The 56387-nt window shown below is 64.6% G+C and carries 54 protein-coding genes and 1 tRNA gene (1 of these 55 running past the window's edge); 17 read left to right on the top strand and 38 right to left on the bottom strand.

Annotated elements, in window-relative coordinates:
* Window positions 1-492: 492 nt before the first annotated feature.
* The 10 genes from O3932_RS06755 to O3932_RS06800 all read right to left on the bottom strand — a co-directional run bounded on the left by O3932_RS06755 (window position 493) and on the right by O3932_RS06800 (window position 11152).
* Window positions 493-1521 carry a hypothetical protein gene (locus O3932_RS06755; RefSeq protein ID WP_371537187.1) on the bottom strand — a complete coding sequence of 343 codons (1029 nt, stop codon included), beginning with the start codon at window positions 1519-1521 and terminating at the stop codon, window positions 493-495.
* Between the two features lie 39 nt (window positions 1522-1560).
* On the bottom strand, window positions 1561-2652 hold the full coding sequence (locus tag O3932_RS06760; protein ID WP_371537189.1) for an ankyrin repeat domain-containing protein: 1092 nt from the start codon (window positions 2650-2652) through the stop codon (window positions 1561-1563).
* A gap of 48 nt (window positions 2653-2700) precedes the next feature.
* Entirely contained in the window at window positions 2701-3690 is a 990-nt protein-coding gene (locus tag O3932_RS06765) for a helix-turn-helix domain-containing protein (protein WP_371537192.1), read from the bottom strand.
* Between the two features lie 86 nt (window positions 3691-3776).
* The gene (locus tag O3932_RS06770; RefSeq protein WP_009647256.1) at window positions 3777-4589 is read right to left on the bottom strand and encodes a hypothetical protein; all 813 of its coding nucleotides are present in this window, start codon (window positions 4587-4589) and stop codon (window positions 3777-3779) included.
* The gene (locus tag O3932_RS06775) at window positions 4589-5317 is read right to left on the bottom strand and encodes an ABC transporter ATP-binding protein (RefSeq protein WP_009647266.1); all 729 of its coding nucleotides are present in this window, start codon (window positions 5315-5317) and stop codon (window positions 4589-4591) included. Before O3932_RS06775 ends, O3932_RS06770 begins: the two co-directional genes overlap by 1 nt.
* Before the next feature lie 18 nt (window positions 5318-5335).
* Window positions 5336-5698 carry a GntR family transcriptional regulator gene (locus O3932_RS06780; RefSeq protein WP_009647265.1) on the bottom strand — a complete coding sequence of 121 codons (363 nt, stop codon included), beginning with the start codon at window positions 5696-5698 and terminating at the stop codon, window positions 5336-5338.
* 170 nt (window positions 5699-5868) lie between these two features.
* On the bottom strand, window positions 5869-8235 hold the full coding sequence (locus tag O3932_RS06785) for a glycogen/starch/alpha-glucan phosphorylase (protein ID WP_371537195.1): 2367 nt from the start codon (window positions 8233-8235) through the stop codon (window positions 5869-5871).
* 678 nt (window positions 8236-8913) lie between these two features.
* The gene (locus tag O3932_RS06790; RefSeq protein WP_009647273.1) at window positions 8914-9477 is read right to left on the bottom strand and encodes an LPXTG cell wall anchor domain-containing protein; all 564 of its coding nucleotides are present in this window, start codon (window positions 9475-9477) and stop codon (window positions 8914-8916) included.
* 200 nt (window positions 9478-9677) lie between these two features.
* Window positions 9678-10307, bottom strand: a complete 630-nt coding sequence (locus O3932_RS06795) for a MarC family protein (protein ID WP_009647258.1) — start codon at window positions 10305-10307, stop codon at window positions 9678-9680.
* Entirely contained in the window at window positions 10304-11152 is an 849-nt protein-coding gene (locus O3932_RS06800; protein ID WP_009647271.1) for a PHP domain-containing protein, read from the bottom strand. Before O3932_RS06800 ends, O3932_RS06795 begins: the two co-directional genes overlap by 4 nt.
* 239 nt (window positions 11153-11391) lie before the next feature.
* On the opposite strand from O3932_RS06800, the gene O3932_RS06805 reads away from it, so the two are divergent.
* The 3 genes from O3932_RS06805 (at window position 11392) to O3932_RS06815 (ending at window position 15498) form a co-directional block, all read left to right on the top strand.
* The gene (locus tag O3932_RS06805; RefSeq protein ID WP_314568015.1) at window positions 11392-12852 is read left to right on the top strand and encodes an amino acid permease; all 1461 of its coding nucleotides are present in this window, start codon (window positions 11392-11394) and stop codon (window positions 12850-12852) included.
* A 15-nt stretch (window positions 12853-12867) separates the two neighbouring features.
* Window positions 12868-13866, top strand: a complete 999-nt coding sequence (locus O3932_RS06810; RefSeq protein ID WP_371537199.1) for an asparaginase — start codon at window positions 12868-12870, stop codon at window positions 13864-13866.
* 123 nt (window positions 13867-13989) lie between these two features.
* Window positions 13990-15498: an aminopeptidase P family protein gene (locus O3932_RS06815; RefSeq protein ID WP_371537200.1), complete on the top strand. Its 1509-nt coding sequence runs from the start codon at window positions 13990-13992 to the stop codon at window positions 15496-15498.
* Window positions 15499-15537: 39 nt separating this feature from the next.
* Here O3932_RS06815 and O3932_RS06820 read toward each other — a convergent pair whose 3' ends face one another.
* Window positions 15538-16377: a general stress protein gene (locus tag O3932_RS06820; protein ID WP_371537203.1), complete on the bottom strand. Its 840-nt coding sequence runs from the start codon at window positions 16375-16377 to the stop codon at window positions 15538-15540.
* A gap of 104 nt (window positions 16378-16481) precedes the next feature.
* On the opposite strand from O3932_RS06820, the gene O3932_RS06825 reads away from it, so the two are divergent.
* The 4 genes from O3932_RS06825 to O3932_RS06840 all read left to right on the top strand — a co-directional run bounded on the left by O3932_RS06825 (window position 16482) and on the right by O3932_RS06840 (window position 20384).
* Window positions 16482-17786, top strand: a complete 1305-nt coding sequence (locus O3932_RS06825; protein WP_009647264.1) for a magnesium transporter MgtE N-terminal domain-containing protein — start codon at window positions 16482-16484, stop codon at window positions 17784-17786.
* Window positions 17779-18336, top strand: a complete 558-nt coding sequence (locus tag O3932_RS06830) for a DUF1003 domain-containing protein (protein WP_009647261.1) — start codon at window positions 17779-17781, stop codon at window positions 18334-18336. Before O3932_RS06825 ends, O3932_RS06830 begins: the two co-directional genes overlap by 8 nt.
* Before the next feature lie 45 nt (window positions 18337-18381).
* The gene (locus O3932_RS06835; protein ID WP_371537206.1) at window positions 18382-19512 is read left to right on the top strand and encodes an Mrp/NBP35 family ATP-binding protein; all 1131 of its coding nucleotides are present in this window, start codon (window positions 18382-18384) and stop codon (window positions 19510-19512) included.
* Window positions 19513-19754: 242 nt separating this feature from the next.
* Window positions 19755-20384: an O-methyltransferase gene (locus O3932_RS06840; RefSeq protein WP_034504737.1), complete on the top strand. Its 630-nt coding sequence runs from the start codon at window positions 19755-19757 to the stop codon at window positions 20382-20384.
* 270 nt (window positions 20385-20654) lie between these two features.
* On the opposite strand, the gene O3932_RS06845 is transcribed toward O3932_RS06840, so the two are convergent.
* From O3932_RS06845 to dapE, 3 genes are all read right to left on the bottom strand, one after another.
* On the bottom strand, window positions 20655-20819 hold the full coding sequence (locus O3932_RS06845; RefSeq protein WP_009647963.1) for a DUF3117 domain-containing protein: 165 nt from the start codon (window positions 20817-20819) through the stop codon (window positions 20655-20657).
* A gap of 193 nt (window positions 20820-21012) precedes the next feature.
* Window positions 21013-21738, bottom strand: coding sequence for a TIGR00730 family Rossman fold protein (locus tag O3932_RS06850; RefSeq protein ID WP_009647949.1), 726 nt, complete (start codon window positions 21736-21738; stop codon window positions 21013-21015).
* 48 nt (window positions 21739-21786) lie between these two features.
* Window positions 21787-22935, bottom strand: a complete 1149-nt coding sequence (gene dapE / locus O3932_RS06855; RefSeq protein ID WP_371537210.1) for a succinyl-diaminopimelate desuccinylase — start codon at window positions 22933-22935, stop codon at window positions 21787-21789.
* Window positions 22936-23071: 136 nt separating this feature from the next.
* Here dapE and O3932_RS06860 point away from each other — a divergent pair, with 136 nt between their 5' ends.
* From O3932_RS06860 to O3932_RS06870, 3 genes are all read left to right on the top strand, one after another.
* Window positions 23072-23848, top strand: a complete 777-nt coding sequence (locus O3932_RS06860) for a phosphomannomutase (protein WP_371537213.1) — start codon at window positions 23072-23074, stop codon at window positions 23846-23848.
* Window positions 23849-24033: 185 nt separating this feature from the next.
* Window positions 24034-25002: a DNA cytosine methyltransferase gene (locus O3932_RS06865; protein ID WP_299239673.1), complete on the top strand. Its 969-nt coding sequence runs from the start codon at window positions 24034-24036 to the stop codon at window positions 25000-25002.
* Window positions 24999-25859, top strand: a complete 861-nt coding sequence (locus O3932_RS06870) for an NgoMIV family type II restriction endonuclease (protein WP_296503635.1) — start codon at window positions 24999-25001, stop codon at window positions 25857-25859. The genes O3932_RS06865 and O3932_RS06870 overlap by 4 nt, the downstream gene beginning before the upstream one ends.
* A 75-nt stretch (window positions 25860-25934) precedes the next feature.
* On the opposite strand, the gene O3932_RS06875 is transcribed toward O3932_RS06870, so the two are convergent.
* The 6 genes from O3932_RS06875 to O3932_RS06900 all read right to left on the bottom strand — a co-directional run bounded on the left by O3932_RS06875 (window position 25935) and on the right by O3932_RS06900 (window position 31397).
* The gene (locus O3932_RS06875) at window positions 25935-27113 is read right to left on the bottom strand and encodes a BMP family ABC transporter substrate-binding protein (RefSeq protein WP_296503632.1); all 1179 of its coding nucleotides are present in this window, start codon (window positions 27111-27113) and stop codon (window positions 25935-25937) included.
* Window positions 27114-27276: 163 nt separating this feature from the next.
* The gene (locus tag O3932_RS06880; RefSeq protein WP_314735820.1) at window positions 27277-28395 is read right to left on the bottom strand and encodes a mannose-1-phosphate guanylyltransferase; all 1119 of its coding nucleotides are present in this window, start codon (window positions 28393-28395) and stop codon (window positions 27277-27279) included.
* 79 nt (window positions 28396-28474) lie between these two features.
* On the bottom strand, window positions 28475-29071 hold the full coding sequence (locus tag O3932_RS06885) for a 50S ribosomal protein L25/general stress protein Ctc (protein WP_009647951.1): 597 nt from the start codon (window positions 29069-29071) through the stop codon (window positions 28475-28477).
* A gap of 166 nt (window positions 29072-29237) precedes the next feature.
* Window positions 29238-30209, bottom strand: coding sequence for a ribose-phosphate diphosphokinase (locus O3932_RS06890; protein ID WP_371537218.1), 972 nt, complete (start codon window positions 30207-30209; stop codon window positions 29238-29240).
* 24 nt (window positions 30210-30233) lie between these two features.
* On the bottom strand, window positions 30234-31283 hold the full coding sequence (locus tag O3932_RS06895; RefSeq protein ID WP_299239661.1) for a bifunctional N-acetylglucosamine-1-phosphate uridyltransferase/glucosamine-1-phosphate acetyltransferase: 1050 nt from the start codon (window positions 31281-31283) through the stop codon (window positions 30234-30236).
* A 43-nt stretch (window positions 31284-31326) separates the two neighbouring features.
* A tRNA-Gln gene (locus O3932_RS06900) sits at window positions 31327-31397 on the bottom strand.
* 111 nt (window positions 31398-31508) lie between these two features.
* Here O3932_RS06900 and O3932_RS06905 point away from each other — a divergent pair.
* A complete protein-coding gene (locus tag O3932_RS06905; RefSeq protein WP_296503622.1) occupies window positions 31509-32141 on the top strand; it encodes a TetR/AcrR family transcriptional regulator in 633 nt (210 codons plus the stop codon).
* A gap of 74 nt (window positions 32142-32215) precedes the next feature.
* Here the strand turns inward: O3932_RS06905 and O3932_RS06910 are convergent, their stop codons facing one another.
* From O3932_RS06910 to O3932_RS06965, 12 genes are all read right to left on the bottom strand, one after another.
* Window positions 32216-32491 carry a DUF1540 domain-containing protein gene (locus tag O3932_RS06910; protein ID WP_009647950.1) on the bottom strand — a complete coding sequence of 92 codons (276 nt, stop codon included), beginning with the start codon at window positions 32489-32491 and terminating at the stop codon, window positions 32216-32218.
* Window positions 32492-32926: 435 nt separating this feature from the next.
* Window positions 32927-33568: a hypothetical protein gene (locus O3932_RS06915; RefSeq protein WP_371537221.1), complete on the bottom strand. Its 642-nt coding sequence runs from the start codon at window positions 33566-33568 to the stop codon at window positions 32927-32929.
* 5 nt (window positions 33569-33573) lie between these two features.
* A complete protein-coding gene (locus O3932_RS06920; RefSeq protein WP_371537224.1) occupies window positions 33574-34095 on the bottom strand; it encodes a glycosyl hydrolase family 28-related protein in 522 nt (173 codons plus the stop codon).
* Window positions 34096-34186: 91 nt separating this feature from the next.
* Complete coding sequence (locus O3932_RS06925) at window positions 34187-36121, bottom strand: ABC-F family ATP-binding cassette domain-containing protein (RefSeq protein ID WP_371537226.1); 1935 nt, start codon at window positions 36119-36121, stop codon at window positions 34187-34189.
* On the bottom strand, window positions 36121-37098 hold the full coding sequence (locus O3932_RS06930; protein ID WP_371537229.1) for a 4-(cytidine 5'-diphospho)-2-C-methyl-D-erythritol kinase: 978 nt from the start codon (window positions 37096-37098) through the stop codon (window positions 36121-36123). The genes O3932_RS06925 and O3932_RS06930 overlap by 1 nt, the downstream gene beginning before the upstream one ends.
* A 23-nt stretch (window positions 37099-37121) precedes the next feature.
* Window positions 37122-38105 carry a 16S rRNA (adenine(1518)-N(6)/adenine(1519)-N(6))-dimethyltransferase RsmA gene (rsmA, locus tag O3932_RS06935; protein WP_371537231.1) on the bottom strand — a complete coding sequence of 328 codons (984 nt, stop codon included), beginning with the start codon at window positions 38103-38105 and terminating at the stop codon, window positions 37122-37124.
* 64 nt (window positions 38106-38169) lie between these two features.
* A complete protein-coding gene (locus tag O3932_RS06940; RefSeq protein WP_009647964.1) occupies window positions 38170-38823 on the bottom strand; it encodes a DUF4230 domain-containing protein in 654 nt (217 codons plus the stop codon).
* Between the two features lie 378 nt (window positions 38824-39201).
* Window positions 39202-40614 (bottom strand): ubiquitin-like domain-containing protein, encoded by a 1413-nt coding sequence (locus O3932_RS06945; protein WP_315295460.1) that lies wholly within the window; start codon window positions 40612-40614, stop codon window positions 39202-39204.
* Window positions 40615-40711: 97 nt separating this feature from the next.
* The gene (locus O3932_RS06950; protein WP_371537235.1) at window positions 40712-41881 is read right to left on the bottom strand and encodes a transglycosylase family protein; all 1170 of its coding nucleotides are present in this window, start codon (window positions 41879-41881) and stop codon (window positions 40712-40714) included.
* A 235-nt stretch (window positions 41882-42116) separates the two neighbouring features.
* Window positions 42117-43031, bottom strand: a complete 915-nt coding sequence (locus tag O3932_RS06955) for a TatD family hydrolase (protein WP_371537238.1) — start codon at window positions 43029-43031, stop codon at window positions 42117-42119.
* A 39-nt stretch (window positions 43032-43070) separates the two neighbouring features.
* A complete protein-coding gene (locus tag O3932_RS06960) occupies window positions 43071-43655 on the bottom strand; it encodes a DJ-1 family glyoxalase III (RefSeq protein WP_296503601.1) in 585 nt (194 codons plus the stop codon).
* A 112-nt stretch (window positions 43656-43767) separates the two neighbouring features.
* Window positions 43768-47193 (bottom strand): ATP-binding cassette domain-containing protein, encoded by a 3426-nt coding sequence (locus tag O3932_RS06965; protein WP_371537241.1) that lies wholly within the window; start codon window positions 47191-47193, stop codon window positions 43768-43770.
* A 218-nt stretch (window positions 47194-47411) separates the two neighbouring features.
* Here O3932_RS06965 and O3932_RS06970 point away from each other — a divergent pair, with 218 nt between their 5' ends.
* Window positions 47412-47984 carry a GNAT family N-acetyltransferase gene (locus tag O3932_RS06970; RefSeq protein ID WP_009649212.1) on the top strand — a complete coding sequence of 191 codons (573 nt, stop codon included), beginning with the start codon at window positions 47412-47414 and terminating at the stop codon, window positions 47982-47984.
* 78 nt (window positions 47985-48062) lie between these two features.
* Here O3932_RS06970 and O3932_RS06975 read toward each other — a convergent pair whose 3' ends face one another.
* Window positions 48063-50024, bottom strand: a complete 1962-nt coding sequence (locus O3932_RS06975) for a cation:proton antiporter (protein ID WP_371537290.1) — start codon at window positions 50022-50024, stop codon at window positions 48063-48065.
* Window positions 50025-50244: 220 nt separating this feature from the next.
* Between O3932_RS06975 and O3932_RS06980 the strand changes: the two genes are divergently transcribed.
* Window positions 50245-50838 carry a protoglobin domain-containing protein gene (locus tag O3932_RS06980; protein WP_009649207.1) on the top strand — a complete coding sequence of 198 codons (594 nt, stop codon included), beginning with the start codon at window positions 50245-50247 and terminating at the stop codon, window positions 50836-50838.
* Entirely contained in the window at window positions 50807-51406 is a 600-nt protein-coding gene (locus O3932_RS06985) for a methylated-DNA--[protein]-cysteine S-methyltransferase (RefSeq protein ID WP_009649206.1), read from the top strand. The genes O3932_RS06980 and O3932_RS06985 overlap by 32 nt, the downstream gene beginning before the upstream one ends.
* 1 nt (window position 51407) lies before the next feature.
* On the opposite strand, the gene O3932_RS06990 is transcribed toward O3932_RS06985, so the two are convergent.
* Window positions 51408-52730: a hypothetical protein gene (locus O3932_RS06990; protein ID WP_371537244.1), complete on the bottom strand. Its 1323-nt coding sequence runs from the start codon at window positions 52728-52730 to the stop codon at window positions 51408-51410.
* A 209-nt stretch (window positions 52731-52939) separates the two neighbouring features.
* Between O3932_RS06990 and O3932_RS06995 the strand changes: the two genes are divergently transcribed.
* Together O3932_RS06995 and O3932_RS07000 are read left to right on the top strand one after the other, a co-directional pair.
* Window positions 52940-53203: a type II toxin-antitoxin system Phd/YefM family antitoxin gene (locus O3932_RS06995; RefSeq protein ID WP_314567950.1), complete on the top strand. Its 264-nt coding sequence runs from the start codon at window positions 52940-52942 to the stop codon at window positions 53201-53203.
* Window positions 53204-53205: 2 nt separating this feature from the next.
* On the top strand, window positions 53206-53463 hold the full coding sequence (locus O3932_RS07000) for a type II toxin-antitoxin system RelE/ParE family toxin (protein WP_371537248.1): 258 nt from the start codon (window positions 53206-53208) through the stop codon (window positions 53461-53463).
* A gap of 2 nt (window positions 53464-53465) precedes the next feature.
* Here O3932_RS07000 and O3932_RS07005 read toward each other — a convergent pair whose 3' ends face one another.
* The 4 genes from O3932_RS07005 to O3932_RS07020 all read right to left on the bottom strand — a co-directional run bounded on the left by O3932_RS07005 (window position 53466) and on the right by O3932_RS07020 (window position 55937).
* Window positions 53466-54188, bottom strand: a complete 723-nt coding sequence (locus O3932_RS07005) for a nitroreductase (RefSeq protein WP_371537250.1) — start codon at window positions 54186-54188, stop codon at window positions 53466-53468.
* 72 nt (window positions 54189-54260) lie between these two features.
* A complete protein-coding gene (locus O3932_RS07010) occupies window positions 54261-54530 on the bottom strand; it encodes a Txe/YoeB family addiction module toxin (RefSeq protein ID WP_371537253.1) in 270 nt (89 codons plus the stop codon).
* Entirely contained in the window at window positions 54523-54780 is a 258-nt protein-coding gene (locus O3932_RS07015; RefSeq protein WP_314735835.1) for a type II toxin-antitoxin system RelB/DinJ family antitoxin, read from the bottom strand. The genes O3932_RS07010 and O3932_RS07015 overlap by 8 nt, the downstream gene beginning before the upstream one ends.
* A 107-nt stretch (window positions 54781-54887) precedes the next feature.
* Window positions 54888-55937 (bottom strand): beta-eliminating lyase-related protein, encoded by a 1050-nt coding sequence (locus tag O3932_RS07020; protein WP_347715904.1) that lies wholly within the window; start codon window positions 55935-55937, stop codon window positions 54888-54890.
* 139 nt (window positions 55938-56076) lie between these two features.
* Between O3932_RS07020 and O3932_RS07025 the strand changes: the two genes are divergently transcribed.
* Window positions 56077-56387, top strand: partial view of a class I SAM-dependent methyltransferase gene (locus O3932_RS07025; RefSeq protein WP_371537255.1) — the 5' portion only. It continues 523 nt past the right edge of the window; only the first 311 of its 834 coding nucleotides appear in the window; the start codon lies at window positions 56077-56079; its stop codon lies beyond the right edge, outside the window.

The raw sequence follows: 56387 nt of genomic DNA on the forward strand, positions 1-56387 counted from the left end.
CACAACCTCGAAATACCCGCCCGGCTCCGAACAAGAGGCGCTACACCCGATCCGTCGCGCTACACCCGATCAGAAGGGGTGTAATGCCTACAGATCGGGTGCACCGCCTCATCATTAACAAACGTCGTCGCGGAACTAGCCCTACGCAATGACCCAACCGACACACAACGTGCTCAGAACGGGCAGCAATGCACTAGATAGGAGAGCGTTGCACTGCCTGCTATCCAGTGCAACGCTGCGTTAACTAGTGCAATGCCAATGCACAACGAGCACCGTCGCGGAAATAGCTGCCAACGACGTCCCACGTCGGCATCCAACAGGCCCAGGCCGCGCGGCGCTGCACCACTTAGGGAGCATTACACCAGTTAGGGAGCATTACACCACCTCCGAGCTGGTGTAATACCCCGCTAAGTGGTGTAACACCACTTAGAAACAAGCCGCACTGCGGAGACCCACCCCGACTCTCCAGTCGAAAACGCGAGGCAACGCAGTTCAGCGGCGGTTGAAGAGACGATTCACAACCGAGAAACACGCGCCGGCAACGAGGCCACTGGCAGCAGCTCCCATCAGCAGCGTGGGCACAGTAACACCCAAACCACTCGAGCTTACCAGCCTCTCCGTAGCCTGCGCGGGGACAACTGCACCATCAGCAGACTCCTGAGACACACGGGTAGCCACGGACGATGACGCAGGAAGCTCTTCACTTTCCTTGTTCTGCTTGTCAGAAGCGATAGCGGCCCCACTCGCAGGAACGGACACCTCAGCGTTGTGAGAGTCAGCGGGCGAAGTCCCCTTAGACACAGCGCTAACTTCTTCTTCAGATGAGCGAAAGAATTGCACGATCGGCCCCGAGAACAGGCCAACGACGAACATCACAGATAAGCCGACGGCACACGCAATACCCATCTTAAACAGGATGAAGACCTCAAGCTGATCCGATGTACAACTTTCCTTATCACAATGCACACCGAGAATAGACCACGATTTTAGCAATTCTGGCATGATGATGCCCATGATGATGAGGATGCCACCGACAATCTTGTTCATCTCCTCTCGTCGATCCTCAAACTCGATCAGTACACACTGGAACAACGCCCCCACCAAGAAGAGCACGACGATAAAGACCACTTCTTGAAGAGATACAAGCCCCGGCTCGGGATCCCCTTTGCCAATATAGAATCCCAATCCAATCCCATTGTCAACGGAAATCAAGAATGGAAATAATAATACAAAAGCACCGATGAGAATTAGTCGCATTGTCAGAACCGGCCGACTTTCCTGCCAGGCCTTTCGCCGCCAATATATTATCTGCCTCACCACTATGAATCCCATAAGAAATAAGAGCGGAAGACAATAGATCATCCAAACTGACCATACATGTTTCTCATCAACTTGAGCAGAGATGATCATCCGCGTCATCCAGAAGAAAAAGGCGCTCGTGACCAGCAAGAGACACCAAGTAGCTCCGTACGCAATTGCGACCGGTCTTTGTCGCAGCCATCCGAGAATTCGTTTACCCATCTCCACAGTGTAACGCCGCGAGCTTTACACCTAGCCCGCTCACCGCCCCACGTCGGGCAGATCCGTCTCCACAAGAACGGGGTTCAAGCGCACCCAGGCCACTGCCAGCTTCGTGATCTCGTCGACGGCCTCGTGGGACATCGAACGAGACTTGAGGGAGGCGACGGCGGCCTCGGCGCGGGACAGAGAATCAGGCGGCAGCGAAACGCCGGAGGAGACAACACGCAGATACTGGTCCAGCAGCTTCCCAAAAGAGCGATCCCAGTTGATGCCACCGTTGTCGTACACCTCGTGGCCAACCCGCCCCGCAATGCGAATGACCTCGCCCTGCAGCGTCCGACACTGGCCGCTGTCGGGCACAAGCAGATCCCACAGCTCCTCATACTGACGCAGTGCGGGCACGGACGGATCCAGCTCCAGCCGCTCCCCCACGACAGGCGCGCGCTGCGCCTCCCGCTGTTCCACCCCGAACAGCGAGCACAGCTCCGACAACGCAGCCGAGGCCTCGTCGACCCGCGACTGCGAAAGGTGGTCCGGCAGACCGTGCGTGATGAACGTGCAGCGCATCCGGTCCATCGACCGCAGCGCGGTCGGCACACGCTCGCCGACGGGTGCCCCAACGGACAGGAGCAGCCGAATCACCGCGAGCGCGCGCGGCGTGTCCAGGAAGTTGTGCCAGGCCACCACGCTCTCCACAAGCGTCGCCTTCCCGTACACCCTCGAGTCGGCAACAACCAGCGGATCCGCGCCCCACGCAATCATCCGCGACACGTCGGCGACGGGAAAACGCTCGACGACGCCGAACAGCGCCGTCTGATCGGACGTGTCGCGGGCGTTAATGTCGCCTCCGCGCGCGATCAACAGCGGGATTTGATCGAGGCACCGCGAGCTCACGCGCGCGTGAATCGGAGTGCGCTGATACCGGTCACGCGAGTTGACGTCCTCGCCGCGTGCCAGCAGGAAGTCCGTGATCTCCTCAGAGGCAGGGAAGTGCATGAGCCTCGGCTCGTAGGCGGACCCCCGCAGGTACGCACCGACCTCGCAGCGCGCGACCGCGCGCGCCACGGCCTCGACATCACCGGAGGCGATGATCTGCTCGATGTCCGCCGGAAGGGTCTTGCGCAGGCGCACACCGACCACTCTCCTCTCTGAGTTCCTGAGGCCAGTCTAACCGCGCTCCTACTCCCCCTCAGAAGACCCGCCACCGTGCTTCGCGCGCTCCGTGAGGACGCGCTCGACGACGCGCGGCAGGCGGGTGGGGGTCTCGCGGTGGCGGGTCATGGTGAGGAACAGACGGATGCGGGTCAGCGGCGAGACGCGCACAGATTCGGGCCATCGGAGAGCCACGTACTGCACGGCGTCGGCGACCTCGAGACGCCGCGTGGAGTTGCCGACGCGCACCCACAGCTCGGCCTCGCCTTTACCCTTGGGCCCCTTCAGGTACACGGGTCGCGTGGACGGCGGGATCGTCACCCGGCATACTTCCTGGGGTCCGTAGCCCTCCTGGGGGTCCAAGGCCTCGGCGAAGTCGAGGAGGGGCAGCGCGGCCGCGTTAGTACCCAGGCGCTGGCCCCACAGGTCGCGGATCCACAGCTCGAAGCGGTCCGCGTCCGGGGTCTTCAGGGTCGCGTAGTCGGGACCCAGCCCGATGAGCCGGCCGTCGTCGTCCACCCCGATGAGCAGGGTGCCGCCGCCGGAGTTCATGAACGCGGCGACCGTCTTGGCGATGACGGTTTCCATGGCGTCATCGCGCTTGCCGGCGCGCATGTTCCAGCGGGCGCTGGACTTGAACTCGAGGGAGTCGGATTCGCCGCGCTTGGCGACCTCGGCGATGGGTTCGAGGCCGGGGCGCGGGTGCAGGTACGCGACGATCAGGGAGACAATGATGACCACGACAAGGGCCACCACCGCGGCCACGCCGATCATCGCGGGGCGCCACATGTCGGCGGATGCGAAGATCCAGCCAGCGACCAGCAGGCCTCCCCACAGGCCCCCGAGGCCGGTGAGGGTCGCCGAGGCCGTGGACATCGTCATGCGCGAGGCCAGGAGGCGACGCACGACCAAGCCGATGAGCCATGCGATGACGAGAAGGAGGACCTGGATGCCGACCCACCGCAGCAGGTCGGGGTTCTGAGGCGTGGCCCTAAACTGCGGCCCTCCAGCGGTCATCTGCGCTCCTCATATACAAAGTCGGCGGCGGGATCGGATGTCACCACCCTATCCCACCGCCGACCACCGATCAGCGCATCACGCCATCAGCGCAAGGACGTGTGCTTCTCAATCGAGCGGGACGCCCACAGCCCCAGGATCAGGGCGAACAGGGGCACGAGGATGTAGGAGCCGATGCCGATGACGTTGGGTTGACCGTCGGTTCCCATCGTCGCTCGGTACGAGGTCCACATAATCTCTGTGGAGAAATGGCCGTCGGTCGTGACGGACAGCGGAAGGAAGAACGTGCCAACCGTGGAAAGCACCTGGTTCACGATGTACAGCAAGACGAAACCGATGATGGGAGCGCCGAAGCCGAGGTGGTTGAAGCGGCCTTCCGCGCCGATCGTCATGGCGGCGCAGCCCTGCACGATCCACGACATCGACAAAACGATCTGCACCGCAATCATGATGACAACGGTAGATGTGGGCATTCCGGCCACGAGGGAACGGGGTCCGGCCGTGTACTCGGCGAGGCTGATGCCGTCGCTCCACGCGGCGGCCGCGGCAACCGCGATGATTCCGCCGACGGCCAGGGCGAGGGCCAGGAGGCATTCGATCACGATGCGGGTGATCTTCGCCCAGAAGATGACCGTGCCGGAGATTGGCAGGCTCATCGTGAAGTAGCCGCGCTGCCCGTACAGGGTCTTCCAGTAGTCGGCCAGGGCCGCGATCGCGCAGGCGGCCGGTGTGAGCGCGCACAGGGCGTAGGCGAGCATCACGGTGGAGCCGCTGATCCCCGGCAGCCCCGCGGCGACGATTCCCGCGGCAACCGCGATGACAGCAACGAACGCCCCGAAGGAACGCGCGTCCGCGACGAGACGCCACCGGATCTCGTATGCAAGAAGTTTGGTGTACATCAGCGGTACTCCTTCCGGAAGATGGCGTCGAGGGAATCGCCATGCGTGGCCCGCAGGTCGTCAGCGTCTCCTTGCAGGAGGACCTGTCCGTCCTTCATGAAGAGCGCGTAGTCGACGAAGTGCTCGATGTCGGAAATGAGGTGTGTGGACATGATGAGCAGCGACGCGGGGTCGAACTCGCGCAGGATGCCCTCGAGGATGACGTCGCGCGTCGCCGGGTCGACGCCGCTAATCGGCTCATCGAGCAGGTACACGCGGGCGCGCCGGGACATGATGAGGCTGATCTGGAGTTTCTCCCCCATGCCTTTGCTCATCTCGGCGAGGCGGCGGTCGGTGGGCAGTCCGAAGAAGTCGATCATCGAGGCGGCTTTGTCGGCGTCGAAGTCGCTAAAGAACGTGGAGTAGACGCGGATCGCGTCGGTAGCGGTCCAGTCGGTGTTGAGGAAGTCGGCGTCGGGCAGGTAGGAGACGATTGCCTTAGTGGCGACGCCGGGTGCGTGCCCGTCGATGGTCACGGTTCCCTGGTAGTCGGAGAGGACTCCGGCGAGGATCTTGAGCAGCGTGGTTTTACCGCAGCCGTTGGGACCCATGAGGCCGACGATGTGCCCGGCCTCCAGGCTCAGGTTGTAGTCGCGTAGAGCGGGGGTCGAGCGGTAGCTCTTCGTCAGGCCGGTGACCTCGACGAGGCCTGGGCCAGCCGCGCTCGCGCCTGTGGGTTGGGTGGTCATGAGAGTTGTCCTCCTGTATTACAGGTCCGCATCCCAGCGTTCATCCACGAGGCCGTGGGCACCTTCGCGGTCGACACCAAGGGCTCGGCAGGCGCGGATGAAGGCGTCTGCTGCGGCGCGAGCGTCCTCCTGGCGGAGGGTGCGTAGCGCAGTGTCGTCGGTGGCGACAAATCGTCCGGCCGTCCGCTTGGGGACGGTGAGTCCTTCGTCGTCGAGGGCGGCGAGGGCTCGCTGGACGGTGTTGGGGTTGGTGCCGGCCTCGATGGCGAGGTCGCGGACGGAGGGGATCTTCTGGCCGGGCTTCCACGTGCCATCGGTGATGCGGGCGCGGAAGTTGTCGGCCAGCTGGATCCAGATGGGGCGGGTGTCATCGATGCGCATCGATGTGTCCCTCCTGTCTTGCTGTATTAATACACTAATACAATGACACAGTTTCCAAACTGTGTCAACCTACTAATACAGTTCAGTCACATGCTGACACACTCGCACGTTTCCAGACACGGAGAAAGGCCCGGAACCATACGGTTCCGGGCCTTTCCTACGCGAATGCGTCAGGCGATCGGCTCACCCTTGATGTGCCAGACCTCGCGAGCATAGTCGGAGATCGTGCGGTCCGAGGAGAAGCGACCGGAGCGGGAGATGTTCGCCCACACGCGCTTGTTCCATGCCTTCTGGTCGCGGTAATCGGCGGCCATACGATCCTTGGTCTCACGGTACGCGGCAAAATCGCCCAGGACGTAGTACACGTCGGCCGGATCGTAGCCGCCCTCAAGGATCGAGTGGCGGATGTCGTAGAACCAGCCGGAGTTGTTGTCGTTGAGCGTGCCATCGGTCAGGGCGTCAATGACGCGCTTGAGGCCGGGGACGTTCTCGTAGTGCCAACGGGGATCGTAGTGACGACGCAGCTCGGGCAGCTCATCGTCGGTCGCGCCGAAGATGTAGGCATTGTCCGCGCCCACGGCCTCGAGAATCTCAACATTCGCGCCATCCAGGGTGCCCAGGGTGAGGGCGCCGTTCATCATGAACTTCATGTTGGACGTGCCCGAGGCCTCCTTGCCAGCCATCGAGATCTGCTCGGAGACGTCGGCGGCGGGGATGATGTGCTCGGCGGGCGAGACGTTGTAGTTATGGACGAAGACGACCTTGATGCGACCGTTGATGTCCTTGTCGTTGTTCACCAGCTCGCCAATGGCGTTGATGAGCTTAATGATGGCCTTGGCGCGGATGTAGCCGGGGGCAGCCTTCGCACCGAAGATGAACACGCGGTTCGGGGTATCCAGCGTCGGGTCATCCTTCATGCGGAAGTACAGGTCCAGGACGTAGAAGGCGTTGAGCAGCTGACGCTTGTACTCGTGCAGACGCTTGATCTGAACGTCGAAGATCGAGTCGGGATCGATCTCGACACCCTCGCGCTCCTTGATCCACGCAGCGAAGTCGACCTTGTTAGCGTGCTTGATCTCGCCCAGGCGCGTGAGCACGTCGTCGGTGCCAGCCTCGGTGAAGTCAGAGAGCACGGTGAGGTCGCGGACCCACGCGTCGGAACCGGTGACCTCGTCGAGGAGGGCGGCCAGGCGGGGGTTGCACTGCTTGAGCCAGCGGCGCGGGGTCACGCCGTTGGTCTTGTTGTTGAAGCGCTCAGGCCAGATGGCGTACCACTCCTTGAGGGTGTCGCGCTTGATGATCTCCGTGTGGAGGGCGGCGACGCCGTTGATGGAGTAGGACGCGTAGCAGGCGATCCAGGCCATGCGCACGGTGTTTCCGGAGACGGGGGCCATGTAGTCGATGGTGCCCTGGTCGAGGCCACGCTCGGCCATGTCGATGCGGAAGCGACGGTCGATCTCGCGGACGATCTCGGAGATGCGCGGGAACAGGCGATCAAAGATGTGGATGTCCCAGGTCTCGAGGGCCTCGGCAAGAACCGTGTGGTTCGTGTAAGCGAAGGTCTTGGAGACAACTGCCCAGGCCTCTTCCCAGCCGAGGCCGTGCTCGTCCATGAGGATGCGCATGAGTTCGGGGATGGCGAGGACCGGGTGGGTGTCGTTGAGCTGAACGGCGTTGTACTCGGCGAAGCCATTCAGGTCGGTGCCGTGGTGACGCACGTAGTTCTCGACGATCTCCTGCAGGGAGGCGGAGCAGAAGAAGTACTGCTGGCGCACGCGCAGGACCTTGCCCTCGAACGTGGTGTCGTTGGGGTACAGGACACGGGAGATGTCCATGGTGCGCTCACGGTCGATGATCGCGTCGGTGAAGCGCTGGGAGTTGAAGGCGTCGTAGTCGAACTCTTCGATGGGTTCGGCCTTCCACAGACGCAGGGTACCCACGTTCTTGGTGCCGTAGCCGGTGATCGCGATGTCGTAGGGGACGGCGCGCACGGTCAGGTCGGCGTAGGAGACGATGCGGGAGCGCTCTTCGCGGCGGGTGACGAAGGGGTAGCCCTCCTCCATCCACGGATCCGGGTGCTCAGTCTGGAAGCCGTTGTCGAAGAGCTGCTTGAACAGACCGTAGCGGTACAGGATGCCGTAGCCGCGCACGGGCAGATCCAGGGTGGCGCAGGAGTCCAGGAAGCAGGCGGCGAGGCGGCCGAGGCCACCGTTACCGAGGGAGGCGTCCGGCTCCTCTTCGAGAACCTGGCCAAGATCGAGGCCGTAGGCGGCGAGGGCTTCGCGAGCCTTCTCGACGAGGCCAAGGTTCGACAGGTTGTTCAGCAGGGCGCGACCCATGAGGAACTCAGCGGAGAAGTAGTGTTCCTGACGGCCCTTGGCGTAACGCTCGGTGGTGGCGGCCCAGTTGTCAGCGATCTGATCGACGATGGCAGCGGACAGACCCTGCCACACCTCCATCAGAGTCGAGTCTTCAACGGGGCGCCCGGAGGTCGCACGCACATGCGAGGGCAGCGACTGCGTCAGATCCAGCGTCATATGACTTCCTTTTTCGTGTCTATGCCCTCCCGCCAAGCGGCGAGCCCCGGGTAGGGATCGGGCCTCATCTTACAGATTACCGATCCGCGCAGCTAATTCCCTGTTTTGACCACTCTCTGCGAGATTCACCACCCACTCTCACGTGACCAACTACACCCCCCGAAAAGGCCCCATGACTAAAGACCCAACCCCCACACTCCCCTACCAACTCACTCGAGGCCGGACCTGCGCGAAGACTCACGAGCATCGCGAAATGACAGCACGAACACTGAACTTGCCGGGTGGAGAGAAGCGCAAGGGCCGAGGCTTCCCCCAATCCCGGAGAGCACAGCGCCGCACACGACAGGGCACCACAACGGAGGTACCGAACATCAGGGGCGTGCCCCTGCGGGGGCACTGCCCGCAGGGGCACATATACAGGAAAGTGGCACCCCTCGGGCGAGCGATGCCACTTTCCATCACCGGTTCATCATGAGGGCTCAATTCATGGTGACTTTCGGTACTCCCATTGTGCATGTGACGCGCATATCATTTCAAGGCGAAACACCTCGTTTTCGTTGCAAATCTGCGGCACATCCATGCACGTTTGTTCATAAAGTCGCTGCGATCTGCAAAAACTAGACAAAAAGCGGGTCCGCTCGATTCGAGCGGACCCGCGGATTCTGTCAAGCAAAAACCTCAGTGACGCTTGCGCGCGATCACGAGGGTCACACCACCAGCCAGGGCGATGACACCAGCGCCCGCAGCGATCGACGCAGAAGAACCAGTGTTTGCCAGCATCTGGGTAGAAGCCTCAGCAGGCCCATTCGAGTGACGGATACCGGAACGAACGCTCACAGGAGCCAGACCTTCGGCGGGGGTCACCTCGCCATGGGTGGTCACGCCGGTCCCAGAACCGGGAGCGGCCGGCTCGGGAACAGAGGGTTCCTCGCCGGGGGTGGGCGTCTGAGGCTCGGGAGCAGGCGTCGAGGGCTGATCCGGACCGGGGCCGGGGTTGGACGGCTCGGGGGTAGGCGTGTTGTCGACGGGGGCCGGCGGCTCCTCGGGACCAACGACCGGGGTGGAAGGCGAGGGAGTGGGCTGACCAATGGAGGGGTTACCCTTCGAAGGTTCACCGATGGAAGGGTTCCCCTTCGCGCCGTCACCAATCGGAGACTCAGCTGCGAAAGCAACGCCGGTGGAAGCAGCGATGATGCCAAAAGCCGCCGTCGCGGCGAACAGGGAGGCAGTCGTCTTCTTCATGATCTCTCCTGAAACGGATGTGATGCGGGATGAATGCACGACCCTGACCGGCACTGGGAGTGTCAGATCAGGGATCCACCCTTACTCTACAACACTTCCTGACCATCGAGAAGGGTTTTCCTAAAATCACACCAGACGACCCTGTCCATCACATCAGAATTTAACTCAAATACCGAGTAATTCACGCCCTTCTAAAAAGTTCAAGAACCTTGGAACGTCGCGATAAACTTGAAAATTCCCTCCATGATGAGTTGCGTTGCAATAGCAGCAAGAAGCAAACCTGAGATCTTGGTCAACAGCATGATGCCCCCGGGTCCCAGCAGCCGAGAGAGGATGAGCGAAAAGCGCATCGTCAGCCACATGACGACGTGCGCCAGCACCACGGCCAGGACGACGGCGATCCACGATCCGACGTTCGCTCCAGCCTGCCCAACGGCCACCATGACGGCGACGATCGAGCCGGGACCAGCCAGCAGCGGCGTCCCAAGGGGAACGAGCGCGACGTTGACGCTTTCGTCCCCCGTATCAGGTGTCGAGGAATCGGTGCCCATGAGGAGTTCCATGGCGACCAGGAACAGCAGGACGCCGCCGGACAGCTGCAGTGCCTCCATCGAAATGCTCAGGAGGCGCAGGATCTGTCCGCCGAGGATCGCGAATGTCAGGATGACACCGAAGGACACGGAGGTCGCCTGGATCGCTGCCCGCCGCTGCTTGGCCTGGGAATAACGAGACGTGAGTCCCAGGAAGATCGGCACCGTGCCGATGGGGTCCATGATGACCGTCAGCGTCGTGAAGGCGGTGGCGAAGAGGGCGACGTCGAAGAGGCTCACGGCTGCACCACCTCGATGCTCCCTTGCGCGATAACCTCGGCGATGATGTCGGGGTCGGTCGTGTTTTCGCCGATGCGGTTGGGCTTGCCGGTGCCGTGGTAGTCGGAGGATCCAAACTCCGCGAGTCCCAATTCCCTGGCGATGCGGTCAACGTCGGCGCGATCCTCAGGAGCATGGTCGCGGTGGTTACGCTCGATACCGAAGAGACCCGCCTGAGCCATCTGCGCGATAACGTCCTCGGGCAGCAGCCGCTGACGCTTGCGGGCGCGCGGATGCGCCAAGACGGGCACTCCCCCGGCCTCACGCACGCAGCGCACCGCTTCGACCGGGTCGGGTGCCCAGTGGTGCACGTAGTAGGGACCCGACGGGTGCAGGGCCTTGACGAATGCGGCGCTGCGGTCGGGGAAAGCACCGGCGGCGACGAGCGCGTCGGCGATGTGCGGACGTCCCACGGGGCCGCCCTCGGGCGCGAAAGCGAGCACGTCCTCCCACGTGATCGGGTAGTCCGCGCTCAGGTTCTCGACCATGCGGAGGGCGCGCGTCTCGCGGTCCTCCCGGGTTCGCCGGAAATTATCGACGAGGCCGGGGCTGGCCGGGTCGAAAAGGTAGGCCAGCAGGTGCACGGTGATGCCCGATGCTGAGCAGGACATTTCAGCGCCCCGAATGAGGGTGACGCCAGTGTCGGGGACAGCGGATACAGCTTCGTCCCATCCGGTCGTCGTATCGTGATCGGTCAGCGCAATCGCGTCCAACCCGGCCTCGGCGGCAATCGCGAGGAGCTGCGCGGGCGTGTCCGTTCCATCCGAGTAAGCGCTATGAGTATGGGGATCAATTCGCTTCACCATCTGAGATTACCGCATTAATCCGATCACACCACCGGGCATCGGAGGGGGTCCCCGCGAGCGCGCCGAGGCCTCGTGAAAACCCCTGATTTTGAGCGGTGGGACGTCGTCTTTCCGCACGTCTTTTCACGGGTCACAATACGTCTTTGCGCATATGCCCACCCCCGGCGAGACGCCGATCACTGTAGGAAACTGTCTGCACGCGGCCATATGGCCCCCTCAACACCGATTGGAGTACACGCGTGTCTGACAAGGATCAGACCCAGGTGTCTACCGCGACCGATGCGGGAGACGCCGGGTATAACAAGGCTCTGAAAAACCGACATATCCAGATGATCGCCATCGGCGGCTCGATTGGCACCGGCCTGTTCCTGGGTGCCGGCGGCCGTCTGGCCCAGGGCGGCCCCGCGCTCGCCTTCGCCTACGCAGTGTGTGGCGTCTTTGCATTCCTGATGGTCCGCGCTCTCGGCGAGTTGGCGGTGCGTCGCCCCTCCTCGGGCGCCTTCGTGTCCTACGCCCGCGAGTTCCTGGGCGAGAAGGGCGCGTTCATCACCGGCTGGTTCTTCTTCCTGGACTGGGCCGTCACCGTCATGGCTGACATCACCGCTGTAGCGCTCTACATGCACTACTGGACAATGTTCGAGGCCATCCCACAGTGGGTGATCGCCCTCATCGCGCTGGCCCTCGTGTTCGTCCTGAACATGCTGAGCGTGAAGGCCTTTGGTGAGGCCGAATTCTGGTTCGCGATGATTAAGGTCGCGACGATCCTCATCTTCATGGCTGTCGCCATCTGGGCGATCATCACGCAGGCGCACGTCGCCGATTACACCGCGGGCGTCCACAACATTTCCGAGTCCGGCGGTTGGTTCCCCGAGGGGCTGGCCCCCGTGTTCGCCCTGACCCTGGGCGTCGTCTTTGCCTTCGGCGGGACCGAGATGGTGGGTGTCGCAGCCGGTGAGGCGAAGGATGCCGCAACAATCCTGCCCAAGGCCATCAACTCGATGGTCATCCGTATTTTCTTCTTCTACGTTGGCTCCGTCGTTCTCTTCGCACTGGCGCTGCCCTACAACGCCTACTCGTCGAATGAGTCACCCTTCACGACGTTCTTCTCCGGCATCGGCGTTCCCCACGCGGGTGACATCATGCAGGTGGTTGTCCTGACCGCGGCGCTCTCCTCGCTGAACGCCGGCCTCTACGCGACCGGTCGCACGCTGCGTTCGATGGCGCTCGTGGGCGAGGGGCCGCGCTACGCGGCTCGCCTCAACAAGAACCACGTGCCCTACGGCGGCATCATCATCACCGCGTCGCTCGGTCTGCTGGGCGTCCTGCTCAACGCCTTCGTGCCGCAGGACGCTTTCAACATCGTCATGGACCTGGCGGGCATCGGCATCGCTGGTACCTGGGCGATGATCCTCATCTCGCACCTGGCGTTCCTGCGCAAGGTCAAGCGCGGCGAAGCGCAGCGTCCCGAGTTCCGCATGCCGGGCGCCCCCTACACGAACTACCTGGCGCTGCTCTTCTTCGCGGTGGTCGTTGGCTCCAACGTGACCTCCGAGTCGGGCCGCTGGACCCTCGCGCTCTTCGCCGTGGTCGTCGTCCTCATGGTCGCCGGCTGGTACTACGTGCGCGGGCGCGTCGGCAACCTGACCGACGAGGCCGCCGCCTCGCTCCAGGGCGACGAGACCCTGGTGTCGAGCGACTGATCGAAAGGACTCACCGTGCGTCTTCACGTCACGTATGCGGGTGGAACCATCGGCATGGTCGATTCCCCGGAGGGTCTGCGTCCCGGCGCGGACCTGCAGGGGTGGTTCGGCTCCCAGCTGGAGGGCATCGAGCTGGCCTCGAACATCACGATGTCGACGCTGGACCCACTCATCGACTCCTCGGAGGCCACTCCCGAGGACTGGCAGGCCATCATCGACGACATCAATGCGCACGCCGATGAGGCCGATGCCTTCCTGGTCCTGCACGGCACGGACACGATGGCCTACTCGGCCGCGGCCCTGTCCTACGCGCTGGCGAGCATGGGCAAGCCGGTCGTCTTGACCGGCTCCCAGTACCCGCTCGGCGTGGTCGGCTCGGATGCGTCGGCGAACGTCACGGGTGCGCTGCGCGCCGCGATTTCACGCCACGCACGCGGGGTCATGCTGTTCTTCGGACACAAGCTCCTGGCCGGCAACCGGGCCACCAAGACCTCGTCGTGGGCCTTCCGCGGCTTCGAGTCGCCCTCCGTGTCCCCCATGGCGCGCACGGGTGCCCCGTGGCGCTGGTACGGCGCTCCCCATCCGGGCACCGGCTGGACCGATCCCAGCCCGTACACGCGCCAGGATGTCGCCGTCATCGACGTGGTTCCCGGCATGAGCGCCGCACGCCTGCGCGCGATGACGACGCCCCACCCGGACGCTTTCATCCTGCGCACCTTCGGCGTGGGTAACATCCCCGCGTCCGAGCCGGGCCTGGTGGATGTCCTGGCCGAGCTCGCCAACGCCGATGTGCCGATCATCGTCGCCTCCCAGTGCTACCAGTCCGAGGTCATGCTCGGCCACTACGAGGCCGGCAACGCCCTGGCGCAGCTGGGTGCGATCGGCGCGCACGACATGACGCTCGAGGCCCTCTACGCCAAGACCGTGTTCCTGCTCTCGCAGGGCAAGCGCGGCGCGGACTTCAAGCGCTGGATGGACCTGTCCATCGCGGGAGAGCTCACCCTCCAGGACTGATCCTCTCCCACACGACCTGCCCCGGCCTCGTCCCCGCGCCTGCCGCGCGACCTGGGAACGAGGCCGGGGTTTGTCATGCCCCCGGGCACTCCACCGGGGCGCTCACAGCCGTAGAATGGGCCCATGAGCGAAGAAGAATCCCAGTCAATGGCCGACCGAGGCGAAAGCCGCTCCCGTCAGCCCCAGTCCTCTGCGTTCCGCAAGTTCATCGGCTCCGGATGGGCCCCGCGCCCCACTGACCTGCCCACGCGTGAACGCGTCGCCGATTTCCTCACCGACCGCACTCTCAAGGCCGGTGCCCCCTTCCCCGGCGAGCGCCTCGTCATCCCCGCGGGTCCCTACAAGGTCCGCTCGAACGACTGCGACTACCGCTTCCGCGCGCACTCCGCGTTCGCGCACCTGTCGGGCCTGGGCGGCGAAAAGGAGCCGGATACGGTCCTGGTGCTCGAACCGAATGAGGACGGCACCCACACCGCGCTGCTGTTCTTCAAGCCGCGCGCCTCGCGTTCCTCCAAGGAGTTCTACGCCAACCCGCGCTACGGCGAATTCTGGGTGGGTGCGCGCCCGTCGCTCGAAGAGGTCTCGGCCGCGACCGGCCTGGAAACCCGCCACATTGACACGCTGCGCGACGCGCTGTCCAAGGATGCCGGCCAGGTGAGCCTACGCATCGTGCGCGGCGTGGACGCCCAGATCGAAGACATGGTCAACGAGATTCGCATCCAGGCGTCCCTGCCGTTTGGCGACGACGCGCGCGAAGAAGACGAGGCTCTCGAGGAACGCCTCTCCGAAATCCGCCTCAAGAAAGACGCCTACGAGATCGGGGAAATGATCCGCGCGGTCGAGGTCACCAAAGCCGGCTTCGAGGACATCATCCGCGTCCTGCCGCGCGCCATCGGTCACCGCCGTGGCGAGCGCGTCATCGAGGGGGCCTTCGCGGCGAACGCCCGCGAGGAAGGAAACGGCCTGGGATACGACACCATCGCGGCCTCCGGCAACCACGCGAACACCCTGCACTGGATCGACAACGACGGCGAGGTGCGCGAAGGCGACCTGGTGCTCGTCGACGCCGGCGTCGAGGTCGACTCCCTCTACACGGCCGACATCACGCGCACACTGCCCGTCAACGGGCGCTTCACCGAGGTCCAGGCCCGCGTCTACCAGGCCGTGCTCGACGCCTGCGAGGCTGCCCTGGCCCGCGCCAACCAGCCCGGCTGCCGCTTCAAGGACGTGCACGACGCCGCTATGGAGGTCATCGCTGCCCGCCTGTACGAGTGGGGCATCCTGCCCGTCACCCCGGAAGAGTCCCTGGCCTCCACCGGCCAGCAGCACCGCCGCTGGATGCCGCACGGCACCAGCCACCACCTGGGCCTGGACGTGCACGACTGCGCGAAGGCGCGCGCAGAACTCTACCAAGGCGCGCTGCTCGAGCCGGGCATGATCTTCACGATCGAGCCGGGCCTGTACTTCCGCGCCGACGACCTGCTGATCCCCGAGGAATACCGCGGAATCGGCGTGCGCATCGAGGACGACGTCGTGGTGAACGCCGACGGCACCGTCACGCGCATCTCCGAAGACATCCCGCGCACCATCGCAGACGTCGAGGAGTGGATCGCGCGTATCCAGGGACGCTAAGCGCGCCCCGCGCGGATTTTTTCGCTGGAAGCGCGCCGCTTAGGAACGCTGATCCGACGCCTCGGCCTGGTCTCCCTCAGGGGACGAGGCCGGGGCGTCGTCGCATCCTTCAGACGCGGGCTGAGCGGGTGCGGGCTGTGCGGGCGCGGGCTGTGCGGGCGCGGGCTGAGCGGGTGCCGCAGTCTGCGCCGCTTCGCTCTCCGACGCGGAGGACACCGGGGAGACGGCCTGCGTGACCTGCGAGGGTGCCACGGCCTCGTTCGTGCTCGACGCAGCCGAGGCCTCGGGTGCCGCGCTCGGGATATCCCCCTCCTTGGTCGCAGCGCCAAAACGCGGACGTCCGTCGGGGAAGAAGCCGACAGAGTCTTTCTTCGGGCGCTCTGTCACCTCGCGCGCACGCTTAGGGCGCGCCATATTGCCTGGCGTGCGCTGCAGGAGCGTGAACGCGCGGTCGATGTCCGAGGCCGCCAAGATCGCGTAGCGCTCGGCAACGACCTGCTGAGAGGACAGGAGGTCACGGTTGCGGCCTCGCAGAATAAACGCCAGTGCAGACAGGGCCATGCCGATAAGCGCACCGATGACGATGCCGCCCACCACCCAGGTGCCCGTGCCGCCAGCGTTCTGCCCCGCGGACATGAACATGCCCGCAAGCGCACCCCACAATCCGCCGCTGGACGCACCCGACATGGACGCCCGAGCAATCGTCAGGCGACCCGTCACGCGCTCCACCATGTGCAGATCCGTGCCGACGATCGTGATCGACGAAACGTCGAAACCGTAATCGGACAGGAAATCAACACCCGCTCGAGCCTGCGCGTAGGTCTGGTAGGACGCAACCTCCGTACCCGTCGGCATCTTCGGTTCCATCACAATGGCCATTTCTCTCTCCAATCACCACAGCAACGGTGGCGTGGGACGCATTGTCCACCCGGCACCGGTTCTCCATTACGACGCATTGAACATCATCAGCCTAAAATGATTAAGTGAGCATTGCATCTATTGAGGTTGGCACCAAGGGCCGACGCGTCTACATCGGAAAGCTTGCCGGCACCGGCGTTTTCGACCCTTTGGGCGACCAAGTCGGCAAGATTCACGATGTCGTTGTCATCTTTCGGCTGAAATCTGAAGCCAATGTCATCGGCTTCGTCGTCGAGGTCGGCCCACGCAAACGCGTGTTCCTGCCGCTGACCCGCGTGACGTCCATCGAAGCCGGATCGGTCATCACGACGGGCCTGCTCAACATCCGATCCTTCACACAGCGCCCCATCGAGACCCTGGTGCTATCCGAACTCTTCGACCGCGTCGTCACCATGAACGACGGCTCCGGCCAAGTGCGCATCCTCGACGTTGCCATGCGTCAGCGTCGCCCCAAGGACTGGGTGATCTCCACGCTGCACGTCCAGCGCGTGCGCACCTCGTCCCTCGGCTTCACGCGCAGCGGTGAGACCCTGACGGTCGACGTGACCGAGGTGTCAGGCCTGCTCAAGACCAACTCGAATCAATCAGCCACCGCCCTGCTGCAGTACACCGAGGACATGCGCGCCGCTGACCTCGCGGACTTCATCCACAGCCTCCCCCAGGACCGCAAGATCGCAGTTGCGCAGCAGCTGACCGACGCACGCCTTGCCGACGTACTCGAAGAACTCGGTGACGACGACCGCGTAGCGATCGTCTCTGCTCTCCAGGCCGCACGAGCCGCCGACGTTCTCGACGTCATGCAGCCCGACGACGCCGCCGACCTCGTCGCCGAACTACCCACCGCCAAAGCGCAGTCCCTGCTGGCCCTCATGGAACCCGAAGAGGCCGAGGACGTGCGCCGACTCATGACCTACGAGGAGTCCACTGCGGGTTCGCTCATGACCACCGAACCGGTCATTTTCGGCCCCACCGCCACCGTCGCGCAGATGCTCGCCGCAGTGCGCCGCGAGGACATCCCCGCCTCCATCGCAACCGTCGCCTTCATCGCGCGCCCACCCCAGGAGACCCCAACCGGCCAATACCTGGGCATGGTCCACATCCAACGCGCGCTGCGCGAACCACCGCAGACCCTGCTCGGCACGATTCTCGACCGCGACATCGAGGCTGTGGACCCCAACGCGCACATCGCGAAGGTGACCCGACTGCTGGCCACCTACAACCTGACGGTTCTTCCCGTCGTTGACGAGGACGGGCACCTACACGGCGCCGTCTCGGTCGACGACGTGCTCGACGAACTGCTGCCCGAAGACTGGCGCGATTTCGATGACGACGTCACCGACCGCATGATGGCAAGGAGCATCGATGGCTGATCGTCTCGACAACCCGCTCGAAAAGCGCCGCGGGTTCTTCCGTCGCCCGGGCTCCGGCGGAGGCGACGGCTTCGGTCGTTTCGCCGAGGCCACCGCACGCTTCATGGGGTCCCCCCGCTTCGTCCTCTACATGACGATCTTCGTCGTCGCCTGGATTACCGCAAACCTCGTGCTCGCTGGTATCAGCGTAGAATCCGCGTGGGACCCCTACCCCTTCATTCTGCTGAACCTCGCGTTCTCAACCCAGGCCTCGTACTCGGCCCCGCTCATTATGCTCGCGCAGAACCGCCAAGACGCGCGCGACCGCGTCGTCGCCGAACAGGACCGCCTGCGCGCCGAACGCAACCTCGCCGACACCGAGTACCTGGCCCGTGAGATCGCCGGCCTGCGCCTGGCCCTCCAGGACGTCGCCACGCGCGACTTCGTGCGCTCCGAACTGCGCGACATGCTCGAGGATCTGCGAGCCGAGATCGCCGCGGACGCCGCCAAGGCCTCGGACACCGACACGGACGGTCACCAGGACACGGAAGGACATTCTCAGGCCGACTAACCTCCCCCCTAGAAGATGGGTGCACCGGCCAGTAGAGTGGAGTCCATGCCAGTCACGCTTGAATCCGTCATGGACGCTCTCGGCCAGGTTATCGACCCCGAGATCCGTCGTCCCATCACCGACCTCAACATGGTGACCCCCGACCTGGTCACCATCGATGGCTCGTCCGTCGCGATCAAGGTCCTGCTCACCACCGCCGGGTGCCCGCTGCGCACCCAGATCACGAAGGACGTCTCCGAGCGCGTGGGTGCCCTCGACGGCGTCGAGAACGTCACCGTCGAAATGGGCGTCATGGACGAGGACCAGAAGAAGGCGCTGCGCGAAAAACTCAACGGCGGTCGCCCCGAGCGCGAAATCCCGTTCTCGCGTCCCGACTCACTGACCCGCGTCATCGCCGTCACCTCCGGTAAGGGAGGCGTCGGCAAGTCTTCCATGACCGCGAATCTGGCCGCCGCGCTCGCCGCGCAGGGCCTCAAGGTTGGTGTCATGGACGCCGACATCTACGGCTTCTCCATTCCCCGCATGCTCGGCGTCGACCATGACCCGCAGGTCATCGACGGCATGATGATCCCGCCCGTGGGCGTCGGCGGCATCAAGGTCATCTCCATCGGCATGTTCGTGCCCGACGGCCAGGCCGTCGTGTGGCGCGGCCCCATGCTGCACCGCGCCCTTCAGCAGTTCCTCGCCGACGTCTTCTGGGGCGACCTGGATGTCCTTCTCATCGATATGCCTCCCGGCACGGGTGACGTCGCGATCTCCATCGCCCAGCTGCTGCCCAACTCCGAAATCCTCGTTGTGACGACACCGCAGGTCGCCGCCGCCGAGGTCGCTGAGCGCGCCGGTTCCATCGCCGCCCAGACGAACCAGAAGGTCATCGGCGTCGTCGAAAACATGTCCTTCCTGCCCCAGCCCGACGGCTCGCGCCTGGAAATCTTCGGCGCGGGCGGCGGCGAATCCGTATCCGCGCGCCTGACCGCCCAGCTCGGCTACTCGGTGCCGCTCCTGGCCCAGGTGCCCCTCGACATCGCGCTGCGCGAGGGCGGCGACCGCGGCGAACCCGTCGCCGTCGCCTCCGGGCCGGCCGCCGAGGTCCTCACCGCCCTCGGCATGACCCTCGCGTCGGTCAACCGAGGCCTCGCCGGGCGCCCCCTCGGGGTCTCCCCCATCCGGCACTGACAAGCCCCGTCAGCGCGCACCACGGCCTCGTCCTCATCGACGAGGCCGTGGTTGCGTCGCGCAGAGTCCCTCCTTTTCGAGGGCCTTCAGCACGCACGCGTTTTGGTGTCGTCTCCTTTTTAGCGGGAGACCGGAGCGCCAACGCGCCCGCGTCACGCCTCGCCTGTACCCTGATGGCTGGAGAGGGGCGCACACGTGTGGACGCACCTACCCGAGGCGACCGAGGAAACGTGAGGATAGCGATGGCGGATAAGGCCCAGACTTGGGTGTATACCGAAGACTACGTGGCAGAGAGCAATGCTCTGGCTGCCGCGCGCGCTGTTGCATCCGAACTTGGAGCCGCCCCCGTTTCCTCCGGTACCGGAGCCGCCCTGCGGATGCTCGCCGCCGTCGCAGGCGCGCGCGCAGTCCTCGAAGTGGGCACGGGTGCCGGTGTGTCAGGCCTGTGGCTCCTGGACGGCATGGCCCGCGACGGCGTCCTCACAACCATCGACGTCGAGTCCGAGCTACTGGGCTACGCACGCCGCAACTTCGCAGCCGCCGGCCTGTCCTCCCACCGCACGCGCCTCATCGCCGGGCGCGCCCTCGACGTGCTGCCCCGTATGGCGGCGCGCGGCTACGACATGGTTGTCCTCGACGGCGACCTGGATGAGACACCGCAGTACCTGGACCACGCCGTGCGTATTGTCCGTCCCGGCGGCACCATCGCCTTCGTGCACGCCCTGTGGCACGACCAGGTCGCCGACCCCGCACGCCGCGACGCACGCACCGTCGTCGCCCGCGAGGTCGTCAACTACCTGCGAGACTCCGATGAGTTCGTGCCCACCCTCCTGCCCGTCGGAGATGGCCTGGCGGTCGCAGTCAAGCGCTGACGGCGCTTCGCGTGCCATCTGGGCGCCCTCTGTTCCGCACGCAAACCCTCTGTTCCATACGTGGGCAACCCCGCCGACGCTCCGATCAGCGGGTTCACGTGCGGAAGAGAGGTCCCAGGCCCCGAATAGCAGGCCCCGCAGCGGCCGGACACCACAGGCACCGCGGCGGCCGCACACCGGACGCAACACGGGGAGACACATCGCAGGCACCAAACGGCGACACAAAAGCGGTGGGACAGGCCATGCCCGTCCCACCGCAGTTCTGCTTATTCAGATTGCCGCAGTCAGCACCGCGGCGAGTTCGCCGGCTTCCTGCGGACTCATCTCGATAACGAGGCGACCGCCCCCTTCGGTGGGAATACGAACGACAATGCCGCGACCTTCAGCGGTCGCTTCGAGGGGGCCATCCCCCGTGCGAGGTTTCATCGCTGCCATGTTGAGGGCTCCTTCTCAGAGTTCTGCCGCCGCCACCTGCGGCGGAGCACCTCATCAATCTTACCGGATAACTGATAATTTTCCTTGGCAGGTTACACAGCCTTACACATAGAAACTCAGCCATCAGATTAATTTTGTGTGGCAATTGAACGGTTTCTCCTCGTCAACCCCCCTCACACTCACGCATCAGCAACTAAGCACCCGTCGCCAGGCGCACCGCCTCCTCCGGATCATCAACAACGTGCAGCAGATCGACGTCACCCGGAGAAATCATGCCCGCGTCCACCATCGAGGAACGGATCCACTCGACCAAGCCCGACCAGTACTCGGTGCCCACAAGCACGAGGGGGAAGGAACGAATCTTGCCGGTCTGTACCAGGGTCGCCGACTCGAAGAGTTCGTCCATTGTGCCGAAACCGCCCGGCATGACGATAAAGCCCTGCGAGTACTTGACGAACATGGTCTTGCGTGCAAAGAAGTACCGGAAGTTCACACCGCGGTTGATCCACTGGTTCATGCCCTGCTCGTGCGGCAGCTCGATGCCCAGGCCCACGGAGATACCGCCTGCCTCCCACGCGCCACGGTTCGCGGCCTCCATCACGCCCGGGCCACCGCCCGTAATGACCGCGTAGCCGCGCTGAACCAGGAGTTCGCCGATCCGCTGAGCACACTGGTACCAGGGTTCGTCCGGGCGCGTACGCGCGGAACCGAACACGGAAATGGCGGGGCCGACCTTCGCCAGGGCCTCGAACCCTTCGACGAACTCGGACTGGATCCGCAGAACGCGCCAGGGGTCCGTGTGTTTCCAGTCCGCGCTGTGTTCGGTCTGAAGCAGCGAAGCATCGGCCGTCAGGCGCGGGATCTGGTCCCCGCGCAGAACGACGGATCCGCGGCGGTAGGTCTCTTCAGGGGTAGTCATGGTCTCTCCTGACGGTCAACGTGGGTGGGGCGCGGCGTGCCTGGCCCGCTACTGCGCGAGCAGGAAGGCACGCAGGGTCTCGTGCACCCTGACAATATCCGATACGGGCGCGTGTTCGTCGCGCGTGTGCGCGAGTAGCGGATCGCCCGGCCCAAAGTTCATCGCGGGCACTCCCACCTGCGTAAAGCGGGCAACGTCCGTCCACCCGACCTTCGCGCTGAGCGCGAGCTGAACCCCGGCCTCGTCCGCGACGCGACGGGCGACGGACAGGAAGCGCTCGGCGACGGGCGAGTCCGCCCCGGGCCGCGCACCCTCGCACAGGTCATCGACCTCGATGGTTGCGCCGGTTCCTTCGAAGAGACCGCGCACCCATTCCAAGGCGTCGTCGGCGCGTTTGGAGGGCGCGAAGCGGTAGTTGACGGTCATGGAGGCGGCCTCGGGGATGACGTTGTTCGCAATGCCGCCCTCGACGCGCACGACGGAGAGGGATTCGCGGAATTCGAGGCCGTCAACCACCTCGATGGGGTTACCGAAGGACACGATACGCTCGATGACGGGGGCCATCGCGTGAATCGCGTTAACGCCCATCCAGGCGCGCGCCGAGTGCGCGGCACGTCCCGGGAAGTGCGCGATGACGCGCAGAGTTCCGTTGCAGCCGCCTTCGACGTGCGCGGCAGTGGGTTCGCCCAGCAGAGCGAGGTCGCCGGCGAGCCACTGCGGGTACAGGCGCTGGATGCGGCCCAAGCCGTTGAGGTGCGAGGCGACCTCCTCGTGGTCGTAGAAAATCCACGTGACGTCTGCGGTGAGCGCCTCGCGTGCGCCGCCCCTGATCACAGCACCGGCCTCGCATGCGAGAGCTAGGGCGGCCGCACAGCCGCCGAGCATGTCGACTGAGCCACGCCCCCACACGACCTCGACGCCGTCGCGCACCTCGAGGCGTCCAGGAACGTTCTCAGCGATGGGAACCGTGTCCAGGTGCCCGGCAAGGACGACGCGCTGCGGCAGCCCGAGGTGGGTCCGCGCGCACACCGCATCCCCGTCGCGCAGGATCTCCAGGGTGTCCACCGAGCCGAAGCCCGCGCCACGCAGCGCCGCCTCGACCGCGTCCGCGAGGGGTCCTTCCTCTCCCGACACCGAGGGGATATCGATCATCTGGCGCGTCAGCGAGAGCGCATCGGTCGCGTCCGTGAGCTGCATGGGTCCTCCTTTGTGATTGCTTCCAGGATACCGGCGCACTCCCCCACCTGCGTCTGTGCGCACGCTGTGCGAGAGACGCAACCTCTTCGTCTCACTCCGTTTTTGCGAGTCCGCTTCATAGTGTTACCCTCAGCACATGACACGCTGTGCTGGCCCGTCGCTGTTTGCGGGTATCGCTTCTTTCTTGTCCGCCGCTACCCGTGGTCGATTCCGCCTGATCATCGGATACGAGGCTTCGCACACCGGGGATCTTGCCCGCGATGGTGCCGCAATCATCGAAGGATTGGGCGGTCATGCTCTGCTCATGCCGCGCGCACTACCGGCACCGCTGACGGCTTTCTCGGTGCGCATGGTCATGGCCGACGGCGCGCTCTACATCCGCAGCAGCGGCGAGGCACTGATCTATCTGGGTGGGCGCGCGGTCGACCGCTCGCGTGAGGGTGCGCTCGCCTCCGAGGCCGAACTCTCTCTCATCGACGAGGCCGCGGCCGCGGTCAGCGACGAGGCCGCCCTCCCCCGCGCCGAGGGGGGCTGGGAGTGTGTGGGCGAGGGCATGATCGGCGCCTACGTGGATCGCACGGTCTCACGCATCTCATCCCTATCCGACACCACGCACGTGCCCACACCCGTGTCCGTCGAGGACCCCACGGGCCTCCTGACCTCCCTGTTGGAACGCCTGGGCGTCCCCATTGACGAGGCCGGGGCGGGCCTGTCACTGCGCGTGTGCTGCGAGGGACGAACGCTTTGTTCTTCTCTGTCCGAGGAGCAGGTGCGTACCGCCCTGGGTGAGGCGCTGGCAACGAGTCCCGCGATCCCGGCGGGCCGGGGACTGTACTGCGTGGATCCGGCCTTCGTTATGGACGCCGACGCGATCAGTGCAGGCGCGGCCCTCGCGCTCCTCGCGCCGTGCTAAGCGGTAGGCCGAGTTACGTCCTCATGAGGTGAAGACATGGGGACGCAGATGTGCATGCTCACCCGTAGCCTGCGTATATGAGTGAGAACACCCCACCTCTGGTCGCCATTTCGCGCTTTGATCAGCCCTCCGCATTCGCCGCTCCCCTACAATCGTCCGGTAGACAAAGCGGCGGAAGGTGGGACATGCCCCTGACATCGATCGAGATCTGTGCGGGCGCGGGCGGGCAGGCGCTCGGACTCGAGCAGGCTGGCTTCGATCACGTGGCCGTCGTCGAAATCGACCACCACGCCTGTAACACGCTGCGCGAGAACCGTCCGGCATGGAACGTCATCGAGGGCGACGTTGTTCCCTGGATCAAGGAGCACGCTCACGACTTCGCTGGCGTTGACCTGGTGGCTGGCGGTGTGCCCTGCCCGCCTTTTTCCTACGCGGGCAAGCAGCTAGGCCCCGATGACGAGCGCGATCTCTTCCCCGCCATGATTGAGCTTGTACGCATCGTGCGGCCGCGCGCCATCATGATCGAGAATGTACGCGGGCTTCTGGACCCAAAGTTCGAGAAGTACCGTGCTGGAGTCGAGGAGCACCTGCGAGAGATCGGTTATTCCCTCCAATGGAAGCTCCTTCAAGCCTCTGATTTCGGTGTCCCGCAGCTGCGTCCACGCGTCATTGCCGTTGGATTCCGTGAGGATATTGAGGCTTCCTTCGAGTACCCCGAGCCCCTGTCCGAAGCGCCACCCACGGTCGGAGAGGCGCTCAGCGACCTGATGGCGGCGCGCGGTTGGACGGGTGCGGCACAGTGGGCGAAACGCGCCAATCGCATCGCACCGACGCTCGTGGGTGGCTCCAAGAAGCACGGCGGTCCCGACCTGGGACCCACCCGAGCCAGGCGCGCTTGGGCTGAGCTGGGCGTCAATGGCTCCACGATTGCGCCCGAGGCCCCTGATCCTGACTTTCAGGGGGACCCACGCCTGACGGTCCGCATGGCCGCCCGCATCCAAGGATTCCCCGACGATTGGGCGATCACGGGTGCGAAGACTAACGCGTACCGTCAGGTTGGCAACGCGTTCCCACCGCCAGTTGCCCGCGCGGTTGGCATCGCAATCGCCTCTGCTCTCAGGGCAGACAGTCGTGGGCAGGAGGCTGTCGCATGAGCATCAATCTCCTCGACGAGCGTCGGTTTTTCCACCGTCAGCTCACGCAGACGCGCACTCTGTCGATTAACGCGGAGGGGGTGGCAAGCAACGCCGACAAGTCTCAGCGTTTGTCCTGCGAGGTCGCACTGTCCATCGCCCGTCGCCTCGGTGCTGCGGAAGGCGTACGCAAGCTGGACGGACAAAGTGCCGGCAAGAACTTTGAGGCGGCAGTCGCTGCCTTCGTCAGTGCAACCTTCCCCGCATTGTCCGTGCTGCGTCCAGGCCAGTGGGAGGTCCTCAACGTTGGGAGCACGCGTCAGGGGCAATTCCTTGCCCAGTTTGAACCCTATCGCCACTTGAGCGAACTGACTGAGGCGATTGCACGGAATCCGACGCTGGCGACCGTCCTCGGTAACTCCTACGATATCTCTCCTGACGTCTTGGTTTTGCGTCACCCCGTTCAGCCACAGGTATTGGCGGAGTCCGGGATCGTCATTGACGGGGCCGCTGAATATTCTCCTCTAATCTCTCGTTACTCCCACGCCCCCATCGTGCACGCGGTCATCTCATGCAAGTGGACGCTGCGTTCGGATCGCGCTCAAAACGCTCGCTCTGAGGCGTTGAACCTGATCCGGAATCGCAAAGGTCGCACCCCGCACATCATGGTTGTCACGGGTGAACCCGCACCGTCGAGGCTCGCCTCCCTCGCACTGGGAACAGGCGACATCGACACCATGTATCATGTCGCGCTTCCCGAATTGGTCGAGGCCACCCACGCCTCAAGCAACGCCGAGGCCATTAAGACGCTGGACAACCTCATCGACGGTCAGCGTCTGCGTGACATCGCCGATTTACCCCTCGACTTGGCGATCTAACGACGCACCCCTGGCGCGAACAATGGTGCCCCGGGCGCTCTCGCGCCCGGGGCACCACTCACAGCACGTTTCACCTCACACGTCGAAAGGCGTGGAAATCACCATGCCGCCCGTCTCGATCTGGCCGGCCATGTCGGACAGGCCCAGCTTCAGGTCAGAAGACAGCATCGGCGTGTAGGCACCAAATCCGGTGAGGATCACGCCGCCGGACACTAGCGACACGGGGACAGTCGACGCAGGCGCGCCTGCCGTGGCATCGGAAATGAGCGTGTCCATTGCAGCGGAGTAGTCGAGAACAATACCGGTCAGCACGGGCGCACCAATAGACGAGCGCACCGCGTCGGTGATCTGGATGTAGCTGAACGAGTCGGAGAAAGACTGCGTGTCGACCTGCTCGACCACCTGCGGACCGGCCTGGCCCGACATGGGCGACTCGGCGGAGACGGCCTCGTCGCGAGTCAGACCCTTAAGGTCAGCCTTCGTCAAGCCCGACCAAATGAGACGCACCATCGGGTTGCCAGCCGCAGCGACAGCGCGCGCGGCACCCGCGTTGTTCTCTCCAGCGAGGGGCAAGATGATGTCGGCACCCTGCGCAATGAAGTTGGCGGCAGTAGCCTCAACGTTCTCGGCGCTGTCGACGAATGTCCCTTCCTTGGAGGCGTTGTTCCACCCCAGGATGGTGATAGACGTGCCCTTCGCAAGATTGTAGGCGTCGACGCCTTCCGCGAAAGCATCCATCTGCGACGCGGTGACGTTGTCACGCGACCCGCCGATGACAGCAAGCGTACCCGTCGTGGTCATGCCGGCCGACGCGTAGCCAGCCAGGTAGGCGGCCTCGGAGGCCCTGACGTTGATGACGGAACCGTTCTTGAGGGAGGTGGGATTGTTCTTCGCATCCGTGAACGAGGCACCGACGAGCGCGAAACGGACCTTCGGGTTGGCGCGCGCGGCCTCGGAAAGAGACGAGGCCGTGGTGGAGTCGGTGCCGACGATCAGCGTGCAGCCGGAGGCCGCGAGCGAGGCCGGTGCTGCCTCACCCGATCCGGCCTGATAGGTGATCGACGCCTTGTTCGCGGCATCCGCGAGGGCACGCGCGACGGGGTCCGTCGCGGGGTCCATGTGGGCACTCGAGGTAGCGGCGCAGACCTTCGCGGACGCGGCCGGGGTAGCGCCGGGCGTCGGCGAGCATGCACTCATAGCCAGAGCGGCCACCGTGGCCGTAGTAGCGAAGGCGGCGAAGGTCCGCTTGTTCACGTCTCATCCCTTTCGTCGGGGCGTTTTTCTGCCCAACACGGTACCAGCCGAGCCGCGCGCAACGCCGCCCGGGGCGGTGCACTTCACCCGATAGCATACACTCGAAGGGGGCGCGGAATCACCGTGAGTCACGGAGCCACTCGCTCCGCCTAGTGGAGGGCTGTCAGAGTAAGTCGGAGCGACCGGCCTCGGCAAGCGTATCGACGACGGACTTGACGGCCTGCGCACATTCTAGGCGCGTCACGAGGATCGCGTCAGAGGTCAGGGCCACTGCGACGTCGGGCACCCCAACGAGGGCGACGAGTGGGCCATCCTCACCCACGGATCCGTAGACGGCGGCACCCTCAGAGTCGATGCGGATGGCCTCACCGAGGTTCCCCGCAGCGGCAGCGATACCGGTCAGCGCCTCAAAGTCGCCCAGGTCCGTCCAGCCGAGGGCGGCGTCAGCGGGAACGACGGCCACTCCCCCGTCGGCAGCAACGGGTTCAGCGATGGCGTGATCGATGGCGATCTTGGTTAGGTGCGGCCAGTTCTCCTCCAGCGTCGCCTCGAACTGCGGTGTTCCCCACGAGCGCGCAATAGTCTCTAGGCGCGCGTGCAGGTCGGGCATGAGTCGGGCCAGGTGGGAGGCCAGGACACCCGCAGACATGATGAACATGCCCGCGTTCCACAGGTAGCCCTGGGACACGTAGCGGGCAGCAGTGTCCGCATCGGGCTTTTCGACGAACTCGGCGACCCGGCGGGCACGCCCGGCAGCGCCAGCCGCCCCGGCCTCGTCCTCACCGAACAGAGCAGGTCCGGGCGCGATGTAGCCGTAAGCGGTCGAGGCCTCGGTGGGCGTCAGCCCAATCGTCACGACGTATCCGTCGCGCGCGGCACCAATCGCGGTTGCAACGGCGGCGCGCAGCAGCTCGGGGCGCGCAATCAGGTGGTCGGCGGCGAACGAGCCGACGATGGCATCGTCCCCAAAGCGCTCACGCACGACGTAGGCGGCCAATCCGATCGCGGCCATGGAATCGCGCCCCGATGGTTCGATGAGGAGCGTCCGCTCCTGCGAGGAAGCGAACTCGGGAAGCTGGGCGAGTACGCCATCGCGGTGCGCTTGACCGGTCACGATGGTCACGGACGAGGCCGCAGAAGCCAGGCGGTCCACCGTACCCTGCAGGAGGGTGCGGCCCGTGCCCGCTAGGTCGAGGAGGAACTTGGGACGGCGACGCCGCGACAGCGGCCACAGGCGGGTGCCGGCACCGCCGGCGGGGATGATCACGTGGAGGTCACTCATGCCCCCAGTATCGCAGATACGACGAGGGAGCGAGGCCAAAGCCTCGCCCCCTCACCGGAAAACGTCTGCTACGCGGGCCTCACTCGGCGTCGCCCGCAGCAGCGGCCTCTTCGGAGGCTTCCTCAGCCTCTTCAGCGGCGGCTTCCTGGACGGACACGATGACCGTCTCAGCGTCAAGCTCCACCTCAACGCCGGCGGGCAGCTTGAGGTCGGAGACGTGCACGGCGGAACCGGCCTCAATGCCCTCGATGGAGACCTCGACGTGCTCGGGGATGGAGGTGGCGGGAGCCTTCACCAGGATGGCGAACTCCTCCAGGGAGTGGACGGTGCCGGGGACGGGCTCGCCGATCACGACGACGGGAACCTCAACGTCGACCTTCTCGCCGGCCTTGACGGCCTGGAAGTCGGCGTGCAGAATGTCGCGGCGCACGGGGTGAACCTGAACGTCCTTGACGAGGGCCAGCTGGGACTTGCCGTCGATCTTCAGCTCAACGAGCGCGTTCTTGTTGCCGCGGACGATCAGGAACAGATCGTGACCGGGAACGTCGAGGTGACGGGGTTCTTCGCCGTGGCCGTAGAGGACCGTGGGGACCTTGCCGGCGCGGCGGGCGCGGCGGGAGGCACCCTTACCGAACTCGGAACGCTCTTCGGCAAGCAGGACGGGGTTGTCGCTCATGTGTTTTCCTTCGTATCTCAGGTCCGGCGTCGGTGTCGGCAGAGTGAAGGAAGCGCGGCGCGCATCAATTCAGGCCCTGTCGATAACGGCGGATACGGATCCGCCCTCGCCGGAGCAACCCAAACAGGGTACCTCACGACGAGGGCGGATGTGAAGTGGGAAGCCGTCAGTTAAACAGCGATGTGACCGAACCGTCTTCGAAGACCTCGTGAATCGCGCGAGCCAGGAGCGGCGCGATAGACAGGACGGTGAGCTGCTCGAAGCGCTTCTCAGCAGGGATCGGCAGGGTGTCGGTGACGACAACCTCGGCGGCTCCGGACTCGGAGAGACGCTTGGTAGCCGGGTCGGAGAGGATACCGTGGGTGGCCACAACGATCACCTTCTTGGCACCGGCGTTGGTGAGGACGTTGATTGCCTCGGTGATCGTACCGGCGGTGTCGATCATGTCATCGACCAGGACGCATTCCTTGCCAGCGACATCGCCGACGACGCGGTTCGCGACGGCAACGTTCGGGCGAGTCGTGTCGCGGGTCTTGTGAACGAAGGCCAGGGGTGCGCCGCCCAGCTTCTTCGACCACTTTTCGGCAACGCGGATGCGGCCTGCATCCGGGGAGACAATGGCCGTGTTGGACAGGTCGACGCGGCCGCGCACGTAGTCCACGAGGACCGGCATGGCGAAGAGATGATCGACTGGCCCATCGAAGAAGCCCTGCTCCTGCGAGGCGTGCAGGTCCACGCTCATGATGCGGTCGGCACCGGCGGTGCGGTACAGGTCGGCCATCAGGCGGGCGGAGATAGGCTCGCGGCCCTGGTGCTTCTTGTCCTGACGGGAGTAGGGGTAGAAGGGAGCGACCACGGTGATGCGCTTCGCGGAAGCGCGCTTCGCAGCATCAATCATGATGAGCTGCTCCATGAGCCACTTGTTGATGTCGCCCGCGATGGACTGCAGGACGAACACGTCGGCGCCGCGAACGGACTCGTTGAAGCGCACGTAAATCTCGCCGGAGGCGAAGTCGTAGGCCGTCACCGGCGAAACCCCACATCCGATTTCCTCGCCCACGGCATGAGCCAGGTCCATGTGAGCTCGTCCGGAAACGAGGACGAGGTTCTTTTCTCCAGTGGTCACCAGTCCGCTCATACGGTGGTCTCTCCTTGTGTTGGATCAGGCGCGAGGCGCCGCGATCAGTGTGCCGATGGTGCTGTAAGGCTTAACCATCGTATCGGCTGCGACGCAGCCCTGACCGATCCACGCGGCGGGAACCACAGCGCGATCCCCGATTTCCGCATCAATCAGCGTGGCGTTAGGACCGATTTCACAGTTATCACCAACGCGTGTGGTACCCCGCAGGCAGGTGCCGGGGTAGATCGTGGTGTCCGCGCCGACCCTCACATCGACATCGACCCAGGTGGAGGCCGGATCGACGATGGTCACGCCGGAGCGCATGAGCGCCTCGCAGAGACGCTTGTTGAGTTCCGCGCCCAGCTCAGCGAGTTGGACACGGTCGTTCGCACCGGCGCTCTGCCAGTGATCGGTGAGTTCCAGGGCACCGGCGGTGCGGCCCGCGGGAGCCGCTGCAGCCAGCACGTCAGTCAGGTACACCTCGCCCTGGTCGTTGTCAGTCCCCAGGGAGGACAGAGCATCGCGCAGGAACTGCGCATCGAACGCGTAGATACCCGCGTTGATCTCGTTGATCGCGGCCTGCTCGGGTGTCGCGTCGCGCTGCTCAACGATGGCGGTGACCGTGCCGGAGGCGTCGCGGATGATGCGCCCGTAGCCGGTGGGATCCTCGACGCGCGAAGTCAGGACAGTGACGGCGTGCCCCGCACCCTCATGGGTGGCGACCAGCTCGGCCAGGGTGTCCGTCGACAGGAGAGGAACATCGCCGTAGGTGACGACAATTGTGCCGGGCGCGGGGGCGACTGCGGCGTCGAGGGCCTCGAGGCCGCACTGGACGGCGCGACCGGTGCCGGGAATCTCATCCTGGTCGGCGATGATGGCGGCCGGACTCACGCGCGCGATTTCTGCGGCGACAACCTCGCGCTGGTGGCGCACGACGGCGACCAAATGCTCAGGGTCGAGGCCGTGAGCAGCGCGCAGAGCGTGTCCGATCATGGACAGGCCAGCGAGGGGATGCACAACCTTCGGGAGGGCTGATTTCATGCGCGTTCCCTGACCGGCGGCCAGGACGATGACGGCGGCGGGGCGAGACATATTCCTCCTCAAAGGGTTAACAGATCCGATACGGATCTAATCGCTCCGCCCCTAGGATTCGAACCTAGACTAAAGGCACCAAAAACCTCTGTGCTGCCGTTACACCAAGGCGGAATGCGTCCACAGTGATAATACCCGGACCTTATGGGCGCTTTCAAACGCGGCACTCCCCCGCGCCCGAACCACCCGCCCCGCCCATGCCTCGTCCCGTGTGATACTGGAGGCATGGCTGAGAAGAGGACACGCATGAGCGGCTTCGCGCGCCGCGAGCAGCTGGTGGCCGTGGGGCGCTCTCTGTTCGCCGAAAAGGGCTTCGGGGCAACCAGCGTCGAAGAGATCGCCGCACGCGCGAAAGTCTCCAAGCCCGTCATTTACGAGCACTTCGGCGGCAAGGAAGGCCTGTACGCCGTCATCGTGGACCGCGAGGTACAGGCCCTCATTTTCTCCCTCCAGTCCTCCCTGGAGTCGTCCGAGCGCCCGCGCCTCATCCTGGAGAACGCGACCCTGGGTTTGCTCGACTATATCGAGCGCAACACGGACGGCTTCCGCGTGCTGGTGCGCGACGCCCCCTCGGATCGAACGGCGGGGTCGTTTTCCTCAATCATGGGCGACGTCGCAACGCGCGTCGAGCACATCATCGCCGCTCAATTCAAGCGTTCGAACTTCAATACCACCTGGTCGCCGCTGTACGCACAGATGCTCGTCGGCCTCATCGCGCAGGTCGGACAGTGGTGGCTCGATGACCGGCGCATGAAGAAGGACGAGGTTGCCGCACACGTCGTCAACCTCATCTGGAACGGCCAGCGTGGCCTAAGTCCCCACCCCACGCTTCGGGTGCGCTCGGGCGACGGACGCTAGGTGCTCCTCGATGAGACATACGACGAGGCCGTGGCGGGTAATCCCTGCCACGGCCTCGTTCGCCTGTGGTGCGCTCAGCGCGCCTCGTAGGAGAGGCAGTCCGCGGTGCCCGCGCCGACCGAGATGGAGGCGGCGGTGCACTCGAGAGCGTTGTTGTGGGCGCAGTCGGCCTTCTGGCAGGCGCCAACGAAGGATTCGGCCTTGGCAAGGCCGCCCTTGACGGTCAGCGGGATGAAGGTCGTGCAGGAAGTCGAGTAGCCGACGGTGATTGCGGCGGCTCCGCAGCTCTTCTCCTTGTTGTAGGAGCAGTCGAGGACGGAGCAGTCGAGGATGCGGGGCATATCTGCCATTGGAGTGTCCTTTACAACGTGGCCCCGTGGGGCCTCTTGATTGCCGGTCGCGACCGGGTTGGCCGCGCTGTTGACTCCAGTGATACGCCTTTTCGCAACATGTGCAAGACAAGCGGTTTTTCGTTGCAATTCCAATACTATATACCGCGCATGCGGGAACTAATTTCGCACTTTTACCATCACTAATTACGTAAATAAAACAGGCATTTCTTTTGCGTAATTCGGGTAGGTGAGCCTGTGCTGTTCATCTTTGCCACACCTATGATGGGAGCCGCTCAGGCCTCCACATCAACCACCTCGCACACCGGACAGAAGCCGCTACGGAGGATCCGCATTCACCCACGGCACCACGGCCTCGTCCATGGCGAGCATGACGCAACTCGCCCGCGCTACCGAGGCAGCGCGGGCGATTGCGACAACGAAAACGGAGTCAGGTCACTTCGCGGACCAGAAACGAATCACGACCGTCGTTCCATCGTCGGCTGGCTGCGAGCGCGCCAGATCACCGACGAACGTGTAGGAACCCGAAAAATCAGTCGAGGAGGCGGGTAGGTACTGGGGCACGTCACCGGTCGCGACGTTGTAAACCCGAGCATTCCCTTCCTGCGAATACTCCATGTCGCCGGTCAGTTCGACGCCATCAGCCTTCGAGATCCAGTAGCGGTGAGTCGTGCCGTCAGGGCCACCCTCCTCACCCTGGAACCAATAGAGGCTGAAATCATCCGTCTCCGGGATGCCACGAACAACCGAGCCGTTGACCTGCGCATAGTTCACGACTTGGCTCTTGGCGGTGTATCCGGCCTCGTCGTCACGCTTGTTATCGCGCAGCGTGATGCCGCGGGAAGACAGAGCACTCTCGCCGAGGCCAAAGTCGGCGCGTATCTCCTCGGCGTAGGGGCGCACGATAACGTTGTCGGTGACGGAGACGTTGCGAATGTCCCCCTTGACTTCCTGAAAGTCGATCGCGCCGCGCGTATTGCCGTAGAAATCGTTTGTCGTGCCCGAGCGCACCAGCTTGTTGTGAGCGATCGTGATGCCACCATCCGTGTTCAGGTCAAAGTTGTGGCCATCAAACACGGTGTTCAGGCGGATGCCAGCGCCGGAGAAATTGTTGACGAGCAGGTTGTCACGAATGGCGTGTGACTTGCCTCCGAAGATACCGATACCCGAGGCCCGCCAGCCTGGTCGGACGTGAAGCGCAGGTTCGTGTACCACATGCCCGCACCCTGGATCGTCAGATCGGAATGATCGAGGCTGATCTTTCGTCCCAGCTCCCAGGTTCCCGCAGGGATGTAGACCATCTTGGAGGAGGTGTTCGCCGCCTCATTCATCGCCCAGATAAGCGCATCAGAATCATCCACGCCATCGCCGGGCTGTGCACCCTGGTAGTCGGCGATGCTGACAGCGTCAGCCGGACGCTGAATTTCAGGTAGCGCCTCCTCAAGCTCAATGAAGTCGATGCCGTAGGCGTTCTGGTCGTCCCCCACCTTGACGATCTGAATATGGTCGCCCTTGTGGACCTGGCGGTTGAGCAGGGTGTGAGCCTCGTCGAAACGGAAGCGTGCGCTCGTGGAGGAGGGGGCTTGACCGGGTTCGTCGTACACGTGATCGCCGCCGACGTACTGCCAGGCTGTCTCGGAGGACAGGTCGAGGGTCGCAGTTCAGCAGTGGGTCGCGGCACCCGCCACACCCGTTTTACTCAGCCGCCTCAGCAGCTTCCAACCAGGCCTCCTCCAGCCCGTCAATCTCCCCCACGATGTCCTGATGCTGCGCGGACACCTTCGTCAATTCTGAGACGGCCGACGCGTCCGTGGCCACCTTGATCGACAGCTTCTCCAGCTTCGCCTCCAGGTTCGAGGCCTCGGCGCGCAGGCGATCCAACTTGCGTTCGATGCGGGCCAGCTCCTTCTTGGCCGCGCGCCGCGCCGCAGCGTCACTCACGCCGCCGCGAGCGCTTCCCTGCCCCGCATTCTCCCCGCCCGAGGAGGCGTCCGCGGGTTGCGCGGCGGAGCGGGAGGCGGAGCCGGCCTCGTCGGTGCGAGTGGACGAACCGAACGCCCCGAAGTCGCCGGAGGCGCGCATCTGCAGGTACTGCTCGACGCCACCGGGCAGCGCGCGGATCTGGCCGTCGCCGAGGAGGGCGACCTGGTGGTCGGTGACGCGCTCAAGGAGGTAGCGGTCGTGGGAGACAACGACGAGCGTGCCCGGGAAGGTGTCGAGCAGGTCCTCCATGGATGCCAGGGTGTCGGTATCCAGGTCGTTCGTGGGCTCGTCGAGGAGCAGCACGTTAGGCTGGCTCATGAGCAGGCGCATGAGCTGGAGGCGGCGGCGCTCGCCGCCCGAGATTTCGCTGATGCGCGTGTAGGCGCGGGTGCGCGTGAAGCCCATGCGTTCGGTCATCTGCGAGGCGCTGACCTCTTTGCCGTCCACGACGACGCTCTGGGCGACGTCGGCGACGGCCTCGACGACACGCATGTCGGCCAGCGCGTCGAGCTCGTGGGTGTCCTGGGAGAGGGTGGCGACCTGGACGGTCTTGCCGCGCTTGACGCGCCCCGAGGTGGGCTCGAGGTCGCCGCGCAGCAGATTGAGGATCGTCGTCTTGCCGGCGCCGTTGACGCCGACGATGCCGACGCGCTCGGCGGGGGCTAGGCGCCAGGTGACGCCCTGAAGGATGTCCAGGCGCGAGCCGTCGGGGCGCGTGAAGGACACGGAGACGTCCTCGAGGTCAATGACGTCCTTGCCCAGGCGCGCGGTCGCCATCTTGACCAGCTCAACGGTGTCGCGCGGGGGCGGCACGTCGGCGATAAGGGCCTCGGCGGCAGCGATGTGGAACTTCGGCTTCGATGTGCGGGCGGGGGCGCCGCGGCGCAGCCACGCGAGTTCCTTGGTCAGCAGGTTGGCGCGCTTAGCAGCAGCAACGTCGGCCTGGCGCACGCGCTCGGCCCGGGCCAGCGTGTAGGCGGCGTAGGAGCCGTCGTAGATTTCGACGTGCCCGGCGATCTGCGGACGGTCACCACCCGGGTCAACGCCGGGAACGACCTCCCAGATGTGCTCGCACACGGCGTCGAGGAACCAGCGGTCGTGGGTGACGGCAAGGAGCGCTCCGGACGCGCCGGGGCGAGCGAAGCGGGCGTTCAGGTGAGCGGCCAGCCAGGCAACGCCCTCGACGTCGAGGTGGTTGGTGGGTTCGTCCAGGCACACGATGTCGGCGGTGGCCGCGAGGACGCGGGCCAGGGCGACGCGGCGGCGCTGCCCGCCCGACAGGGTACCGACGAGCGCGACGGGGTCGATGTCGGCGAGGAGGCCGGCGTGAATGTCGCGCACGGCCGGGTCGGAGGCCCACTCGTACTCCTCCAAGCCGGGGTGAACGGCCTCGATGACCGTGTCCTCGGGGGTGAGCGTGTCCGTCTGGGTGAGGACGGCGACGCGCACGCCGTCGCGCCGGGTCACCACTCCCCCGTCGGGTTCCTGTGTGCCGGCAACGATGCGCAGGAGCGTGGACTTTCCCGCGCCGTTCGGGCCAAGGATGCCGACGCGGCTGCCGTCGTCGAGGCCGACCGTGACCCCTTCGAGGAGCTTGCGCGACCCCGCGAGGGCGCCGACGTTCTGTGTTCCGAGCAGGTGCGCCATCAGATGGCCTCCGTCGATTCGATGCGGGCACCGCAGGCGGGCCCGTGGGCGGGGATTGCGCGCGCGACCGTGGGCGCGTCGCTCAGGGTGGCCGCGAGGGTGTGGGCATGCTCAGCGTCACGCGCGAGGGCTGCGACGGTCGGGCCAGACCCGGACAGCGTGACGGCCAGGGCACCCGCATCCGTCGCCGCGGCGATGGTCTCGGTCAGCTCGGGCCGCAGGCGCAGGGCGGGGGCCTGCAGGTCATTGACGAGGCAGTGGCGAAGGCTCTCGGGTCCCGCGCACAGGGCGGCAACCTCCTCGGGGGAGGGTTCGACCAGAGCGGGCGCTTGCTCCGCATCGATTCGATCGAACTCGCGGAAAACTGACGGGGTGGACAGGCCCTCACGGGCGAGGAGCATGACCCAGTGATGCTGTGCCCCGGCCTCGTCCCCCTTACGTAGAACGCTCATGTGGTCGCCGCGCCCGGTTCCCAGAGCAATACCGCCCGCCAGGCACGCGGGAACGTCTGCACCCAGAGTGCGACCGATCGTCTCCAGCTGATCGGCACCCAGGCCCAGCTCCCACAGCTCGTTGCAAGCCACGAGCGCGGCTGCCGCGTCAGCGGATCCGCCGGCCATGCCGCCGGCGACGGGGACTCGCTTGTCGACGCGGATGCTCAGGCCCGCGGCTGTCGAGGCCCAGGGGCCTGCGGCGGCGAGGCGCTGGAGGACACGCGCGGCGCGCACGGCCAAGTGGGTCTGTGGATCCAGGTCGGCCATGGCACGGGTCGTCGCCTCGTCGACGCTGCCGTCGGGCAGGTACGCGATTGTCTCAACGCGCACTCCGGGTGCCTTGGAGGTGCGCACGGTGACAGTTTCGCGCAGGTTCAGGGCCTCGAAGACCGTGACGAGGGGGTGGTAGCCGTCGGGCGTGGGTGCGCCCACGCGCAGGGTCAAGTTGACTTTTCCGGGCGCGCTGGCGCGCACTTCACGCATGGCGTTCCTTCTTCCTGGATGTATCAGCGGGCTGCGGTCGACGCCGCGAGGGCACCACGGCCTCGGGCATTGATAACGGCACGCCCCAGCTCGACGAACTCATCAATCGAGAGGGTCTCTCCGCGGCGCGTCGGATCAATGCCGGCGGCGGACAGGAGGGCCTCGGAGGCCTCGGGGCCGCCCGCCCAGTTCTTCAGGGCCGCACGCAGGGTCTTGCGGCGCTGGCCGAAGGCCACATCGGTGACCTCGAAGGTAGCGCGGCGCAGCTCGTCATCGCCGCGCGGCGTCTCCAAGCGGGTCAGGCGCACGAGGGCGCTATCCACGCCGGGCACTGGCCAGAACACGGAGCGACCGATCGTCCCGGCACGCTCAACCGAGCCATACCAGGAAGCCTTGATGGAGGGCACGCCGTAGGTACGCGATCCAGGGCCGGCGGCCAGGCGGTCCGCGACCTCGGCCTGGACCATAACGACGACACCCTGGATGGAGGGGAAGGCCTCAAGCATGTTGAGCAGGACCGGCACGGCCACGTTGTATGGCAGGTTCGCGACGAGCTTCGTGGGCGCGGGCCAATCCACGCCAAAGTCATCAACCCCACTGATCTGCGTGGCGTCCATGGTGACGACGTGGAAGCGGTCGGCGGCCTCGCTCATGCGGGCGCGCACGGTCTCGGGCAGCGCGGCGGCCAGGGGCGGGTCGATTTCGACGGCCCGCACGCGCGCGCCGACTTCCAAGAGCGCCAGCGTCAGGGAACCGAGGCCGGGGCCGACCTCGACGACCTCGTCGCCTTCTTCGACGCCGCCAGCCGCGACGATCTTGCGCACCGTGCCCGCGTCGTGCACGAAGTTCTGGCCCAGCACCTTGGTGGGGCGAATACCGAGCGCCTCGGAGATTGCTTTCACTTCGAGGGGACCGAGCAGGCCCGTTTCGGAGGGGACAGCGCCCTCGGGTAGGGTCGGATCGAGGCGGCGGCGCGCATCGCGCTGGTTACGGGGGGATCGGCTCACGCTGGCAAGTCTAGTGCACGAGCCCCACGAGGCCGGGGCTAGGCACCGTGTGAGGCTCGGTCAGTCACGCGCCGGGTTCCTCTGCAAGCGTCACACGAACCTCGTACGCGCTAGCCCGTTCACCAAGGACGGCGTTAACCTGCCCTTTCACTACCTCCTTCAAGCGATTCTGCGCTTTATCAAGCAGGCCTTTTGCGACAGCCTCGTCTTTCGCAGCAGCTTCACGATCCGCCAGGAAACTGGTCACCTCACTGACCTCTATCTGATTGACGATAGAAAAGGACTGGTCGTAGGTCTCGATAGACGCTGGATCGATGGATGAGGAGAGGATCTCTACCGTGGGGACAGTGACTGTCACAACATGAGCTCCTTCGTCAGCCTGAACTTGAATCTGGCTCACGTCGGTCAGCCCAGCCTTCACCTCGCCCGAATAGGTGATGAGGTAATGAGCGCTGGTACCCGGTACTTCCATACCGAAGAACTTGGTTCCTTCCTCGGAGTATTTGCCCACCTGAGTAAAAACATACGACTCGGTTGCGAGTTCACCAATATCCGCAAAGGAGTTCTTCACGAGGGTCGTATCCACCGTGACGACAGGGGCAGTCTCCTGCTGCGACGCACCGAAACCAAGCATCGGCCCAATGTTCGCTCCACCAACAAAGCATACGGCGGCACCGATAATGACCACACCAGTTGCAAGAATGCCCTTCAACCTCATACTGACCTCACTAACAGAAAAAGAACAGATGGTAAGTGATCTAATTCGCCAATTCTAGGGTAATCATCGAGAGAAGACAAGCCCGCGCGTTAGTCAAGCAATGCCGCAGGCACTCCGCATTTGCGATCAGCACGCGGATAGGATGCGCACTCGCGGATAGGTTAGTAGCTCGCGGATAGGTTAATAAGCTATCCGGATGCGCACAACCTATCCGCATGTTTGCGCGCCGAGAGCCACCAACAGGGCAGCGCGGCACGCCGCCACCAAGCCAGCACACCCCACCACCACACCAACAGGCACCGCCACCACACCAACAGGCACACAAGGGTGGGTCCGGCAACTCTCGTTGCCGGACCCACCCTCACAGCAGCTTCAGGCTCAGTACCAGCCCACCGCGTTGGAGTGCGCCCACGCGGAGCAAGGGGTACCGTAGCGGCCCTTAATGTAGCCGATACCCCAGTTGATCTGGGTGATCGGGTTGGTCCGCCAGTCCGCGCCCGCCGAGGCCATCTTGGATCCTGGCAGTGCCTGCGGGATGCCGTAGGCACCCGAGTAGGCGTTCTCGGCGTAGGGGTTCCACTGCGACTCGCGGTTCCACAGGAGGATCAGGCACTGATACTCGCTATCACCCCACCCCTGAGCCGCGACGATAGGCCTGGCCAGGGAACGCGGATCCTCACCGGAGTAGTTCGTGGGGACGTCACCGACCTCGGCGGCGGCGTCGCCATTCTTCGATTCACCCTTAATCTCGGCGATTTCTTCCTTGCTGGAAATCGAGCCAAGCTTCGCGCGGTAGCGCACGGAGGTGGTGCCGTCGGCTTCCTCCTTCTCCTCCAGCGTGGCCTTCGGGTCGATGCCGGCAGCGACGAGGGCGGCCGGGGTGACTTCCTTCGTTCCCTCGCTACGCACCTGGGTCACGGGCTGGGAGGTGGAGTGCTCGGTGATCGGCACGGAGGTCAGGACTCGATCACCATCTTTCTCCTGCCACACCGTCCAGGTGGTCACGCCATTCTGGCCGGTCGTGGTCACCTGAGACTCGCCGACGAACATATCGTTGCTGGTCGTTGTGGTCTCGCTAAAGGGAATTTCGACTGTCTCGGTGGCCTCGCCGCGGGTCACGCGGCTGACGTTGATCGTCATCTCACCGGTGCTGCCGTTTTCGACGGTGACGCGGTCGAGGGCGTGCACGGAGACACCGGCAGACTCAAGGATCGCGCGCGTGTCCTGGCCGGGACGGACCGCGACTTCGCGGGTGGTGCCGTCGGCGCTCACGAAGATGTTACGGGGGCGGGAGACCAGCGGAGTGAGTTCGTCGCGCGACGCGGAGCGGTCGGCGGCAAGGGCCACCGTGGAACCCAGGGGCGCTGCGTCGGCAAGGATTCCGTCGGCCGAGGTGGCCGTGGTCCACAGGGTGCGGGTCTCGCCATCGACCGTCACGGTGTACGCGCGCGAGCTACGCACGACGATGGTGTCGCCCTCGTGCACAGTCTCGGCGAGGCCGGGCTGGACCAGGTCGCCGCTGCCGACGCTCACGTTCGCGACCTCAAGCGCGTCACCGACGGTGTTGCCCCACGCGGTAACCGGGCGGGTCACGCCGTTGACTTCGACCATGACAGTCGTATGCGAGGACGCGACGCCGTAGGCCGCCAGGCCGAGGACTCCCGCCGAGGCGAGAGTAGCGACGCTGAGAACAACACGCGGAGAGGGCGCGAAAGCGCGCACGTGTCCGCCGACGACATGCAGGGCGCTGGCAGCGGAGGCGCTCAGCGAGTTACTCAGGTGATGGCTCACAATACTCCCGGTTACTCAATATTGGTTCTGCTGGTCAGCTTAGCGCGAGGACCCCGACGAACGCTAGAACAGTAGCATTGCCGGGGCCCAAGTCACGTTAGACAAGGCCGAGCTTGTAGGCGCAGCCCCACTGGCCCCAACCGGCGCGCTGCTGGAGCATGCGCGCACGCATGGTCTGCTCCTCCGCCGAGGCGTCGGAAGGCAGGCCGGTACCGCCCACGGACTGCCATGTCGGCAGGGAGAACTGGTACATGCCATAGTAGCCGTTTCCCGTGTTGGTCGAGGGGTTTCCGCCGGATTCGCACTGGGCAATAGCGGCCCAGATGGCGGCGTCGTCCCCGGAGACGGCGGCCGAGCCGCCGGAAGAGGAGCCGGACGAGGACGAGTCCGATGACGAGGAATCAGACGACGAGGCGGGGGTCTCCTTGGGGTCCTCAGCCTTCTTCTTTTCCTTGGTTCCCTTGGAGACGATGTGGGTCGTCGGCTCGGTGCGGGTCGTGGTCAGGACGGCGGTGACGGTGACGTTGCCGTCGATGGTCTCCTGGTAGGATTCGGTCACCTCGGAGCCGGCGACGCCTTCCTGTACGACCTTCTCGGTGCCTTCTTCGGCCTCGGGATCTTCACGTTCTTCGGTCTCGAAGGGGATCTCGGTCGTCGTGGAGGACTTGCCGCGCACGACGCGGGCCACGCGCACGGTGGTCTCGCCGCCGCTGTTTTCGAGGGTCACGCGATCAATGGGACTGGCAGTGACGCCAGCCTTCTCCAGGATCGCGCTCGTGCCCTCGTCGGCGGAGGCGACGACGTCGGTAGTGGTCCCGTCGGCGACGACGTGGACGGTCTCACCGCCCTCGCCCAGCGGCATTTCGGCGCGGACGAAGGAGCGGTCGGCCGCCATTGACGAGGTCTGGGCGGGCAGGGCGGACAGGATGCCGGAGGCGGTCGAGGCCGTGGACCACGCGACGGTCTGGCTGCCATCAACGGTTACGTCGTAGGGCGTGGCGGTGCGAACGACGACGGTGTCGCCGTTGGAAACGGTTTGGTCGGCGGCAGGTGCGACGAGGTCGTGGGCCCCCACGCTGACGCCCGCGGTGTTCAGGGCATCCCCTGCGGTCGTGAAGAACCCGGACACGTCACGGCTTACGCCATCCACCTCGATGGTGACGTGACGGTAGGAGGTTCCAATTGTCGCGGCGGCAGCGCCGGCCACCAGAAGGGTCGTCGCGGTGGCGACGGAGATGACGGTTGTACGGGTAGGCTTAACGCTCACAGGGCTCCAGACCTTGTAGTTTCCGCCTCCGTGGCGCGCCCCGCGCCGCTTGCCACTCGGGGCGGCAGGCTGGCTCGCGTGGGCGTCCGAAAGCGGACTGACACCCTAACCGTAACCAATTTGTTACCGTTTTGCGACCTCTTTGATACACCTCACGCGCGAGGGCGCGCGGCCCGGAACCTGCCACGGCCTCGGCGCTGCGGGGCGTCAAAACTGACCTGACCGACTGAAAAACTCACCACCAGGAGCCGTAGACGGCCTCGGTGTTCGCACGCAGTTGGTCGCACGCAGCGGCTTCGCTGACCCCCCACAGCTCCGCGATGAATCGGACGGTGTGGGCCATGACGTAGGAGGCATTGGGGCAGCCGCGCCACGGGACGGGTGTCAAATAGGGAGCGTCGGTCTCGACGAGGACAAGTTCGCGCGGTAGGACCGCCAGGGCCGCGCGCAGGTCGGAGTTCGCCGGGTAGGTGATGGGGCCGGCGAAGGAGGCGTACCAGCCGTGCTCGGCGAGGCATTCGGCCATCGCCGCGTCCCCCGAATAGCAGTGGAAGACAATGCGTTGATCCGCGCTCGCGCACTCGCGCAGGATCTCCAGCGTGTCCTCGTGGGCGTCGCGGTCATGGATCTGCAGGGGTAGGCCGACTCGCTGCGCCATCTCGATGTGCGCGCGGAAGGACTCTTTCTGTGCCTCGCGGCCGCGCTCGGCCGTGCGGAAGTAGTCCAAGCCGCTCTCCCCTACCGCGACGACCATCGGGTCGCTCAGACGTTTCTCGACTTCGACCAGCGCTTCAACGAGGGGAACATGATGCTCGCGCACGATGGGGACCAGGCCGTCGGGTGAGGGATCGGCGCAGCCCGAGTGCAGGGCGGCATCGTTGGGGTGGATCGCGAGTGCGACACGCACGCCCTTGTGAACGCGTGCCAGTTCGATCATCGGGGCGAAGTCGGGCAGCTCGCAGGCGCTCGAAATGAACGCGGTAACGCCAACCTCGCGAGCCCGGCCCAGCTGCTCGTCCAGGCTCAGCGCCACGCCCTCACGCCGGGGAATCTCCCCGACGTGGGTAGGCAGGTGCGTGTGGTTATCCACCACGGGCGCGGCCAGGGGTGCGGGCGTGTCGGGCCAGGGACGAGGCTTACGCGGGCTCATGCGGGGCGGGTGTCCTTTCGTGGAAACGTGCAGGTGGTGTCAGTGGGTGCGCACGATGCCGCGGGAGATGGCCTCGGCCGCGTCCTCCCCCCGGAGCTGGCGCACGATCTCGAGGCCGAGGTCGATGGAGGTTCCGGCACCGCGGCTGGTCGTGATGAAGCCGTCGACGACGACGGGGTTGTCGTGGACGATGGCACCTCCAGCGGCGATGGCCTTAACGAAGGCCGGGTTGGCGGTCGCGTGGCGACCGTCGAGCACGCCCAGCTCAGCGAAGATCGAGGGGGCCGCGCAGATTGCGGCCATCGCTTCGCCCTCGTCGGCGCGGCGCAGCACCTCTGCCTGGATCGCGGGCGTGGCCTTCAGGTTTGTGGTGCCGGGAAGGCCACCGGGCAGGAACAAGACGGTGTAGGTAGACAGGTCCACGTCCTCGAGCATGAGGTCGGCGACAACGCGGATCCCATGGGAGCTGGTCACGTGGCGCGCGTCGGTCACAGAGATCAGGTCGGCGCGCACGCCAGCGCGGAACAGGATGTCGGCGACGGCCAGGGCTTCGACCGTTTCAAAGCCATCGGCCAGCATAATGGCGACGGTCGCGTCAGTAGCAAGGTTCTCGGGGGTGGGCATGGTTCCTCTTTCCTGGGGCAGTCACAGCGGGCTTACACCCAGGTTAGCGCAGCCGCGCCTACCCCGGGAATGAGCCACGGCCTCGACGCACGAGGGCCGAGGCCGACTCCACTCACTCGGAGCGCAGCGCCTCCACGGGGTCCTGGCGCGAGGCACGCGCCGCCGGGATGATACCGGCGATGACCGTCAGGCCGACGGAGACCGCGACCAGGGCGACGGCCGTAAGCGGCGAGAGCTGGGCAATGTTCTCCACGTTGAACGAAGAGTAGGCGATCGAGTTAGCGAGCGCACACAGCGCGTACGTGACGCCCACGCCGATGGTGCCCGCGAGGAAGCCTTCGATGACGGTTTCGGCGTTGAAGACGCGTGACACGTCACCCTTCGATGCGCCGATGGAGCGCAGGATGCCGATCTCCTTACGGCGCTCGAGGACCGAAATATAGGTGATGATCGAGATCATGATCGAGGAGACCACGAGCGAAATCGACACGAAGGCGATGAGCAGCCACGAGATGATGCCGACGATCTTCGTCACCGAACTCATGAGCGCACCCATGATGTCGGAGTAGGTGATGACCTTGTCGGTGGCACCCACCGCCTCATTGTCCTTGTTGTAGGTGTCGAGCGCAGCCTTCACCTTGTCCTTGTCCGCGAAAGACTTGGGGTAGATCGAAATGTTGGAGGGCGAGGCAATGTCCGCCCATCCCAGGTTCCTCAGGTTCATCTCCAGGGTCGGCACATTCGTGGAAAACATGGTCGCCATGAGGGCCGCGAGGGATTTCTCGTCCATATTGGACTGGAAGGCCTCCGCGAAGGCGTTGGGGTCCATCGAGAACGCGCTCGACATATCGGTCGCGAACTGATCCATGACCGTGTTCATCTGCGTTCCGATGGTGTCGGAGATCTGCGTCATCATCTGTGTCATGGCGGCTGTCATGGCCTCTTGCATGACCTGCCCAATCGCGGCACCCACGCCCTGCGTGAGGCTCGCACCCAGCTGGGCGGCGATCTGCGTGGAGATCGCGTTCATGACCTGCGTGGAAATGTCGGTGCCGATCTTGGCCAGCGCCGGATCATCCCCGATGGCTTTCATCAGATTAGCGCTGAGTTTGTCGGCGTCCACCACCTGGTCGGAGCCGACCGCCGTTTGAATCTTCTCGAGAACCTCGGGCTGACTGAAGTAGTTGGCGGCCAGGACCGCAAAGTCCGTCGTACCGCCCTCTTCGATCTGCTTCTGGGCGTATTCCTGGAACCCCTGAGCGATCTCGCTGGCCTGAGCGCTCAGGTATTCCCCGGCCCCGTCCTTGACTGCGCCGTCGGCGAGCGCAGATTGGATGATCGTGGGGAAGTCGATGGTGGCGAGTTCGGGGATGTCCTTGCTGAGGTCGCCGAGGTCCAGCTTGGACAGGTCGATGCCCATGCCGGACTGTGCGCCTGATTGGCCTGCGAGGTTCGAGAAGTCGAGGGTGGACAGGTCGAGGTTCGACAGGTCCAGGCCCGACATGTCGAGGGTGGAGAAGTCGATGCCGGACAGATCCATCCCGGAAAAGTCCATGCCCGACAGGTCCATCTGCATCTTATCGGGGTCGATTTGGAAGGCCGCAGAGAGTTTAGATTCGTCGACTGTGAAGAGTGAGGACATGTCGAAGCCACTGGACTGGCTCTTGTGGTCGTCTGCCAGTTCTGTGAAGGTCTTGCCGGTGAAAACATCGACGTCGGGCTTGGCACGCTGAGCCTTGACAATCGGGCTGGCGCTGGCCTCCTCGATGATCTGATAGGTCAGGGCGGGGGTGTAGGCAATGCCCTGACGCAGCGCCCCTCCCTTGTTGGAGTTGGGCTTAACGATTCCGGAGATGGTCAGCTCCTGACCGTCGTCCACGAGCTTCTTCATGTAGTCGGCGTCTGAGGAGCGGTCTGTCCATACCTTGTAGGTCTCGTCCCACGTGTACTTGTCGAAGGCGTTGATGCGACGGAAGGTGGTGCTCAGGATCGTGGAGTAGTCGTAGGTCGCGTCGCTGGTCCCCGACTGTGCGTTCGTCTGCGCATCGGCCGGCGTTTTACCGCCGAGCGCGCCCTGGTAGTAGGTTCGCATGAGGTCGTCGAATTCCTTGTGGTCTTTCAGACCCAGGGTGTATTCGAAGAGGTTGGGGATATTGCCGTCCTCGTCGAGGACCAGGATCACCTGGTTCGCACCGCTTGGCCAGGAGCCAGCGACGAGGTCGTACGCGGAGGTGTAGAGCGAGGCCGTGGCGGGCATCTGGTAGAAGGCGTTCGTCTGCATCATCGACCCAAAGGCACCCGACCCGAAGCCGGCCTCCATCTGCTTCATGGACTGGTCGGGGCTGACTTGAACGGTCGACTTGGATGTGTCGGATTGGAAGATCTGCGGGACCACGTCGTAGTCGTATTCGATGGCGTTGACCATCGTCTCGACGTTCCCGCCGTTGTTATCCAGGTAGGTTTTGAGGGAGGCCAGGTCGTTGGTTTTCGCGTCGCGGATCGTGTCGGCAAACGTGCGCATCTGGGAGACGCCGACCTGACCATCGGGTGCTGGCTTATCTTTCTTGGAGTCCGAGGCTGACACGGACAGGGCGGCGGTCATGTCGACGCCGGTCTTTTGGATTGTCAGCGGATACGCGCCCAGCGTCTCTTCTTCGGTCTTTGCGATGTATGCGTTCGTCCCGTTGGCCAGCGCGAGGATCGCCGCGATGCCGATGATGCCGATAGACCCCGCGAAGGAGGTCATGAGCGTGCGGCCCTTCTTGGTCATCAGGTTGTTGGCCGACAGGGACAGGGCGGTCACAAAGCCCATGGACGTGCGGCGCGCGGGCTTCGCGGCTCGTTGGTCCTCAGCGGCGGGCACGAAGGGATCGGAGTCGGCGACGATGCAGCCGTCGGCCAGCTCGACGATGCGGGTGGCGTACTGGTGGGCGAGCTCGGGGTTGTGCGTGACCATAATGACGAGGCGGTCGCGGGCCACGTCGCGCAACAGGTCCATGACTTGCACGCTGGTTGCGGAGTCGAGGGCACCGGTCGGTTCGTCAGCCAGCAGGATCTCGGGGTCGTTGATGAGAGCGCGCGCGATGGCGACACGCTGCATCTGGCCGCCCGACATCTGCGAGGGCTTCTTGTTGACGTGGTCCTTCAGGCCGACGCGTTCAAGGGCATCGAGGGCGCGCTTGCGGCGCTCGGAGCGGGAGACACCGGACAGGGTGAGGGCCAGCTCGACGTTGGCCAGGACACTCTGGTGTGGGATCAGGTTGTAGGCCTGGAAGACGAAGCCGATGCGGTTGTTGCGGTAGGCGTCCCAGTCGCGTGCCTTGTAGTCCTTCGTCGAGATGCCGTCGATGACGAGGTCGCCCGCCTCGAAGCGGTCAAGGCCGCCGATGACGTTGAGCATCGTTGTCTTGCCCGAGCCGGACTGACCGAGCACGGCCACGAATTCGTTGTCGCGGAACGCCACGGAAACTTTGTTGAGCGCCACCTGCACGAGGCTGGCGGTCTGATAGGCCTTGACTATTTCTTTCAGCTCAAGCATGCATCATCCTTACCGTTCGTCCCACTGTGCACATACAAGCCTAACCGAGCGACTTCTGGCGATGATCGGGAATTCTCACGCCTCGACCCCTGATCGGCCCCCGATTCACCCCTGAGAAATCACGCCGAAAACCCGGTATTCCATCGAGAACCCAGCCCCGGCCTCGTCCTCGGAGCACGGTCGAATGTCCGCGTACACGCCACAGGTATCATGAAGCCATGACAGACCTCACCCAGATTCCCGTGCCCAACGACGGGCCGATCACCGACAAAGTCCTGGAGATCTACGAGCGGTCCTTCCCACCTGAGGAACAGGTCCCCATGTCCGAGCTGCGACGCAGCGCCGAGCGCGACGAAGTGTCTTTCCTTGCCTGGATCGACCCGTCCCTCCCAGCGGGCGAGGACGGGGCCGGAAACGTGGTCGCCCTGACCTTCTCTTTCGTCTTCCCCGACCTGTTCTACCTGGGTTTCCTCGCGGTCGACGGGCGCACGCGCAGCGCCGGCTACGGCTCGCGTATCCTGGCTCATTTCCGCGAGCGCTACGCGGGCATTCCCCAGCTGCTCGAGATCGAGCCTCTCACGCGCGAGGCGGCGAACTACCAGCAGCGCGTGCGCCGCCTGGCGTTCTACGAGCGCAACGGCTTTGCGGTCACGAACATGATCACGCACGAGGCCGACCAGACCTACCGGGTCCTGGCGCGGGTCGGTATTGTGACGCCGGAGCGCCTGGAGGAAGCCCTCAACTCCGTGACCGACGATCCGGCCTACGCGTCGCGCGTGACGACAGACTGAGGCCTCGTCTCTGCCTCGCCTCCCGCCGGGCCGTCCCTCCTCGGGTGCGGCCCGGTGTGTCGTGCGCGCGGGCGGCTCTCAGTGCTCGGAGCCGCGGCTGGAGACCAGGAGGATTTCCTCGTTGTCGAGGCGGGCGAGCGCACCCTCGAGGGCCGCCGAGGAGAAGATCCCCTCGTCGCGGGCCTGAAGGAGGGCGGCGCGCTGTGCATGGATGGCCTCCAGCGCCAATTCACGGATCTGGTCGCGCGTGAAGGAACGTTCAACCTCCTCCTCGCTCATGTCGACGGTACCGTGGCTCTCGTCGTCCGCCTCACTCGCGGAATCCGCGCCCTGTGTGACAACGGTCGTAAGGTCTTCGTCCGTGCATTCCGGGCACAGCCCATCACGCGTCGCCCCCGCCTGAGCAGCTGCGTCCTGGAGGATGTCCGTGAGGACGCGGTCTGCGGCGTGCGCCGTACGCGTTTGTTCACCCGTAGCCTCGTCGGTCAGCGCGTGCCCCAGCCGGGACAGCGTGCGTGAGATCCCCGCGGAGAGCAGGGTCTTGCCATCAACCTCATGGATCGCCTGCGCGAGGGCTGTATCCACCAGCGCCGAGCCCATCACCTTCAGGAGCTTATCGTGCTCTTCCTCGGAGATATCGCCCGAGGCCATCTGCGGTTTTACGAGACGAATCAACCCCGGCAAGGTCAGGCCCTGGATGACGAGGGCACCGGCCGCGATGAACAGCGCGATCGAGAGCAGCAGAGCGCGCATCGGAGCGTGCGTCGAGATTGTCTGCGCGGCGGCCAGGGTGATGGCACCACGCATTCCCGCCCAGACGATGACGCTGCCCTCGCGCGGACCCAGCGGCTCGTTCTCAAAATAATCCAGGTCGGAACCGCGTATGGCGTTGCGGCGCTCGCGACGCTTGAGGCGACGACGGTAGTGATTGAGTGCGTTCGCCCAGTGCTCCGGGCTCAGATTGCGGGCTTCGAGCATGTCCGCGTCGACCTCGCAGGCCTCGTTCATGCGCTTCTCGAAGCGCGCGATGCGCGTGCTCTCAACCTCGTAGCGGCGCTTGCGGTGGGTGCGGCGGTGATCCAGCCAGGCGAGCATGAAAGCGATGAAGACGGCGCGAATCACCATGATGAGCGCGCCGAGGGTGACGGCGAGGAAAGCTGCGAAGGTCAGGCCACCGGAGAACTCGGCGGTCTCCTCGACGATGCCGAAGGCCTGCAGGCCCATCGTCAGGAAAATCCCGCTCTCCAAAACGAGGGTCATGGTCTGCCAGTTCTGCTGGGAGAAACGCCTGTTGCTCGCGGAGATAACAGCCGCGCGACGGCGCGAGACAACCAGGCCGGCGACGACGGCGGCGACCAGGCCGGAGCCTCCCAGGTGCTCGGCGGGAATCGAGGCGATGAAGGGCATCGTGAAGGAGAAGACCGTGTCCGCTGAGGGTTCCTTGATGAGGGCGCGCACTCGCACGCCGACCTCGCCGACGACCCAGCCAATCGCGGCTGCGATACCGAGCGCGAGGGCGACCTTGCCGATGAGTATGCCCGGGTGGAGGGCGTGTTCGTCGGCAGCCAGGCCCGCGCTCATCGCGGCGGAAAGCAGTACGAGTGAGGTTGCGTCGTTGAAAAGCCCTTCGCCTTCGAGCACTGTGATAATCCGGTGCGAGACGCCGGAGCGTTTCGCGATCGAGACGGCAACCGCGTCCGTCGGGGACAGGACTGCGCCCAGTGCGACGCCCCAGGGCAGGGAGATTGCGGGGACCAACCAGTTGATGACGAATCCGACCGCGAAGGCGGAGAAGAACACGAGGGGTATCGCGAGCATCGCGACGGCGTGCATCTCACGGCGGAAGTCCATGGTCGGCATACGTACTGCGGCTGAGAACAGCAGCGGTGGTAGCACGATCTCGAGGATGATATGCGGCTCGACCTCGATGGCACCCACCTGGGGCAGAAAGCCGATCACCAGGCCGACGATCAACAGGATTAGGGGCGAGGCGACACGCACCTTGGGCGCGACGAATTGACACGCCACGATAATGAGCATTCCGGCCAGAGCGATAAGAAGGGGATCCACATGTCAATTGTATTGCGAGCAACCTCACCAGCGCTGCCACCATCTCGCCACAGCAGCTACGCGTCCCGCGAACGTGCACGGAGTACCATGCCCCACGCAGCTGCCTCCATCCCGACCCCACCTCGCTCACAATCCTCCCAGACGCGGAAGGTTCGTTCTACCATTGACGTATAGGTTCAAGGAGGTTCTCATGACCGCTTACAACCACTCGTCGGGGTACACCTACGGCACCGATGCCGTCCCCACGTCTCCTCTCACACTCGAGGATTTACGCCAGATTGAGGCCGCCGCTCACGTCCAGCCCAGCGACGCAGAGCTGCTCTCGCGAGCAGAACCCATCCTCGCACCTCATGCCATGGAAATGGTCGACACGTGGCGCGGGATTCTGGCTCAAAAGACGTACCTGGCAGCCCATTCCGCGCACCCAAACGGGCATCCGAACCCCGAGTACGCGCAGGCGTCAAAGCCGCGATTCGCCCAGTGGATCATCGACATGTGCACGCGCGAGCGGGACCAGGCATGGTTGGACTATCAGTACCTGATCGGCGCTCGACACATGTCTGCGGCGAAAAACGCAGCGGATGGAGCGGATTCGACGCCCTTCGTGCCTCTGCGCTACGTGCTCGCCTTCATCGCTCCAACGGTGGAGGTTGGTCACCGCCTCCTGGCTGAAGGTTTCGAAGGCGAAGAACTGAGTGCCGTCCGTGACGCGTGGACTCGCGCGGTGACCGTCGCCGTGACTGTGTGGGCCTATGCGTACCGCGACCACCCCGAGCAGTTCTGACCCGACGCTCGCCGCCTTCGATTCCCCCATTGGGCACCTGACGCTGGCGGCACGCGGCGGCGCGCTCGTCGGTGTCTGGGCACGCGGACAGCGCTTCTTTGGGTGCCCTGTCGGCGTTGACGAGGCCGTGGCCGCGTCCCTGGAGATCCTGCCCTCCCGGGCTGGCTCGGGGGGAGAATCGCGCGGTGTGACAGGCGAGGACGCGGCCGCACTGACGGCGGCCGCATCCTGGCTCGAACAGTATTTCGCTGGCGAGAACCCCTCCCCCGCTCGCCTTCACATAACCCCGGAAGGGACGCATTTCCAGAAGCACGTCTGGGAGGCGATGGCTCGGATCCCCTACGGACACACACGCACCTACTCCCAGATTGCGGCTCAGCTGCGCGAGGCCGGGGTCGCGGCCTCGCCCCGCGCGGTCGGCGGGGCCGTTGGCCGCAATCCCCTGCTCATCGTCCGCCCCTGTCACCGTGTGGTGGCCGCTAGCCACATGGGCGGCTACGCAGCCGGGGCCGAGGCCAAAGCCTGGCTGTTCGAGCACGAAGCGGCCACGGCCTCGTCTATCGGCTGACTCAGCCGTTCGCGCGGCCAGACGCTGCCGACTCGGTGGCCACGGCCTCGCCCCTTCGAGGCGTGACCAGATCGGAGGGCGACGCGTTCGCCTTCCGGTCAACGATATCCTTGGCGAGCGTGCTCGCGTCGCGGCGCAGCTGCTTGCTGTCGACGACAGACGCACGGGACAGCTCGCGGACCTTGTCGCGATGCTCGTCCGTGTACTCCAAGTGATCATCGTGCTTGTGAACGAGGAGGCGGATCAGCTTGCGGCGTAGGTTCTCCTCACGCGACACGCCCGCGCGCTCGCGCAGCCAACCGGCGGCCAGAACCACGAGGAGCGCGACGCCCAGCCATCCGATGATCGGGTACATGCCGCCGATCAGCTTCTTAAAGCCCATGAGTGAGGCCGCGTATCCGAGCGCAACGACGCCCACCAACACGATGCGCATGCGCTTTGTCGAGCCACCCGAGAAACGGCGCGCCGTCGCGAAAAACAGAGAGAACACCGTGTTGTAGATGAGCGCAAAGATGATGAGCGTGTAGACGAACGCAAACCACGGGTGGATCGTGCGCGCGATCTCAAGGGCCGGGACGTTCACGTCCCAAATTCGATCCATGTTCAGATAGAGGGCCAGAGCGTCGCCACCGATCACCAGGGCGATGATCGTGCCGCCGATGCGCCCGGCGAGGCGAGCCTCACCGATGCGCAGCACCGAGCCACCCAGCACGAAGGCCATGCCGATACCGTTGACGACGCACAGCGCGAAGTAGTTGATCGTCGAGAACCACAGGTTCGGCAGGGCCGGAGTGACCTGGGTAGCAGTCGCATTGAGTTCGGCCATACTCGGGTGCGGTGTCACCAGCGAGTAGATGACGAGAACAATGATCGCGATGACGATCATCGGGGTGAAGACGCCGATGACCTCCATGATCCGATCAAAATCCAGGAATGCAGTGAGGATCACGAGGCCCGAGCACACCGCGCTCCCCGCCCACGCGGGCAATCCGAATTGCTGTTCGAGGTTCGCGCCCGCGCCCGCGAGCATCACGAAGCCCATCGCGAAGCCAGAAAAAACGAGCACCACGTCGATGACGCGGCGCACGACGGGGTGAGTGATGCGTTCGAACACGTCATCGTGGTGGCCCGAGCGAAAGTAGGAACCCAGCTGCAGGGCGACGACACCGAAGATGATGTTGAGGACTCCCAGTGCGGCGATTCCAATCAGGCCGGGAGCACCAAAAGACAGGAAGTATTGGAGCAGATCCTGGCCGCTGGCCAGGCCAGCGCCGACGATGACGCCCACATACGCAAAGGCAACAGAGACATACTTTTTTGACATGGCGGCCCTTCCGATCGCAAACATGTTCCGAGGGACAGCTCAGTCCCTCGGCGGGCGCTCGTTTGTCTGCGCCTGCCGCCATTCTATACAGAATTACTTATAAACGATTAAAGATATCCTTACTTAACCTTGTTTAAACGGGACTAAGTACCCAACGCATATCCCGTACGCACACAACATTTGTGTACACTGTGTACTAAAATGGCATCATGAACACGCTTGCTTCCACAGTGTCGACTCGAGAACTACGCGCCAACCTCGCCGACGTCCTCGGACGCGTTTCCTACGGCGGCGAGAGGATCGGCGTCACAAAGAATGGACACCTGACAGCCGTCGTCATCGGCATTGAGGACCTGCAGACCCTCGAGGAACTCGAGGACGCCCGCGACCTTGCAGCATTCCGCGAGGCGATGCGTCACGACGATGGTGAGCGCGTGAGCCTGGCCGACCTGCGCGCCGAACTCGACGTTTGACAATGTACCGCGTCGAATTCACCTCGGCGGCGGCACGCCAGGTACGCAAGCTGGACCGCCCGGTGCGCACACGCCTTCTCAATGCCATCGAATCACTCGCCTACTCTCCACGCCCCGACGGGGTCAAGAAACTTGCGAGCACAGAAAACGCGTGGCACATCTGCGTCGGCGACTACCGGGTCATCTACTCAATCGAAGACGATGTCCTCGTCGTAACGGTTGTGCGCGTGGCACACCGACGCGAGGCCTATCGCTCGTAGCGTCACTTACCTTCGAGGAGCTGGATAGCCGGGCGCGGTGCCTGCATCGCGTTGATCGGAGCGTCGGGATCCGCGTAGCCGAGCGCGAAGCCGGTGATGAACTTATAGCCCTCGGGGACCTCGAACTCCTCGTCAACGGGGGCGCGCCAGGTGGCCAGGATGCCAACCGGGCAGGAATCGACGCCGCGCGACTTGGCGGACAGGAACAGGGTCTGGAGCATGAGGCCCGCATCCATGGCACTCCACGGGAGCATGTCCTCGTGGACAAACACGAACCCCATGACGGGAGCGTCGAAAGCGGTCACGTTGCGACGATTGACACGGTTGCGACCCTCGATGTCGCCGCGCTCGACGCCGTAGATACCGTAGAGGAGCTTGGCGACCTCGATCTGGGCGGGACGTAGCTCGTCCGGGTAACGCTTACGCACCGGGTAGTCACCGTCGGGCGCGGGAACCACGACGTCGGGGTCGACGGCCTTGCGAGCGTGTGCTTCGATCTCTTCGTCGAACAGACGTCCGTAGCGTTCACGCAGACGCTGGGCGCGCTCACCGGTGGCCAGGGCGACGCGGAAGGCACGCGTGTTCGACCATGACGGAGCCGCCGTCGCGTCAGCGAGGATCGCGTCGAGGACCTCGGCGGGGATTTCCTGGTCTGTAAAGGCGCGCGTGGAGCGGCGCGATGCGGCCAGGGCAGAAAAATCATTCGTCTCAGCGGTGAGTGTCATGCACTCAGGCTACCCCGGCCTCGTTCCCCTAAGCCACCCGGCCTACCCGCCGGACGGCCGTCGTTCTGCCAGCTAGTGATCCCCATAGTGCGTGCGGCATGAAATGATCTCGACTCGATCATCGCGCACGCGATAAACAAGACGGTTCGCCGCATCGATGCGGCGCGACCACCACCCTGAGTAACGCCCCCTCAGCGGCTCGGCTTTTCCAATTCCAGCATCATGCCCATTCCTGGCGATATCGCGCAGTAGCGCGTTGATGCGCTTCAAAGTCTTTCGATCCTGAGCTTGCCACCACAAATAATCCTCCCAGGCCTCAGAGGCCCAGACGAGGTCACGCATCCTCCACCAGCCCTCGGACCATACCCCGCCCGGCCTCCAGTTCCGCGATACCGCGGTCAAGGTGAGCGAGATTTGCGCGCGAGTAGAAGCTATCAACCTCCAAGACGAAGGGAATCCGCTGCTCCCGCGCCACTTTCTTCGCAAAGATCGTGAAAGCAGCATTCATGGAGAGTCCCATTTCCTTGCAGGCACGCTCCATCGCAGCCTTATCCTCAGCATCGAGCCGAACGGTCACCATCGCAGTAGCCATGCAACACCTCCAGAAATAGTTACACAACAGCTATATGCTAGCATTTCGATATCGTAAAGATATCGTTTTTAATGCACTCCATCCAGAGGAAAGCATTACTGTCACCCCTATTTGGCCAGGGCCTCCTCGAAGGCCAGCACGTCCTCCTCGGGGGTCGCCCAGGAGGTGCCAATGCGGGCGAGGTAACGGCCATCAGGCAGAGTCTCCCAGATGCCGTACCGCACCTTGTCCGAAAGACGCCCATGTCCGGCCTGATCGAGAGCCACGAATGTCAGGTTCGTCGGCGATTCCATGGTGACGACGTAGCCCGCGCGCTTGAGGGCCGCGCGAATACGGGCGGTCGCCTCGACGGCAGGCTTGCCGATCGTCAGGTAGAGACCATCTTCGAAAAGCGCCTCAAACTGCACGCCCAAGAGACGCCCCTTCGCCATGAGCGCACCGTGCTGCTTCATATGAGTGACGAACTGGCGGATCGACCCACGCTCGGGGATCACCACAGCCTCACCGAAGAGCGTGCCGCACTTGGTGCCGCCGATGTAGAACACGTCGGTCAGGCGCGCCAGATCGGCCAGCGTCACGTCGTTGGCGGGTGAGGCCAGCGCGTAGGCAAGGCGCGCGCCATCCACGAAAAGCTTGAGGTCGCGCTTGCGACACACGGCCGAGAGCTCCTCAAGCTCGCGCAGGGAGTAGAGGGTGCCGTACTCGGTGGGCTGCGAAATATAAACGAGGGCGGGGGCGATCATGTGGTCGCGCGCGCCGTCGCCCTCCCACGCCGAGTAGATGCGTTCGACGTCGGCGGCGTTGATCTTGCCGTCCACGGCCGGGGTGTCGAGGATCTTGTGGCCGCCGCGCTCGACGATGCCGGCCTCGTGCATGTTGATATGGCCGGTGTGCGGCGCGATGACCCCCTGCCACGGCAGGAGGATCGCGTCGATGACGGTCGCGTTCGTCTGCGTGCCGCCCACCAGGAAGTACACGTCGGCGTCGGGAGCCTGGCAGGCCTCGCGAATCAGGTTGCGGGCGCGCTCGCAGTGCTCGTCGGTGCCATAGCCGCTGGACTGCTCCATATTGGTGGCGACGAGGGCATCCAGCACCCGGGCGTGCGCACCTTCCTGGTAGTCACTGGAGAAGTTCGGCAGCGTGGCAGAAAAAGTCATTGGACCATTATTCCACGCGGTACGTCGAACGGTTTCCGTTACCCCGTGAGTATCTTTTCTCGTTCTACCACAAGGATTATCCTGACCGTAGCCAGGCGATGCCGCCAGGCTTCCCAACACAAAGTGAGGACGTTTAGCAATGCCGAGCGCCACTGGCGAACAGATGAACGCAATCAACCGCGACTCGCGAGCCTATTGGAACAAACGAGCCGCAACATTCACACGCTTCGCGACCGGCGAGTATGAGCGCTGGCTCACGGACCTCCTCGCGCTCAATCCCGGCGAGGAGCTGCTCGACATGGGCTGCGCGACGGGCACGCTCGCCGTCCCCCTGGCGCGCGCCGGGCACCGCGTCCACGGCTGCGACTTCGCCGAGGCCATGCTCGCAATCCTCGACAAGCGCACAGCCGCCGAAAACCTCCCCATCACCTCCCACCTGATGGCATGGGA

Source organism: Pauljensenia sp. 20925_1_25, assembly GCF_041433955.1.
Lineage (GTDB): Bacteria > Actinomycetota > Actinomycetes > Actinomycetales > Actinomycetaceae > Pauljensenia.

What these genes read in the sequence shown, in the direction of transcription:
- O3932_RS06830 (WP_009647261.1), top strand. Translation starts at nt 17,779, where the DNA reads ATGGCTGATCGTCTCGACAACCCGCTCGAAAAGCGCCGCGGGTTCTTC.
- O3932_RS06960 (WP_296503601.1), bottom strand. Translation starts at nt 43,655, where the DNA reads ATGCCCACCCCCGAGAACCTTGCTACTGACGCGACCGTCGCCATTATG.
- O3932_RS07005 (WP_371537250.1), bottom strand. Translation starts at nt 54,188, where the DNA reads ATGACACTCACCGCTGAGACGAATGATTTTTCTGCCCTGGCCGCATCG.
- O3932_RS06970 (WP_009649212.1), top strand. Translation starts at nt 47,412, where the DNA reads ATGACAGACCTCACCCAGATTCCCGTGCCCAACGACGGGCCGATCACC.
- O3932_RS07020 (WP_347715904.1), bottom strand. Translation starts at nt 55,937, where the DNA reads ATGACTTTTTCTGCCACGCTGCCGAACTTCTCCAGTGACTACCAGGAA.
- dapE (WP_371537210.1), bottom strand. Translation starts at nt 22,935, where the DNA reads ATGCAGCTCACGGACGCGACCGATGCGCTCTCGCTGACGCGCCAGATG.
- O3932_RS06845 (WP_009647963.1), bottom strand. Translation starts at nt 20,819, where the DNA reads ATGGCAGCGATGAAACCTCGCACGGGGGATGGCCCCCTCGAAGCGACC.
- O3932_RS06910 (WP_009647950.1), bottom strand. Translation starts at nt 32,491, where the DNA reads ATGGCAGATATGCCCCGCATCCTCGACTGCTCCGTCCTCGACTGCTCC.
- O3932_RS07015 (WP_314735835.1), bottom strand. Translation starts at nt 54,780, where the DNA reads ATGGCTACTGCGATGGTGACCGTTCGGCTCGATGCTGAGGATAAGGCT.
- O3932_RS06990 (WP_371537244.1), bottom strand. Translation starts at nt 52,730, where the DNA reads ATGTCAAAAAAGTATGTCTCTGTTGCCTTTGCGTATGTGGGCGTCATC.
- O3932_RS06905 (WP_296503622.1), top strand. Translation starts at nt 31,509, where the DNA reads ATGGCTGAGAAGAGGACACGCATGAGCGGCTTCGCGCGCCGCGAGCAG.
- O3932_RS06895 (WP_299239661.1), bottom strand. Translation starts at nt 31,283, where the DNA reads ATGTCTCGCCCCGCCGCCGTCATCGTCCTGGCCGCCGGTCAGGGAACG.
- O3932_RS06820 (WP_371537203.1), bottom strand. Translation starts at nt 16,377, where the DNA reads ATGGCCATTGTGATGGAACCGAAGATGCCGACGGGTACGGAGGTTGCG.
- O3932_RS06930 (WP_371537229.1), bottom strand. Translation starts at nt 37,098, where the DNA reads ATGCGTGAAGTGCGCGCCAGCGCGCCCGGAAAAGTCAACTTGACCCTG.
- O3932_RS06870 (WP_296503635.1), top strand. Translation starts at nt 24,999, where the DNA reads ATGAGCATCAATCTCCTCGACGAGCGTCGGTTTTTCCACCGTCAGCTC.
- O3932_RS06885 (WP_009647951.1), bottom strand. Translation starts at nt 29,071, where the DNA reads ATGAGCGACAACCCCGTCCTGCTTGCCGAAGAGCGTTCCGAGTTCGGT.
- O3932_RS06925 (WP_371537226.1), bottom strand. Translation starts at nt 36,121, where the DNA reads ATGGCGCACCTGCTCGGAACACAGAACGTCGGCGCCCTCGCGGGGTCG.
- O3932_RS06940 (WP_009647964.1), bottom strand. Translation starts at nt 38,823, where the DNA reads ATGAGGTTGAAGGGCATTCTTGCAACTGGTGTGGTCATTATCGGTGCC.
- O3932_RS06785 (WP_371537195.1), bottom strand. Translation starts at nt 8,235, where the DNA reads ATGACGCTGGATCTGACGCAGTCGCTGCCCTCGCATGTGCGTGCGACC.
- O3932_RS06880 (WP_314735820.1), bottom strand. Translation starts at nt 28,395, where the DNA reads ATGAGTGACCTCCACGTGATCATCCCCGCCGGCGGTGCCGGCACCCGC.
- O3932_RS06860 (WP_371537213.1), top strand. Translation starts at nt 23,072, where the DNA reads ATGACACGCTGTGCTGGCCCGTCGCTGTTTGCGGGTATCGCTTCTTTC.
- O3932_RS06775 (WP_009647266.1), bottom strand. Translation starts at nt 5,317, where the DNA reads ATGACCACCCAACCCACAGGCGCGAGCGCGGCTGGCCCAGGCCTCGTC.
- O3932_RS06995 (WP_314567950.1), top strand. Translation starts at nt 52,940, where the DNA reads ATGAACACGCTTGCTTCCACAGTGTCGACTCGAGAACTACGCGCCAAC.
- O3932_RS06890 (WP_371537218.1), bottom strand. Translation starts at nt 30,209, where the DNA reads ATGAGCGGACTGGTGACCACTGGAGAAAAGAACCTCGTCCTCGTTTCC.
- O3932_RS07000 (WP_371537248.1), top strand. Translation starts at nt 53,206, where the DNA reads ATGTACCGCGTCGAATTCACCTCGGCGGCGGCACGCCAGGTACGCAAG.
- O3932_RS06865 (WP_299239673.1), top strand. Translation starts at nt 24,034, where the DNA reads ATGCCCCTGACATCGATCGAGATCTGTGCGGGCGCGGGCGGGCAGGCG.
- O3932_RS06840 (WP_034504737.1), top strand. Translation starts at nt 19,755, where the DNA reads ATGGCGGATAAGGCCCAGACTTGGGTGTATACCGAAGACTACGTGGCA.
- O3932_RS06780 (WP_009647265.1), bottom strand. Translation starts at nt 5,698, where the DNA reads ATGCGCATCGATGACACCCGCCCCATCTGGATCCAGCTGGCCGACAAC.
- O3932_RS06980 (WP_009649207.1), top strand. Translation starts at nt 50,245, where the DNA reads ATGACCGCTTACAACCACTCGTCGGGGTACACCTACGGCACCGATGCC.
- O3932_RS06850 (WP_009647949.1), bottom strand. Translation starts at nt 21,738, where the DNA reads ATGACTACCCCTGAAGAGACCTACCGCCGCGGATCCGTCGTTCTGCGC.
- O3932_RS06985 (WP_009649206.1), top strand. Translation starts at nt 50,807, where the DNA reads ATGCGTACCGCGACCACCCCGAGCAGTTCTGACCCGACGCTCGCCGCC.
- O3932_RS06790 (WP_009647273.1), bottom strand. Translation starts at nt 9,477, where the DNA reads ATGAAGAAGACGACTGCCTCCCTGTTCGCCGCGACGGCGGCTTTTGGC.
- O3932_RS07010 (WP_371537253.1), bottom strand. Translation starts at nt 54,530, where the DNA reads ATGCGTGACCTCGTCTGGGCCTCTGAGGCCTGGGAGGATTATTTGTGG.
- O3932_RS06955 (WP_371537238.1), bottom strand. Translation starts at nt 43,031, where the DNA reads ATGAGCCCGCGTAAGCCTCGTCCCTGGCCCGACACGCCCGCACCCCTG.
- O3932_RS06765 (WP_371537192.1), bottom strand. Translation starts at nt 3,690, where the DNA reads ATGACCGCTGGAGGGCCGCAGTTTAGGGCCACGCCTCAGAACCCCGAC.
- O3932_RS06800 (WP_009647271.1), bottom strand. Translation starts at nt 11,152, where the DNA reads ATGGTGAAGCGAATTGATCCCCATACTCATAGCGCTTACTCGGATGGA.
- O3932_RS06835 (WP_371537206.1), top strand. Translation starts at nt 18,382, where the DNA reads ATGCCAGTCACGCTTGAATCCGTCATGGACGCTCTCGGCCAGGTTATC.
- O3932_RS06975 (WP_371537290.1), bottom strand. Translation starts at nt 50,024, where the DNA reads ATGCTCATTATCGTGGCGTGTCAATTCGTCGCGCCCAAGGTGCGTGTC.
- O3932_RS06965 (WP_371537241.1), bottom strand. Translation starts at nt 47,193, where the DNA reads ATGCTTGAGCTGAAAGAAATAGTCAAGGCCTATCAGACCGCCAGCCTC.
- O3932_RS06815 (WP_371537200.1), top strand. Translation starts at nt 13,990, where the DNA reads ATGAGCGAAGAAGAATCCCAGTCAATGGCCGACCGAGGCGAAAGCCGC.
- O3932_RS06755 (WP_371537187.1), bottom strand. Translation starts at nt 1,521, where the DNA reads ATGGGTAAACGAATTCTCGGATGGCTGCGACAAAGACCGGTCGCAATT.
- O3932_RS06770 (WP_009647256.1), bottom strand. Translation starts at nt 4,589, where the DNA reads ATGTACACCAAACTTCTTGCATACGAGATCCGGTGGCGTCTCGTCGCG.